Annotated in this window: 58 protein-coding genes (1 of these 58 running past the window's edge); 45 read left to right on the forward strand and 13 right to left on the reverse strand. The window is 33.3% G+C overall.

The features are described 5' to 3' along the window. Positions 1–185: 185 nt before the first annotated feature. Positions 186–467, reverse strand: a complete 282-nt coding sequence (locus tag AAC024_RS05310; protein WP_339894176.1) for a DoxX family protein — start codon at positions 465–467, stop codon at positions 186–188. A 187-nt stretch (positions 468–654) separates the two neighbouring features. Then, positions 655–6,792, reverse strand: a complete 6,138-nt coding sequence (locus AAC024_RS05315) for an MG2 domain-containing protein (protein ID WP_339894231.1) — start codon at positions 6,790–6,792, stop codon at positions 655–657. 209 nt (positions 6,793–7,001) lie between these two features. Here AAC024_RS05315 and AAC024_RS05320 point away from each other — a divergent pair, with 209 nt between their 5' ends. After that, positions 7,002–7,952 carry a tetratricopeptide repeat protein gene (locus AAC024_RS05320; protein ID WP_339894177.1) on the forward strand — a complete coding sequence of 317 codons (951 nt, stop codon included), beginning with the start codon at positions 7,002–7,004 and terminating at the stop codon, positions 7,950–7,952. Between the two features lie 587 nt (positions 7,953–8,539). Next, on the forward strand, positions 8,540–9,895 hold the full coding sequence (locus tag AAC024_RS05325; RefSeq protein ID WP_339894178.1) for a Mur ligase family protein: 1,356 nt from the start codon (positions 8,540–8,542) through the stop codon (positions 9,893–9,895). A 24-nt stretch (positions 9,896–9,919) separates the two neighbouring features. Here AAC024_RS05325 and AAC024_RS05330 read toward each other — a convergent pair whose 3' ends face one another. Together AAC024_RS05330 and AAC024_RS05335 are read right to left on the reverse strand one after the other, a co-directional pair. Next, positions 9,920–11,086 carry an ATP-grasp domain-containing protein gene (locus AAC024_RS05330; protein ID WP_339894179.1) on the reverse strand — a complete coding sequence of 389 codons (1,167 nt, stop codon included), beginning with the start codon at positions 11,084–11,086 and terminating at the stop codon, positions 9,920–9,922. A 29-nt stretch (positions 11,087–11,115) separates the two neighbouring features. Next, positions 11,116–11,727 (reverse strand): FMN-binding negative transcriptional regulator, encoded by a 612-nt coding sequence (locus AAC024_RS05335; protein ID WP_339894180.1) that lies wholly within the window; start codon positions 11,725–11,727, stop codon positions 11,116–11,118. A gap of 78 nt (positions 11,728–11,805) precedes the next feature. On the opposite strand from AAC024_RS05335, the gene radC reads away from it, so the two are divergent. The 4 genes from radC to AAC024_RS05355 all read left to right on the forward strand — a co-directional run bounded on the left by radC (position 11,806) and on the right by AAC024_RS05355 (position 15,508). Continuing rightward, positions 11,806–12,504 (forward strand): DNA repair protein RadC, encoded by a 699-nt coding sequence (gene radC / locus AAC024_RS05340; protein ID WP_339894181.1) that lies wholly within the window; start codon positions 11,806–11,808, stop codon positions 12,502–12,504. 64 nt (positions 12,505–12,568) lie between these two features. Then, positions 12,569–13,870: a polysaccharide deacetylase family protein gene (locus AAC024_RS05345; protein ID WP_339894182.1), complete on the forward strand. Its 1,302-nt coding sequence runs from the start codon at positions 12,569–12,571 to the stop codon at positions 13,868–13,870. Then, on the forward strand, positions 13,860–14,549 hold the full coding sequence (locus tag AAC024_RS05350; RefSeq protein WP_339894183.1) for a YjjG family noncanonical pyrimidine nucleotidase: 690 nt from the start codon (positions 13,860–13,862) through the stop codon (positions 14,547–14,549). Before AAC024_RS05345 ends, AAC024_RS05350 begins: the two co-directional genes overlap by 11 nt. Positions 14,550–14,632: 83 nt before the next feature. Continuing rightward, a complete protein-coding gene (locus AAC024_RS05355) occupies positions 14,633–15,508 on the forward strand; it encodes a hypothetical protein (RefSeq protein WP_339894184.1) in 876 nt (291 codons plus the stop codon). 221 nt (positions 15,509–15,729) lie between these two features. Here AAC024_RS05355 and AAC024_RS05360 read toward each other — a convergent pair whose 3' ends face one another. Beyond that, positions 15,730–17,013 carry a replication-associated recombination protein A gene (locus tag AAC024_RS05360; protein ID WP_339894185.1) on the reverse strand — a complete coding sequence of 428 codons (1,284 nt, stop codon included), beginning with the start codon at positions 17,011–17,013 and terminating at the stop codon, positions 15,730–15,732. Between the two features lie 195 nt (positions 17,014–17,208). On the opposite strand from AAC024_RS05360, the gene AAC024_RS05365 reads away from it, so the two are divergent. Beyond that, positions 17,209–17,955, forward strand: coding sequence for a rhomboid family intramembrane serine protease (locus AAC024_RS05365; RefSeq protein ID WP_339894186.1), 747 nt, complete (start codon positions 17,209–17,211; stop codon positions 17,953–17,955). Between the two features lie 266 nt (positions 17,956–18,221). After that, positions 18,222–20,873: a DEAD/DEAH box helicase gene (locus AAC024_RS05370; RefSeq protein ID WP_339894187.1), complete on the forward strand. Its 2,652-nt coding sequence runs from the start codon at positions 18,222–18,224 to the stop codon at positions 20,871–20,873. Between the two features lie 143 nt (positions 20,874–21,016). Here the strand turns inward: AAC024_RS05370 and rlmB are convergent, their stop codons facing one another. The 6 genes from rlmB to AAC024_RS05400 form a co-directional block, all read right to left on the reverse strand. After that, positions 21,017–21,751, reverse strand: coding sequence for a 23S rRNA (guanosine(2251)-2'-O)-methyltransferase RlmB (gene rlmB / locus AAC024_RS05375; protein WP_339894188.1), 735 nt, complete (start codon positions 21,749–21,751; stop codon positions 21,017–21,019). A 59-nt stretch (positions 21,752–21,810) separates the two neighbouring features. Then, on the reverse strand, positions 21,811–22,539 hold the full coding sequence (locus tag AAC024_RS05380) for a hypothetical protein (protein WP_339894189.1): 729 nt from the start codon (positions 22,537–22,539) through the stop codon (positions 21,811–21,813). A gap of 130 nt (positions 22,540–22,669) precedes the next feature. Next, entirely contained in the window at positions 22,670–24,589 is a 1,920-nt protein-coding gene (locus tag AAC024_RS05385; RefSeq protein ID WP_339894190.1) for a S8 family serine peptidase, read from the reverse strand. Between the two features lie 120 nt (positions 24,590–24,709). Continuing rightward, positions 24,710–26,158: a RagB/SusD family nutrient uptake outer membrane protein gene (locus AAC024_RS05390; RefSeq protein WP_339894191.1), complete on the reverse strand. Its 1,449-nt coding sequence runs from the start codon at positions 26,156–26,158 to the stop codon at positions 24,710–24,712. Between the two features lie 19 nt (positions 26,159–26,177). Next, complete coding sequence (locus AAC024_RS05395) at positions 26,178–29,300, reverse strand: TonB-dependent receptor (protein WP_339894192.1); 3,123 nt, start codon at positions 29,298–29,300, stop codon at positions 26,178–26,180. A 118-nt stretch (positions 29,301–29,418) separates the two neighbouring features. Beyond that, positions 29,419–31,113, reverse strand: a complete 1,695-nt coding sequence (locus AAC024_RS05400; RefSeq protein ID WP_339894193.1) for a POTRA domain-containing protein — start codon at positions 31,111–31,113, stop codon at positions 29,419–29,421. 284 nt (positions 31,114–31,397) lie between these two features. Between AAC024_RS05400 and rpsL the strand changes: the two genes are divergently transcribed. From rpsL to AAC024_RS05580, 36 genes are all read left to right on the forward strand, one after another. After that, a complete protein-coding gene (gene rpsL, locus AAC024_RS05405) occupies positions 31,398–31,772 on the forward strand; it encodes a 30S ribosomal protein S12 (protein ID WP_019386263.1) in 375 nt (124 codons plus the stop codon). An 87-nt stretch (positions 31,773–31,859) separates the two neighbouring features. Continuing rightward, positions 31,860–32,336, forward strand: a complete 477-nt coding sequence (gene rpsG, locus AAC024_RS05410; RefSeq protein ID WP_339894194.1) for a 30S ribosomal protein S7 — start codon at positions 31,860–31,862, stop codon at positions 32,334–32,336. Positions 32,337–32,342: 6 nt separating this feature from the next. After that, on the forward strand, positions 32,343–34,469 hold the full coding sequence (gene fusA, locus AAC024_RS05415; protein WP_339894195.1) for an elongation factor G: 2,127 nt from the start codon (positions 32,343–32,345) through the stop codon (positions 34,467–34,469). Between the two features lie 11 nt (positions 34,470–34,480). After that, positions 34,481–34,786, forward strand: coding sequence for a 30S ribosomal protein S10 (gene rpsJ / locus AAC024_RS05420; protein WP_010181931.1), 306 nt, complete (start codon positions 34,481–34,483; stop codon positions 34,784–34,786). Between the two features lie 273 nt (positions 34,787–35,059). Then, a complete protein-coding gene (gene rplC / locus AAC024_RS05425; RefSeq protein WP_339894196.1) occupies positions 35,060–35,677 on the forward strand; it encodes a 50S ribosomal protein L3 in 618 nt (205 codons plus the stop codon). Next, positions 35,677–36,306 (forward strand): 50S ribosomal protein L4, encoded by a 630-nt coding sequence (gene rplD, locus AAC024_RS05430; protein WP_339894197.1) that lies wholly within the window; start codon positions 35,677–35,679, stop codon positions 36,304–36,306. The genes rplC and rplD overlap by 1 nt, the downstream gene beginning before the upstream one ends. A gap of 5 nt (positions 36,307–36,311) precedes the next feature. After that, a complete protein-coding gene (rplW, locus tag AAC024_RS05435) occupies positions 36,312–36,602 on the forward strand; it encodes a 50S ribosomal protein L23 (RefSeq protein WP_339894198.1) in 291 nt (96 codons plus the stop codon). A 10-nt stretch (positions 36,603–36,612) separates the two neighbouring features. After that, entirely contained in the window at positions 36,613–37,440 is an 828-nt protein-coding gene (gene rplB, locus AAC024_RS05440) for a 50S ribosomal protein L2 (RefSeq protein ID WP_339894199.1), read from the forward strand. A gap of 3 nt (positions 37,441–37,443) precedes the next feature. Continuing rightward, positions 37,444–37,722 carry a 30S ribosomal protein S19 gene (gene rpsS, locus AAC024_RS05445; RefSeq protein WP_044399704.1) on the forward strand — a complete coding sequence of 93 codons (279 nt, stop codon included), beginning with the start codon at positions 37,444–37,446 and terminating at the stop codon, positions 37,720–37,722. Positions 37,723–37,728: 6 nt separating this feature from the next. After that, positions 37,729–38,136: a 50S ribosomal protein L22 gene (gene rplV, locus AAC024_RS05450; RefSeq protein ID WP_339894200.1), complete on the forward strand. Its 408-nt coding sequence runs from the start codon at positions 37,729–37,731 to the stop codon at positions 38,134–38,136. A gap of 6 nt (positions 38,137–38,142) precedes the next feature. Next, on the forward strand, positions 38,143–38,862 hold the full coding sequence (gene rpsC, locus AAC024_RS05455) for a 30S ribosomal protein S3 (protein WP_339894201.1): 720 nt from the start codon (positions 38,143–38,145) through the stop codon (positions 38,860–38,862). Between the two features lie 21 nt (positions 38,863–38,883). Then, on the forward strand, positions 38,884–39,303 hold the full coding sequence (gene rplP / locus AAC024_RS05460) for a 50S ribosomal protein L16 (RefSeq protein WP_339894202.1): 420 nt from the start codon (positions 38,884–38,886) through the stop codon (positions 39,301–39,303). A 102-nt stretch (positions 39,304–39,405) separates the two neighbouring features. Beyond that, positions 39,406–39,597, forward strand: coding sequence for a 50S ribosomal protein L29 (rpmC, locus tag AAC024_RS05465; protein ID WP_339894203.1), 192 nt, complete (start codon positions 39,406–39,408; stop codon positions 39,595–39,597). Between the two features lie 12 nt (positions 39,598–39,609). Next, positions 39,610–39,867: a 30S ribosomal protein S17 gene (gene rpsQ, locus AAC024_RS05470; protein ID WP_019386276.1), complete on the forward strand. Its 258-nt coding sequence runs from the start codon at positions 39,610–39,612 to the stop codon at positions 39,865–39,867. Between the two features lie 2 nt (positions 39,868–39,869). Then, positions 39,870–40,238, forward strand: a complete 369-nt coding sequence (gene rplN / locus AAC024_RS05475; protein WP_069831953.1) for a 50S ribosomal protein L14 — start codon at positions 39,870–39,872, stop codon at positions 40,236–40,238. 15 nt (positions 40,239–40,253) lie between these two features. Then, entirely contained in the window at positions 40,254–40,565 is a 312-nt protein-coding gene (gene rplX / locus AAC024_RS05480) for a 50S ribosomal protein L24 (RefSeq protein ID WP_339894204.1), read from the forward strand. 2 nt (positions 40,566–40,567) lie between these two features. Continuing rightward, on the forward strand, positions 40,568–41,119 hold the full coding sequence (rplE, locus tag AAC024_RS05485; RefSeq protein WP_339894205.1) for a 50S ribosomal protein L5: 552 nt from the start codon (positions 40,568–40,570) through the stop codon (positions 41,117–41,119). Between the two features lie 3 nt (positions 41,120–41,122). After that, on the forward strand, positions 41,123–41,392 hold the full coding sequence (gene rpsN, locus AAC024_RS05490) for a 30S ribosomal protein S14 (protein WP_339894206.1): 270 nt from the start codon (positions 41,123–41,125) through the stop codon (positions 41,390–41,392). A 68-nt stretch (positions 41,393–41,460) separates the two neighbouring features. Then, positions 41,461–41,859: a 30S ribosomal protein S8 gene (gene rpsH / locus AAC024_RS05495; RefSeq protein WP_339894207.1), complete on the forward strand. Its 399-nt coding sequence runs from the start codon at positions 41,461–41,463 to the stop codon at positions 41,857–41,859. A gap of 17 nt (positions 41,860–41,876) precedes the next feature. Beyond that, positions 41,877–42,419, forward strand: a complete 543-nt coding sequence (gene rplF / locus AAC024_RS05500) for a 50S ribosomal protein L6 (protein WP_339894208.1) — start codon at positions 41,877–41,879, stop codon at positions 42,417–42,419. Between the two features lie 86 nt (positions 42,420–42,505). Beyond that, entirely contained in the window at positions 42,506–42,862 is a 357-nt protein-coding gene (gene rplR, locus AAC024_RS05505; protein ID WP_339894209.1) for a 50S ribosomal protein L18, read from the forward strand. Positions 42,863–42,868: 6 nt separating this feature from the next. Next, complete coding sequence (gene rpsE / locus AAC024_RS05510) at positions 42,869–43,393, forward strand: 30S ribosomal protein S5 (RefSeq protein WP_339894210.1); 525 nt, start codon at positions 42,869–42,871, stop codon at positions 43,391–43,393. A gap of 11 nt (positions 43,394–43,404) precedes the next feature. Next, positions 43,405–43,584: a 50S ribosomal protein L30 gene (gene rpmD / locus AAC024_RS05515; RefSeq protein WP_339894211.1), complete on the forward strand. Its 180-nt coding sequence runs from the start codon at positions 43,405–43,407 to the stop codon at positions 43,582–43,584. Positions 43,585–43,599: 15 nt separating this feature from the next. Further along, on the forward strand, positions 43,600–44,052 hold the full coding sequence (rplO, locus tag AAC024_RS05520; RefSeq protein WP_339894212.1) for a 50S ribosomal protein L15: 453 nt from the start codon (positions 43,600–43,602) through the stop codon (positions 44,050–44,052). A gap of 14 nt (positions 44,053–44,066) precedes the next feature. Further along, positions 44,067–45,422, forward strand: a complete 1,356-nt coding sequence (gene secY, locus AAC024_RS05525; RefSeq protein WP_339894213.1) for a preprotein translocase subunit SecY — start codon at positions 44,067–44,069, stop codon at positions 45,420–45,422. A 10-nt stretch (positions 45,423–45,432) separates the two neighbouring features. After that, the gene (infA, locus tag AAC024_RS05530) at positions 45,433–45,648 is read left to right on the forward strand and encodes a translation initiation factor IF-1 (protein ID WP_007094967.1); all 216 of its coding nucleotides are present in this window, start codon (positions 45,433–45,435) and stop codon (positions 45,646–45,648) included. A gap of 4 nt (positions 45,649–45,652) precedes the next feature. Beyond that, positions 45,653–45,769, forward strand: coding sequence for a type B 50S ribosomal protein L36 (gene ykgO / locus AAC024_RS05535; protein ID WP_013305171.1), 117 nt, complete (start codon positions 45,653–45,655; stop codon positions 45,767–45,769). 3 nt (positions 45,770–45,772) lie between these two features. Beyond that, the gene (gene rpsM / locus AAC024_RS05540) at positions 45,773–46,147 is read left to right on the forward strand and encodes a 30S ribosomal protein S13 (RefSeq protein ID WP_339894214.1); all 375 of its coding nucleotides are present in this window, start codon (positions 45,773–45,775) and stop codon (positions 46,145–46,147) included. Positions 46,148–46,252: 105 nt separating this feature from the next. After that, positions 46,253–46,636: a 30S ribosomal protein S11 gene (rpsK, locus tag AAC024_RS05545; RefSeq protein WP_034043346.1), complete on the forward strand. Its 384-nt coding sequence runs from the start codon at positions 46,253–46,255 to the stop codon at positions 46,634–46,636. A 163-nt stretch (positions 46,637–46,799) separates the two neighbouring features. Then, positions 46,800–47,405, forward strand: coding sequence for a 30S ribosomal protein S4 (gene rpsD, locus AAC024_RS05550; RefSeq protein WP_339894215.1), 606 nt, complete (start codon positions 46,800–46,802; stop codon positions 47,403–47,405). 96 nt (positions 47,406–47,501) lie between these two features. Beyond that, complete coding sequence (locus AAC024_RS05555; RefSeq protein ID WP_339894216.1) at positions 47,502–48,494, forward strand: DNA-directed RNA polymerase subunit alpha; 993 nt, start codon at positions 47,502–47,504, stop codon at positions 48,492–48,494. A 162-nt stretch (positions 48,495–48,656) separates the two neighbouring features. Further along, the gene (gene rplQ / locus AAC024_RS05560; protein ID WP_339894217.1) at positions 48,657–49,142 is read left to right on the forward strand and encodes a 50S ribosomal protein L17; all 486 of its coding nucleotides are present in this window, start codon (positions 48,657–48,659) and stop codon (positions 49,140–49,142) included. 111 nt (positions 49,143–49,253) lie between these two features. Further along, positions 49,254–50,357 carry a glutamine-hydrolyzing carbamoyl-phosphate synthase small subunit gene (carA, locus tag AAC024_RS05565; protein ID WP_339894218.1) on the forward strand — a complete coding sequence of 368 codons (1,104 nt, stop codon included), beginning with the start codon at positions 49,254–49,256 and terminating at the stop codon, positions 50,355–50,357. A gap of 387 nt (positions 50,358–50,744) precedes the next feature. Then, positions 50,745–52,037, forward strand: coding sequence for a phosphopyruvate hydratase (eno, locus tag AAC024_RS05570; protein WP_339894219.1), 1,293 nt, complete (start codon positions 50,745–50,747; stop codon positions 52,035–52,037). Between the two features lie 174 nt (positions 52,038–52,211). Continuing rightward, on the forward strand, positions 52,212–53,498 hold the full coding sequence (locus AAC024_RS05575) for a citrate synthase (protein ID WP_339894220.1): 1,287 nt from the start codon (positions 52,212–52,214) through the stop codon (positions 53,496–53,498). A gap of 319 nt (positions 53,499–53,817) precedes the next feature. Then, a complete protein-coding gene (locus tag AAC024_RS05580) occupies positions 53,818–54,732 on the forward strand; it encodes an arginine deiminase family protein (RefSeq protein ID WP_339894221.1) in 915 nt (304 codons plus the stop codon). Here AAC024_RS05580 and AAC024_RS05585 read toward each other — a convergent pair. Continuing rightward, positions 54,718–56,088 carry a carboxypeptidase-like regulatory domain-containing protein gene (locus AAC024_RS05585; RefSeq protein ID WP_339894222.1) on the reverse strand — a complete coding sequence of 457 codons (1,371 nt, stop codon included), beginning with the start codon at positions 56,086–56,088 and terminating at the stop codon, positions 54,718–54,720. The two genes, AAC024_RS05580 and AAC024_RS05585, sit on opposite strands and share 15 nt — an antisense overlap. Positions 56,089–56,173: 85 nt before the next feature. On the opposite strand from AAC024_RS05585, the gene AAC024_RS05590 reads away from it, so the two are divergent. Then, the gene (locus tag AAC024_RS05590; RefSeq protein WP_339894223.1) at positions 56,174–57,109 is read left to right on the forward strand and encodes an arginine deiminase-related protein; all 936 of its coding nucleotides are present in this window, start codon (positions 56,174–56,176) and stop codon (positions 57,107–57,109) included. 122 nt (positions 57,110–57,231) lie between these two features. On the opposite strand, the gene AAC024_RS05595 is transcribed toward AAC024_RS05590, so the two are convergent. Next, positions 57,232–57,671, reverse strand: the end of a protein-coding gene (locus AAC024_RS05595; protein ID WP_339894224.1) for a tetratricopeptide repeat-containing sensor histidine kinase. 1,633 nt of this gene lie beyond the right edge of the window; the window shows 440 of its 2,073 coding nt (coding positions 1,634–2,073); its start codon lies off the right edge, out of view; the stop codon is at positions 57,232–57,234.

A 57,671-nucleotide genomic window follows, 5' to 3' on the forward strand; every position in this document is an offset into this window, starting at 1 on the left:
AAATGAAAATATTTTTTCATTGAAAGCACCTTGCGAAGCAAACCGAAATACATTGGAAATCAAGATTAAAACGTTTTCGACTTACTTCGTAAGCTACCTTGGTTCAAAACACATTTTGACCTCGTTAATGCTTAAACTGACAACTCGAAAAACTTTTCGGACAGCCTTTTTTTATCAAAATTATATTAACTGAGTAAAGCTTTGTATTTGTCTTTGTATCCGTAAAGCACAGCAATATTTAAAACCAGTAAAACTAAAGCTCCCGCAATATTTCCTGGGTCTAAAGTAGTATGAAATAGTACCGCGTTTACAGAAACACTCATTAAAATTAATGCTAGTAATGCACCAAATTTATTGAAAATTAAAACAATTCCTGCAACAATTTCAACAAGGGCAACAAGCGTCAATGTTTTTGAATTTACTAATGCGCCAAAGTATGCGCCTGCATCTGCAGACATGTCACCCATTGGCAGAAAATTTAGGAATTTGTTAAGTCCGAAACCAAAACAAACAGCCCAAGAAGTATTCTTAGAACCATAAAAACTTTTGAATTCATAATGCTATATGTATTAGTTAGTAATTTGAAAGATAGTAAATTGTAAATCAATTTATCTTCAACTTTGTCGAAACGAAGTGTTCTAACTAACAAACCTTTTACTCAATACTAATTCTTGTACCTTCACTATGACTACTAAATTCTGGCGCATACATACTTTGAATAGTTGTAATACCATTACTCATATTACCAGCATTATTCAAGCGTAAATCGTATTCAAATACATAAACCCCTTTTGGTAAATAATCAAAAAAGAAGTTTGTTGCAGCATCTTTTGTGCTTTCATAATATCCTAAACCATCTTGCCATTTGTACTGACTCAATACGTTTACAGGTTCTAACCCAGAAGCGCGCATATCTTTCATGTGTAAAAATTCCATGTTTCTATCGCTACGTAATTCAATCCGAACTCTAACTAAATCACCAATCTTTAGATTTGTTTCAGAATTAATTTCTGAAATTTCTTCACCAGTATCTGTATTGGTTTTAAGGAATAGTTTTTTTATTAATTTTAACGGGGTTTCAGCTGAAGTTATCTTGTCTAAATCCTCAAAATATTGCCAGTATAAACTTCCCCAAGCAATACCATTTCCTTTTTTAGTAATGGTTACTTCGCCCATTTCTGGTTTAATTTCAGAAGTATTCCAAGCGGTTTTGTAGTAACCTGTTCCTGCTTCAATTTTTACATCTTCTTCCCGATAGCTATCGGGATTGAAGGGTTTTATTTGTTGTCCGCCTATAACCACATCAACCATATCTGTAACCGATAACCAATCGCTTCCTTGAAGTAATAAAGCGTAAACAGCTTCGGTTGTAGCTTTAGTGGTTTTCCAACGGTTAGTTTGCTTGTTTTTGAGTAACCAGATTTTTAAATTATCAATGATTTCAAGATTCTTCGCTTCGCTCTGAATGACAATTCCAGCTTCTGTAAAAGCTTCAATTAACAAGGCTTGAGTTTCAATAGGGGCTTGATACCAATACCAAGAATTTGTGTTAGCTTTCCAATACATGCCTAATTCCTCAGAAGTGATACTCGTTTCTTTTAAAGATTTTAAAATCTTAGAAGTTGTTTTTGCATCATTGCTTCTATGAGAGATTAATGCCATTAATCCTTTTGAATATAAAGAACGCGATAACCAATACTTCTGGATTTGTGTTTGGTAGTAATCGCTTATTTTTTCTACCTCTTTAGTTTTTTTGATTTCTGAGAAGAAGCTTCGCATGTATAAATAATGCAATTGGGTATGGCTCAAATGATCTTTACTTAAGTCAACATCTTTATTGTATTTTCTGATGTCATTATATTCTTTTACAAATTCATTATCCAAATAGTTGATGGCTTTTAGAATCATTTGATTTTGAGACCCTTCGACTGCGCTCAGGGTGACACCTAGTTTAGAAAGATGCCCAAAACCAGCAATAATATGTTGTGTGATGTATCTATTTTCATATCCGCCTTTAAACCAAGCCCAAGCACCAGATGGCATTTGGTTTGATTTCAATTTATTAATAGCAGATTGTAACTCATTAATCATTTTGTTTAAATCGAATAATAAAGCGATGCGTTTTTTCTGTTCCGTTTCACTTTGAGCATCTCGTAGCCAAGGCGTTTCTTGAATGAGAATAGACTTTAATGCTGAATTCTTTTCTAAGTTTGAAAGTAAGGCATCTGTATTTCTCCATTGGTTGAAAACGTCCTGTATTCTAGGATTTGTGTTTGCAATATGACTTGCCAACGCGTTTGCGTAATACCTTGAAAACGTTTGCTCATTACACTCATAAGGATATTCCATTAAATAAGGTAAGGCCTGAACTGCATACCACGCTGGATTGGAAGTCATTTCCAAAGTCAACTTATGGTTTTTGAGTGTCGTTGAGGTATTAGTTGTCAACTTATCTAAAGTGAATGTTTTGGTTTCATTGCTTCTAATCCACATTGGCAACGTTTCTGTAACCAACATGCGGTTACTTAAAACAGGTAATGTATTTTGCTCACCATCGCTAAAGGTTTCCGATTTTGCAATAACTTTGTATTGAACTGCTTGCACATCGTTAGGAATGCTTAAAGACCAAGATACTTGTGTGTTGCCAGAAGCGGGAGCAACGAAAGAAGCCCCCTCTAACTCCCCCGAAGGGGGAGAACTGAGCAAGTTTGCTGTGATATCTTTTCCTGAAATAGCATCGGTTAAAATTAAAACGGCTTGCCCTGAAAGTTCTTTTTCTGTAAGATTAGCAATTTTAGTACTGATTGTAATTTGATCCCCTTCACGTAAAAAACGAGGTGCATTTGGGATGACCATCAGCTCTTTTTGAGTTACTGTGGTTAATGTTTCAGTATCACTTTCCAAAGTTTTGGTATGTGCCAATAATTGCAGTTTCCATTGTGTTAAAGCTTCTGGAGTTGTAAAACTGAAACTTATATTGCCGGCTTCATCTGTTTTTAATTTAGGAAAGAAAAACGCAGTTTCTTGAAGATTTTTACGAATTTTTACGTTGTCGAAGTTTGAGTTTTCTTCTACAATATTGAGCTTTGATTTGTTATCGATATCAGGTGCAGCACCAACAACCACAACTTCGTCTAGATTATCACTATCACTCACTTTCATAAATGCAACAGATTCTTCAACTTCCATCTCATCTTCAACAATTTGAACTCCCGCTGCTCGACCACTAAGATTATTTGAAAGACTAGAATAACCTCTAATTCTTATTGAATTATTATAACCAAAACTAAATCCAAACCAATTCAATTGATCATAAGCTTGAGTTACATAATTAGCACGAATTCTATCTTGATAAACTCTAAAATTTTGTGTGCCAAAACTACGATTAGATCTTCTGCTGCTTTGCGCAGAATAAATAGGGTTTTGAATAGGATTAAAATTCCAAGCATGTGGTTTAAATTGGTCCAAAGAGGCATCATACATACTTGCCAGTAATTCAGCACTTACTTTTTCACCATAAGGTCCTTTAATTTTAAATTGCCAAGTTTCATCGGTTCCTGGTTGTAATTTATCTCTAAAAGTGAGTGTTTCAATGTCTAAATTCGTTTTAGGATACGGCACAGAAATTATTTGAGAACCCGATTGAAAACTATTAAATGCCGCAAAACTATAATGCAGAACAAAACCGCCTAAATCATCTTCCGTAACAGGAATAGAGATTGTTTTTTTATTATCATTTAGTGCAATAATTTCTGTTTTGATGATTTTTTTATCCTTTTCTATAGAAACAGTAACCGATACATTATTAGCCGCAGAACCAAGTGTTACATGCGCCATGTCTCCAATGTGGTATGACGATTTATCAGTAGAAATCGTAAAAAGTTGATTGTCAGCAGGCGTGTTATCATCATCACTAAAAAGTGTAGTTTTTATTTCATCTTTTACTAATTGACCAAATTTATCTTCGCTTTCTAAAGTGATAAGATATTCACCAGATTGCCATTTTTTAGTCTTACCAAGTTTTAATGTTTTGGAGTCTTTAGTATCAAACGATTTTTCTAAAACGAGTTTACCTTTTTTCCAGTTTCCAGAATGGTGTTCATTATTGTAAGCATCATGCGGAAACAAATTTTTAAAAGTGTCTTGAGAAATGTCTTGATAATCAGGAGCAGCCCAAGGACGAGGCCTTAAAACAGCATTAGGTGCTTTAAGTTTATAGATTTTAATTGTTCCTTTTGCAGGAACAAATTCTCCATTAAGATTTTTAGTGTCAATAGAAATACTGTGATCTTTTTTAGTTTTATTCAAAGTCTCATCAATACTCATGTTAGCAATTAAAGCATGATAACCAACATTTACAATAGTTGTTGCGCTTCGGGTTTCGCCATTTAAATCGGTAACATCAGCAGTGATTTCATAATTAAAAATTGGTAAACTACTTTTATCAACACTTTGGTCTGGAATGGCTTTAAACTTGATTTCAAATTCGCCTTTATCATTAGTTATACTTTCACCATGTGTGATTTCTTGAGGTTCACTATTCACCCAAGGTCTGTACCAAAAGTACCAACGTGGGTATTGCACTTTTCTATGTACACGATACACCACTTTAGCGTCTGTAATGTTACTCCCAGCATACGCTAAAGCATGGCCTTTTACAGTAATAGAGTCATTAATTTTAAAAGTTTCGGTTACTGGTTTAAATTTAGTTTCAAACTTCGGACGTTTGTAATCTTCAACAGAGAAATAATGTTCAGTATAAAAATCTTTTTCATCGCCATCAAAATCAATGTAATATTGCCCGTTTAATCCATTATTTGGCAAGATAAACTCACCTGAAACGGATCCAAATTCATTGGTTTTTAATTCAAGTTCTTTAACTTCTTCATCATTCACATTATATAAAATGGCAAATACTTTTTCATTCTCTAAAACTTCGGATTTCCCGTCTTTAGTTTTCATTGCAATTCCTTTAAAATAAACAGTTTGTCCAGGTCTGTAAATACTTCTATCAGTAAATAAAAAGGATTTATAACTAACTTTTTCTTTTGGTTGATTGTAGGTTTGATTGATGTAAAAGTTGCCAAAACGAGCAACATCATTATCGCTTTCTACTCTTAGATTTACGTTTCTATACCAATTTTTACCTTTTTTAATCTCAATTTCACCTAAGCCATTGGTGGTATAATTTTTTGAAGATGGATTTTTATTATTTCTAGATTCATACGATACTTCAACATTTGCATTTGCAATGGGCGAACCGTCATTTCTATCAATAATTTGAAATATTTTATAGTTATTGGCTTCCGTTTCTACCAAAGCCAAATTGGTGACTTGAATATTTGCGAAAGCAAAAGTTTCTTTGTTATTATCCACAAAAGCGGCAATTAAATATCTACCATTATTAAGCTTAGGAATTAAAATTTCAGTGGTATGATTTTGATAATCGTTTTCATTTTTTAATGTGTTATCCCAAGTTTTGTGAGCATGAAGAGTTTTTATAAAATCGAGTTGTTCATTTTTTCTATAAGTCTTTACAAAGGTCTCATACTGTTTTTCTGAAATTTTGTAGGCATTAAATTTTAATGCATCTAGATTTTTATATCGTAATAATAATCGAGCATGTTTTTGGATTGGTAAAAAATCTTCGGTGGTAATTTGAAAAGATAATTGTTCAATTTGAGACTTTAAAATTTCACAATTCTTGGCACCTTTACTTTTTGGGAATTTTGAAATCACTTGATTACTTAATTCTAAAGCTTCTTTGGCTTTCCAGCGCATTTCTTCGCTCGTCCCGATAGCTATCGGGATAGGCTGATAAGATTGACTTTGTTGATAGTAAATAGAAGCGATTTCAAAATCGTATAAACCTGAAATTTCATGTGCTTTAAATTGCTCGCTTTCAATTTTAAAAGCATCTAATAAAAGCCCTTGTTTATCTATAAATGTGGCATGCTGATTTACAAATTTTAAGCGTTCAATATTAACATCGGCCAATGCAAAAGGCGATTCATCTTTCAAATGAAAGCGAATCAAATGTTTATATATTTTTAAGGCATTAAGTTGTAACGACGTGGAATCTTTTGATTCAATATTTAAGGTAGAAAACGTTTCGGCGTCAGCTAAAAAATCAGCATTATCAATCTCAAACTTATAAGCAGGCTTAGTAATTTGCGTTTCATTAGTCTTATAAAATTCTAAAGCATTATGACTTAAAAAATCGAACAAAGTAGGTCTGTAGATTTTTGAGCCTTTTTGTTCATTTAACAAAACACTATATTTTTTTAAAGATTCCTGTTGCAGCATCAATCCATTCTCTAAAGATTTTTGATAATGCGCATGAGTTTCATCAAAAAGTGTTTGTAAATCCCATGTTCTAAAATCTTCTGCATCTACTTTTTTAGCAGTTTTGGTACGGTTGTAAAATTGCCATCTGTTTTGATTAAAATATTGCCAATACAAATTAGCCAATATGTTTTCAAGAATATTTTTCGTCGGAAACGAACTGAGTTCAATTTGTTTTTTAAAATCATTAATAATACGCAACCGTGCATCTTCCTCTAAAACCAAAGCGTACTTGCTTTTAAAAAGCATAATTTTTATAAGTTGCGGATGGTTTTCATCTTTTGTAGCCTGTTTTTCAATGTCTTCAACACCCTTTAAAGCAGATTTTAGTAATCCATCAATTTCAAATTTCTCAACTTTAGTCCACAAATCTTTATAGTTGGAATTTTGAGCTTGAGAAAAAGTTGAAAATAGTATAATCATAAATATAAATAGTGACCGCTTCATGTGTTTAAATTTGTCTATAAATGTAGGTTCAAAAGTCGTTCCAAAAAACAATAATTGAGTAAATGGTGGCGTTGGATGAGTGAAGTTAATCATTTTACAAGTAAAACAGTGCCTATGAATATTACTAAAATGATTATTTCTTAAGATTATCTTAATCAGAAAACGAACTCATGTACAAAAGCTTATTTTTGTGCTTTCAAACCAATGTTATGCAAAAAGTATGGCTCCTTTTTTTATTGCCTATAATGTGTTTCTCGCAGGTTAGTCTTGATGGAGTTCAATCACTTTTAGACCAAAAGCAGTTTAAAAAAGCAGAGACTCAAATCGCTAACTTTTTAATCAAGCACCCCAATCACATCAAAGCTATTGAGCTTTTAGGTGATGCTTTCGGGCATCAAAAAAAATGGGATGAAGCCATTATTCAATACAAAAAATTAGTAAAAACAAATCCCAACATAGCGAATTATCATTACAAATATGGTGGTGTTTTGGGTATGAAAGCACTACAAAATAAATTCAAAGCTATTGGCTCAATTGGCGATATAAAACGGGCGTTTACAAAAGCTGCCGAACTTGATAAAAACCATATTGACACACGTTGGGCACTAGTAGAATTGTATATGCAATTGCCTGGGATTTTTGGAGGTAGTAAAAACAAATCGTTAAAGTATGCCGAACAGTTAGAAAAGCTCTCAAGAGTGGATGGTTACCTCGCTAAAGGTTATGTGTATGAGTATGATAACGAACCCGAATTGGCCGAAAAATATTATAAAATGGCCATTCAAGAAGGCGGCTCGCTCACTTGTTTTAATAAGCTAAGCACCTTTTACGAAAATAAAAAACAACCCGAAAAAGCCATTGAAACCATAGAGCATGCTCATAAAAAACATCAGCGCAATGCCCTGCATTACCAAATTGGTAAGGTGGCGGCAGAGTATAATATACAACTAGAAAAAGGCGAGCAATGTCTGCAAACGTATCTCAAAAATTATTCTGCTGCAGATGGTGTTCCAAAGGCCTGGGCGCACTACCGTTTAGCGCAAATTCATACACACCAAAAAAACAAGCAACAAGCGCTAAAACACATTAATTTGGCCATAGTACAACTCCCAAAAATTAAGCCTTTTAAAGCGCAAAAAGCAAAAATTTTGAACCTTTAATATTTGGGCGTTACCACAAGGGTCGGGCTTTACGTTACAATCTTTTTTTTCGTACCTCAAAAAAAGGATTTCCACTGCAATCCCTAACGCGGGCAAGTCCGTAGTTTTCAGTATAAGTCCTTAATATTTAGTGCACTTGAAATCCATATAATCAGCTAAACCAATAATTAATTTTATACTTAGTGTCTGGACGGAAACAGACGATTTTTATAATTTGAATTATTTTTGATGTCATTTTTGTTTAGTTTTTATGAGTTGATGCCTTAGTATCAAGCGATTAAAAATAAACTGAAAGGGCGCAAAAAGAAACAAATTTAATTTTGCTGTGTTTCCGTCCAGACACTACTTAGTAAATAGATGAAAAAATTTTTAATAACCCACCCCTTAATCCTTTCCATGGAGGGAAAACTCATGCGTTACAGTTTCCCTCCTAAAAAGGAGGGATTAAGGGAGGTGTGTTTTTTAACATACTTTTTCTCGACATTAAGCCTTTGCGTCTTAGCGCCTTTGCGTAACATTTTTTTACCACCAAATAACTAATCCATAAATAATTTGGAATTTGAATTTTGGAATTTGATATTTGTTTTATGAACGTACATTTTATAGCCATTGGCGGATCTGCAATGCACAATTTAGCCTTAGCATTACACCATAAAGGATACAAAGTAACAGGAAGCGACGATACTATTTTCGAGCCTTCAAAATCGAGATTAGAAGCCAAAGGCTTGCTACCAGAAATATTTGGTTGGTATCCAGAAAAAATCTCCAATAGTTTAGATGCTATAGTTTTAGGCATGCATGCCAAAGAAGATAACCCTGAGTTGCTAAAAGCTCAAGAATTAGGACTTAAAATATATAGCTATCCAGAATTTTTGTACGAGCAATCCAAACACAAAACGCGAGTAGTAATTGGAGGAAGTCATGGAAAAACAACCATAACTTCTATGATTTTGCATGTTATGCATTATCATGACAGAGCAGTAGATTATATGGTTGGTGCGCAATTAGAAGGTTTTGATGTGATGGTAAAACTCACCGAAACGAACGATTTTATAGTTCTTGAAGGCGATGAATATTTAAGTTCACCAATTGACAGACGACCAAAATTCCATTTATACAAACCCAATATTGCGCTGTTAAGTGGCATCGCCTGGGATCATATTAATGTATTTCCAACCTACGAAAACTATGTAGAGCAGTTTAGTATTTTTGTTGATTCTATTGTAAAAGGCGGGAGCATCAATTATAATGAAGAAGACCCAGAGGTTAAACGCGTTGTAGAAGCCAGTGAAAATACCATTAGAAAAATAGCATATAAAACTCCAGAATACACCGTTGAAAACGGACAAACACTTTTAGAAACACCAGAAGGCGAATTACCAATAGAAGTGTTCGGGAAACACAATTTAAATAATTTGGCAGGAGCCAAATGGATTTGCCAACACATGGGTATTGATGAAGATGATTTTTACGAAGCCATTTCAACATTCAAAGGCGCCAGTAAACGTCTAGAAAAAATTGCAGAAAGCAAAAATAGTGTTGCGTTTAAAGATTTTGCACACTCACCAAGTAAAGTAGAAGCCACCACCAATGCCGTTAAAGAACAATACGAAAACAGAACGTTAGTAGCCTGTTTAGAGTTGCATACTTACAGCAGTTTAAATGCCGAATTTTTAAAAGAATACAAAGGCGCACTAGATGCAGCCGATATTGCTGTGGTATTTTATTCTCCGCATGCGGTAGAAATTAAAAAATTGGAAGAAGTTACTCATGAGCAAATCGCGAATGCTTTTCAGCGAGATGATTTAATTATTTACACCAACCCAGACGATTTTAAAGATTTTTTATTCTCACAAAACTTTGATAATAAAGCCTTGCTTTTAATGAGCTCTGGAAATTATGGTGGTTTGGATTTTGATGCGGTTAAAGGGTTGGTTGGATAGTTTTTTATTCAATTAAACTATATATTATTCATGGGTTATGTATTTTTTTAAATCAGAGGTTAGAATATCGGTTAGTTCTGATTGATTAAAAAAACTACTTTCGGTAAAAACAAAACCAAATACAGGGTATTTATTGATGTCTAGAGGTCTTATTAATACTGGCTTTTCAAAATCATTAGCAAGTGCTGAATAATTAAAATTTAAAATATTAGAGGGATCTATTCCCGAATTATTATCTAAAATTACGATACTAAACTTTTTGCTTTCTTTGCCTTTAAATAAGCTATTCCAGTCTGGTTTTTTATTTTCAAAAAAGTATTTATAGGAGTTAAAGTTCAAAGTTATTCCTAATAAGTCACCAGTAGTACACCAACCCCCAAATCTTAATGGGTTTATTTCAATTGGTGTTATTTTACCATTCTCATCTATTCTTACTTCAGCGTGGGCAGGAAAATTTCTTAGATTTAATTGCATACCAATTTTATTTAAAATTAATTCAATATCAATCTTATGCTTTTCAATTATTCCTTTGGACGTAGAATAAACCCTATCACTGGTGTCTTTTGCGGAAGAAAATAAGTGGTGCAAAACATTTAACAAAACCACATTTCCATTATTATCGTAATAATAATCAATAGCGAACTCTTCACCGCTGATAAATTCTTCAATAATAAAATGAGTTGTATTTAAAACATTTCTAGGAAATATACTTTTAAGGTTTTCAGGATTCAACTCATTTTTAGCTTTTACCCAATCGTTTTCATCTTTCACGATATGCACTCCGATACTAAAAAATCCGACAGTAGGTTTTATCACAAATGGAAACGAAAGATCTTCTAGTGATAAGTTCTGGATATCTTCTAACCTTATTTTTCTAAAATAAAAATCAGGAAATAGATTCTTAATAAGCTTCCTAAATTTTACTTTATCTTTTAATGAATTGATTTGATTCACTAATTCACTTTCTGCAAGATTCTGCTGTATCCAAGCCAATCCATTTTCTGAATTAGAATACAAGGGTGTTTGTGGGGCACTTATTAGAATATTTGCCGCTTGCTTTTCATCTATCCAATTTAAAGAATTGTCAGTTATCAATTCTTTAGCAATTTCAGTAGCGATTATTTCGTAATTATTATCTCTTATCGTGTCTATCAAGAAATCTGAAACGAATGGTTTGTCTATTAAAAACATAGGTCTATTTTTTTTGGATAAAGTCAAGTTTAGATTTTAAAACACTTCCCCAAAAAAGCCTCAACACTTTCTTGATTTACTCGAATCAATTCCGCTCTAGCATTCTCCATATCCTGTGGTTTTTTATCCTGTGAGAGTTTAAACTTCCCTTCCCAAGAATCAATAGAGATTTCAAACATTTTAATGTAATTTAAAGCACCTTCCATTCTACTATTATCAGCGTCTAAAACATATTTATGATCTGGAGCTTCCAGAAACTCGGTCATGGTGATTAACGATTCTTTTAAAGCGTCTTTGCTTTCAATAGCTTTTACTTTGCCTTTTAAATGTACTTTAATATAATTCCAAGTTGGTAATTGTTTGGTGGCATAAATACTTGGTGAAATATAACATTGTGGACCAGAAAAAATAATCGTGATATCGTTATCATTTTTTAAAAGTTTAGCGTGCGGATTATAAATATCAATGTGCCCAATAAGGTTGCCTTCATAATTATAAATTAATGGCAAGTGTGTTATTAGTGGTTCGTTATTTTTAACCGAAACGATGGTAGCTAGAGGATAGGTTTTAATCACTTCAATCATGTGATTAATATCGTTGTCTTGATGATGTTCTGGTGGGTAGCTCAAAATGTGTGTCATTCCCTCGAAGCAAGGAAACTTATGATTTTAGTTAAAAATTCTATTGCTTCTGAAATTTACAATATTTATCTTTAACCAATGCAAGAAAAACCATCGTCATTTTCGATAAAAAATTGGAGTCAAGATGATCAACCTCGGGAAAAATTACTGCACAAAGGTAAAGCCGCTTTAAGTGATGCAGAGTTAGTTGCTATTTTGATTGGTTCTGGTAACCGACAAGAAAGTGCTGTGGATTTATGTAAACGTATTTTAGCCAGTACCAATAATAATTTGAGCGAGCTAGGAAAACTCTCCATTAAACAACTTATGGAATTCAAGGGTATTGGAGAAGCCAAAGCGATAAGTATTATTGCAGCCTTAGAATTAGGAAGACGACGCAGGGGAGAAGAAGCTCTAGAAAAAATGAAAATCACATCTAGTTCTTCAGTTTTTGAACTGATGCAACCTGTTATTGGCGAACTTCAGCATGAAGAATTTTGGATTATCTATGTGAATAATTCTAATAAAGTCATTCAAAAGAATCAATTAAGTAAAGGCGGTATCACAGGTACTTTGGTTGATGTGCGATTGGTGCTAAAAAATGCATTAGAAGTTGGCGCAACGGGGTTAATATTAGCTCATAATCATCCATCAGGAACTTTAAAACCTAGTGAAGCCGATAAACAAATTACTCAAAAATTAAAAGGTGCCGCAAAAAGTTTAGATATAAAAGTTCTAGATCACCTAATTATAACAGAAAAAGCATACTTTAGTTTTGCTGATGAATCACTTTTGTGACCAAAGACAGAAGACCGATGACAGAAGACTGCTTACTGAACACTGAATACTGCAAACTGAAATTATGCTTCTAGTATATACCCATAAAATATCACCTCGGTTAAAATATGTTTTTAAACATGTTTGCACTAGAGTTTTAGGTGTAGAAGTGAGTTTTACAACCAAAATTGAAGCGTTTATTGCTCATGACAGTTTAAAAATGTCATATACAAAACAACAATTAGGTAATGAGTTTTTTATTAAAAGTCATGAGATTCTATTTGAACAAGGTTTAAGTGATATCGACATTAATATGCATGATTGGGGTATTACCAAGTGCTTTTTTTACCTTGGAGAGAAGAGTGCGATGCCTTTTGATATTTTTTCAGCTTCTTTTTATTTATTGTCAAGATATGAGGAATATTTGCCACATGTAAAAGATGAATATGGCCGTTTTACAGCGACTGAAAGCTTAGCTTATAAAAAAGGGTTTTTGCATCAACCTGTTGTAGATATTTGGGCATATAAATTTAAAGATGCTTTACAAAAGCAGTTTCCGGTATTTGATTTTCCAAAAAGAACATACCAAATAAAACCCATTATAGATGTGCCTAGTGCTTATAATTACAAGCTAAAAGGTATTATGCGAACATTTGGTGGAGCTATTAAAGATGTTTCAAGGTTTAGACTTAAAAGATTGTACACTAGATTTACTGTGCTTCTTGGATTGAGACACGACCCATTTGATACTTTTAAATATTTAATCAATAGACAAAAAAACACCCGTTTTAAATTTCTTTTCTTTTTTCTAATAGGTGGATATTCTACTTATGATAAAGGGATTAATCCAAATAAAAAACAGTTTGTTTCACTTATTAAACATATTGGTGACTATAGTAAAGTAGGATTAAAAATATCTTATTTCGCCATTGAAGATGAAGTCCTGTTAAAGAAAGAAAAAGTAAGAATGGATGATATCTTGAATACCAATACAAAAGCGTCGAGACAATCTTTTTCAAAACTGAATTTGCCAGAATCGTACAGAAATCTAATTGCTTTAGAAATACAAGAAGATTATACCATGGGTTATGTAAGTCATATTGGTTTTAGAGCAGGTACTTGCTCACCTTTTTTGTTTTACGATTTAGATTACGAAGTACAAACGCCACTTAAAATTATCCCATATCAGTTAATGGATTATGCGCTTTTAAAACACAAATCCTTACTTGATAAAAAGAAAGTTATAAATGAAATAATCCATGAGATTAAGCAAGTTAATGGTGAGTTTGTTCCAGTATTTCACAACTACACTTTTGGTGAAGATCACAGATGGAAAGGTTTTAAAGAATTGTTTAATTTAATATTAGATTCTCCAGATGAAGCTTAAAGGTATTACAGATGTATTCTTCGATTTAGACCATACGCTTTGGGATTTTGATAAAAACTCTGCGTTAGCTTTTAAAAAGATTTTTGAACTTAATAATGTTGAAATAAGTACAGATGATTTTCTAAGCCATTATGTCCCCATTAATTTAAAATATTGGAGACTTTACAGAGAAGAGAAAATTGAGAAAAATGCTTTACGCTTTGCAAGATTAAACGAGACTTTTAAAGCCATTGAATTTGAAGCTAATGATGATTTAGTGTATAAGTTATCTCATGATTATTTAACACACTTAGCCACATTTAACTACTTATTTGAAAACACCTTTGAAATTTTAGATTACTTAAGCCAAAATTATAACTTACATATTATAACCAACGGGTTTGATGAAGTGCAGTATAAAAAAATGAGCCATTCTAAAATTGATCATTATTTTAAAACCATTACCAATTCTGAAATTGCAGGGGTAAAAAAACCAAACCCGGTAATCTTTAATTTTGCTTTAAAACTTGCCAATACAAATGCAGGTAAAAGTGTCATGATAGGGGATAGTTATGAAGCAGATATTTTAGGAGCAAAAAATATTGGTATGGATGTTGTGTTTTTTGATGTTAACAATAAGACCGTAGGTAATAACATTAGGCAAATTGATAATTTAATACAATTGAAGAAGTACCTATAAGTTTTATACTAAAACAGTAATGATATTTTTTAAATGCTCATATTGTATCTTTACAAATAGAATTGAATAATAAATTAAACAACATGAAGACTAAGTTTTTTACCATAATACTCAGCTGTTTTATTGCAACATCTGTATTTGCTCAAGCAAACATAAATAATTATAAGTATGTTATTGTGCCCGACAAGTTTGATTTTTTGAAAGAGAAAGACCAATACCAATTGAATTCCCTCGCAAAATTTTTATTTAACAAGCAGGGGTTTGTAGCGATAATGGAAGGTTCAGATTATCCTAACGATTTAGTTTTGAATAGATGTTTAGCTTTAGAATCGGATGTTACTAAGGATTCCGGGATGTTTAAGACCAAACTAAAAATAGAACTTAAGGATTGTAATGGTAAAGTTGTATATACGTCTCCGTTAGGAGAGAGTAGAGAAAAGGAATATAAAGCAGCATACAACCTTGCATTGCGTGATGCTTTTAAACATATAGAAGCTATAAATTACAAGTATAAGCCAAATGAAAATATAACCTCGATTAGTACCACATCGCTGCCCCAAGTTAAGAATGAAGTTTCCGAAGAACTAGCGGAGTTAAGACAAGAAATACAGAACCTAAAAAAGGAAAAAGAGGCTGAGGTGGCAGTGGTTAAAAAACCCGCAGTTGAAACTCCAAAAGTAGTTGTACCACAACCAAAACCAGTTAAAAATAAACCAGTTAAGGAAACTACTGTAATAGAAGGTGCCTCAAATGTATTGTATGCTCAAGAAATTGAAAACGGTTTTCAGTTGGTTGATAGTTCGCCAAAAGTGATTTACAGAATAAAACATACTAATTTAAAAGACGTTTTTTTAGTAGATGGTAGTAGTGCTATTGTTTACAAAAAAGGTGATGATTGGGTTATTGAATATTATTCTGGCGCTACTTTGAAACAAGAGGCTTTAAATGTTAAGTTCTAAGTTTTATTTATAACGTGATTTGCGTTAGGGATTGTAGTGAAAATCCTTTTTAAAAGAATTGAACTATACACCGTTCTGAACTAAATATTAACAGATAGCCACCTCGCTTACTGCTCGCTATGACGTTTTAAAAAGATTGTAGCGAAAAGCCCGACCTTTTGCGATCCTGCGAGGTTTTGAAAACCTTGTAGGTATGAGTAAAAGGTAACGCCCAAATAAAATTAATAATCGTATTTATCTTTCCAGCGTAGTTTTAAAAATTCCCGATGTGCGTTTTCGCGGGCGTTATTCCCAGGTTCGTATAGAGTCGTGTTTTTTATCTCGTCTGGCAGAAATTCCTGGGGCGCAAAATTATTCTCGTAATTATGTGCGTACTTGTAGTTGTCGCCATAACCCAATTCTTTCATAAGTTTGGTAGGTGCGTTTCTAATTTCTAGAGGCACACTTAAATCGCCAGTTTGCTTAACCAATTGTTGCGCCTTACCAATAGCCATGTAAGCGGCATTACTCTTGGGCGAGCAAGCCAAATATGTGGCACACTGACTTAAAATAATTCTAGATTCCGGAAAACCAATGGTTGAAACTGCTTGAAAGGTGTTATTGGCAATTACCAAAGCCGTGGGGTTGGCGTTCCCAATATCTTCGCTTGCAGAAATAAGTAAACGGCGTGCAATAAATTTCACATCTTCGCCACCTTCAATCATACGTGCTAACCAATATACCGCGCCATTTGGGTCGCTACCTCTAATAGATTTTATAAACGCCGAAATAATATCAAAATGCTGTTCACCAGTTTTATCGTAGCGAACGGTGTTGTTCTGAATTTTTTGTAACACCGCTTCGTCATTAATTTCAATTTCATCGGTACTATACGAATTAACTAAAAGCTCAAAAATATTAAGCAGTTTTCTAGCATCACCCCCAGATAGCTTTAAAAGGGTATTGGTTTCCTTTAGTGTTATGGTTTTTTTAGATATAAACTCATCCGTTTCAATAGCCCGCTTTAAAAGGGTTTCTAAATCGGTTTTATCAAAAGCATTCAAAATATAAACTTGGCAACGCGATAAAAGTGCCGAAATAACCTCGAAACTCGGGTTTTCTGTAGTAGCACCAATAAGTGTTATCCAGCCCTTTTCAACAGCTTGCAACAACGAATCTTGCTGAGATTTACTAAACCTATGTATCTCATCAATAAATAAAATAGGGTTTTTAGTAGTAAACAATCCGCCACTTTGTTTCGCCTTATCAATAACCTCTCTAATGTCTTTAACGCCAGAATTTATGGCACTTAAAGTATAAAATGGTCTCCCAGATTCAGTTGCAATAATATTTGCTAAGGTGGTTTTTCCTGTTCCTGGAGGTCCCCAAAAAATCATGGAAGGGATTAAGCCTTGCTTTATGTGCTGCGTTAATGCACCACCTTTGCCTACCAAGTGCGCTTGACTCACGTAGTCTTTTAAGGTTTTTGGTCGTAACCGTTCTGCTAATGGGGCATTCGCGTTCATAACTGTAAAATTAAAACAATTCCTTTGCAAAAGGGAATCTTATTAGGACGAATGTTTAATAAAATTAATCTAAAGGTACTAATTTAAAAAGTACTTGGTTACTGCTACTGCTACTGGATACTGCGACTGAATACTGATAACTGCCAATTTAGCACAAAATGAAAAGTTGGAAAACTATTTGCTAACTTTATCTCAATGAAAAACAAAGAACATTTTAAATTCTCAACTGGTGTAGTGGCGTATCCCGTATTTTTTGTGCTAATTATTTGGTTGGTATTTTGGTTCGAGGTGCGCTTTGGTTATAACTTTAGTAAGTATGGTATTTATCCGCAAACTTTAAAAGGGCTAAGAGGTGTTGTGTTAAGTCCGTTTATTCATGGCGATATCAAACACATTTATCATAATACGGTGCCGTTATTTGTCTTGTCTACGGCCTTGTTTTACTTCTACAGGCACATCGCTTGGAAAGTGATTCTCTTCGGTATTTTATTATCTGGTTTTCTTACTTGGTTTATCGGGAGGCCATCCTATCATATTGGGATTAGCGGTCTCATTTATGTTTTAGTAAGCTTTACATTCTTTAAAGGTGTTTTCGCAAAACATTATAGACTTATAGCCTTATCACTTCTGGTAATATTCCTTTATGGAAGTATGATATGGTATACCTTACCAATAGAAAAAGGAATTTCTTGGGAAGGGCACATGGCAGGTTTAATAACCGGTTTGTTGTTTGCATTAATTTTTAGAAAAGAAATTGCAAAACCTAAAAAGTATGTTTGGGAACAAGAAAACTTTAATGAAGAAGAAGATCCTTTTCTAAAACATTTTGATGAAGATGGAAATTTTATTGAAAGCCTTAATGAAAATGAAAATGAAGAAGAAGATAAATCTTCGCAAAACATTATAAATTATAGCTATAAAGAACAAAATAATATCAAGTAATTAACAAGTTTTTTTGTTTAGTACATGACAAAAATTTATTATTGAGAAATAAACTACTTGCAATTTTCAGAATAACAAAGATCTCTCACAGGTTTTAAAAACCTATGAGATTCTACGTAACGAAGAAGACGTAATATGAGATATGTACGGTTTGTAGTTTCATTTTAAATTTTTGTCATTTACTAAATTTTTTTTCTTAAAATATTTAAGGAAAGAAGCTTGTTTGCTTAAGTTTGTAATTCTAAATAAATTAACAAAGTACTACAATGATTGAGCTAGTAAAGAAAACCATAACGTTTATAGAAGATAATAAAATGGTGTCTTCTTCTGAGATAGAAAATGCAAAGCACATATTTGAGCAAAGCACCCATGTTATTTTATCTCAAGGAAAAGAAAAAATTACAGTTCATGTTGATAATAACAAAGAACTTTTTGAAGTTGCTCTTATTTTAGAAGAAGGCAACCTGTATGCTAAAATAGATGGAAGTTTTTCTGAATGGAATGTACCTAGCCTTGTTGCGTTATACGTTATTGAAAACAGCATAAATGACGAAACGCTAACCGAAGGGGTAAGGTATTTACGAGAAGGCATGCAAAAAAGAGTTTTGGAAGAACGTAAAGACAGAGCCCAAAAGGCAAATTATAAAATAAGTCTTGCAAATAATTTATATGGAGAACATACCCTAATAAACGAAAAAGGGAAAACTTTTAAAATAACACTTCGTGATTTTAAAAATGAAACAGGTTATATAAATAATATAGATTTGAAAACCAATAAACTTGGCACTACCAAACATATTATATATTTATTTAATTATTTAAAAGAAAATAAAACAAAAGCTAAGCGATTAAAAAAGACCTATCCTTTTATAGAAATTTATACTGATCCATTAAACGATTATAAAATTTCTTGGTTTTTCCCTGAAAAATTAGAAAAGGAAGAGGCGAATATTTTAAAAAGCTATTTTGGAAATAAAAAATCAATTGAAGACACCCAAATAGCCAATTTTGCTTCCTTTTTATATAAGTCAAGGGATTTAGAGCGCATAAAAATACGCGAAGAAGTTTTTGAAAAAGTAGAATTGTATTTTGAAAATAAAGAGCTAGAACACATAAAAAAATCAAACACATTAGATTTTTCATCCATAAATGCAAATTTATACCCTTATCAAAAAGAAGGTGTAGAATTCGCTGTATTTAAAAAGGGTGTTATTGTGGCAGATGAAATGGGTCTTGGTAAAACATTACAAGCTATAACAACAGCCATTCTTAAAAAAGATATTTTTAATTTCAAAAAAACATTGGTGGTTTGTCCAGCATCTGTAAAGCATCAATGGAAACATGAGGTTTTAAAATTTAGTAATGAAAATGCTATTGTAGTGGAGGGGATTCCAGATGATAGAAATAAAATATATCTAAATGATACAAGTTTTTTTCATATTGTAAATTACGAAACCATATTACGAGATTTGCCATTTATTAATAAATCAGAATATGATTTTGTTATATTAGATGAGGCCCAAAAAATTAAAAATTACGAAACAAAAACAGCTAATGCGGTAAAGGCTATAGAAAAAAAACATGCTTTAGTAATTACTGGAACACCTTTAGAGAATAAACTATTAGATTTATACTCTATAGTCCAGTTCTTAGATCAGAAATTTTTAGCACCACAATGGGAGTTTTCATATCAGCATTGTATTTTTGATTCTAAACATAAAAATAAAATTAGAGGCTATTACAATCTTCAAAGCTTAAAAAGCCGTCTAGGTTCTATACTTATTAGAAGGGAAAAACAAGAGGTTTTCGAACAATTACCTAACGTCATTCAAAAAGACATATTTGTAGGCCTTTCGGATGAACAAGCCAATTTACATGCTAGTTTTGCTAGAGGAATTGCTGCTATTTTGGCTAAAAAATTTAAAACTACTTACGATTGGCAAAAACTTATGCACTTGCTAACTAATATGCGTATGGTGTGCGACTCCAGTTATTTAATTGATAAAGAAACGCATCATGCTCCAAAGCTAATTGAATTAAAAGATATTTTAATAGAGAAGCTAGATATTAAAAACAGCAATAGAAAGATTATTATTTTTTCAGAATGGGTAACTATGCTTGGTCTTATTGGTAATATGCTTAAAAAAGAAGATATCACCTATACGATGCTTACAGGTAAAGTACCTGTAAAAAAACGTGGCGCATTAATAAAAGAGTTTGAAGAGAACCCTGATTGTCGTATTTTTCTATCAAGTGAATCTGGAGGTACAGGATTAAATTTGCAAGTTGCAGATACTGTTATAAATTTTGAATTACCTTGGAATCCTGCCAAAAAAAATCAGCGTATAGGAAGAATTGATAGAATTGGACAACAAAATCAAAAACTGTATGTCTTTAATCTACTTAGTTATAATTCTATAGAGATGAAAATTGCAGCAGGCTTGTTATTAAAACAAAACCTTTTTGAAGGCGTTTTAAATTCAGGTAGTTCTACTGATGAAGTCGATTTTTCTGAAAAAGGAAAATCGCAATTTATAAAACAACTTGAAGAAATTATTAAAGATGATGATTTTGAAACTAGTATGGAAGATGATTTTAATGTTGAAGGTTTAGAAGATGAAAACCTACAAGAAGATGAAAGCCTACAAGACATTGTTTCCGAAATTGAAACAGAGCCGAACGCAGTTACACTAACAGAAAACACAATAGAAGAAGAAACACCTGTAACAGAGCAAGCTCATCAAAAAGAAGCCCCGAATTTTGAGCAAATGGAAGCCGTTATGACCAAGGGTATGGAATTTTTAACGGGCATTTTTAAAATGAGTACGGGAAATGATTTAAGTACTGATGGAAAACCAAAAGTTAAAGTCAATAAAGAAACAGGTGAAGTTTCTATTTCATTTAAAATGGATTTTTAACTTATACCCTTTTTGAGATCGTGTCTCGAAATTCTTAATTCGTAAATCATACCCTCTGTGAATCTCTGTGAAACCTCGCAATAACTCTGTGTAATAAAGTGCAAATTTTAAAAATCGTAAATCGTAAATCATCAATCAAAAATCTAACGTCTTTGTCTCACCACTTCATATAAAAACGCACCACAAGCTACAGAAACGTTTAAAGATTCTATATCTCCCAATAAAGGCAATTTAGCTTTAGCATCCACAACTTTTAAAATGGATGGGTTTATACCTCTGCCTTCAGACCCCATAATTATGGCACAAGGTTCTGTAAAAGAAACATCATACAATAGATCATTTGTTTTTTCGGTAGCAGCTATTACTTTTATGTCTGATGCTTGCATATAAAACACAGCATCTTTAATATGGTCTACTTTACAAATTGGAATTTTAAAAACTGCTCCAGCACTTGTTTTTATGGTGTCACCATTAACAGGTGCACCACCTTTTTTTTGTATAATAATACCATCAACACCAGTACATTCGGCAGTTCTAATTATGGCACCAAAATTTCTAACATCACTCAATTGATCGAGTAATAAAAACAAAGGTGTTTTTCCTGACTCTATAACATTCATGACAAGAGTTTCCATGTCATGAAATGCGATTGGCGAAATTTGCGCAACGGCTCCTTGATGATTGCCTTTTGTTAGGCGGTTCAGTTTTTCAATAGGAACATAAGACGAATTAATAGCGTTTTTTCTTAAAACAGTTTCCAATTCAGTAAAAAGTTCACCTTTAAGTCCTTTTTGTAAAAAAACTTTGTCTATTGTTTCATTAGCATTAATAGCTTCTATGATGGCTCTTATACCGAATATTTGTGTTTGGTTTTCCATAATAAAAAAATAGATTGCCTGAATTGGCAATCTATTTTTATTTTTAATAATTTATTATTTTAGTTGGTATCGAAAGAATTTGATTCACTGGCACCAAAATTTCCGCCACCAATTACTTTAACAACACCATTAATAGTTAGTGTGTAGTCACCAAGATTAGTACCATCGTTCATACCGTCACTAAATGCATCATATACAATCAAAGTATAATCTCTACCAGAGCAAAGCGTTATAGTTTCCGAAGCTGTCCATTGACCATTAACATAGCCTCCTTTTGAAGCTACTACCCCATCAAGAGCATCTCTGACTTCCCATGTTGTTTCTTCAGAATAAAAATCAAAATTAAAGTCTAAAGTAGCTGTAACTTCTGTACAATTTTGAACATATGAAATTGTTGTAGAACCTCCATCAAAATAATTCCTTAAGGCATCAAAATTGAGCACAAGGTTATTAATTCCAATGCCTAAATTTACATCAGATAAGTTAACTGTAAATGTGCCTTCATTTGAACCACTTGGGACAGTCACAGACGTTGGAATTTCATAAGAACCCGCTGCAGCATCCGAACTTGGGTCTATAGCAATATTAAAGGATGTGTCAGATCCAACATTTGCTCCTGTATAAACAGTTATATTAAAACTTTCAGTACCTCCAACATCAACACCTTTGGAATACTCAGGTTCAGCAAAAGTCACATAAACAAATTCCGATTCATCATCATCACAGCTGTTGAAAACAAATAATGACATAGAAAGGAATAAAAGTAATATTAAGTTAATTTTTTTCATAATGTAAATTTTTAATTATTTATTGAATTAGTCGTATCCAAATATAATATTTATTTTACAAATATTATAAGTGGCTTAATAGGTTTATGTGTTTTTTTAACTAAAACATAAGTTAATAGTCACAAAAATACTAGTTTATTATAATTTTTCTATGATAGAAAGCATTTCCATTTTGAATATTTAATATATATATACCAGAATAAAACACTTTTGTATCAATTGAATGGTTAATTTTTGATGTGCTAGTTTCTAAATTTTTCGTATAAACTTCCCTTCCATGTAAATCGTATAGAGTAATTTTAGTTTTACTTCCCGAGGATTCAAAACTTAAGTTTAATTTATTAGCAACAGGATTTGGCCAAACCGTAACGCTAGAAACCAATTTATCAGAAACGCCTAATGTTAAATTAGAACCCGTTACAATTAATGAAAAATCTTGATTTGCATTCACAAGTGTTCCTTTATGGGTTACGCTTAGTGTATAAGTACCGGCAACTGGAGTGTTTATATCTATATTCTCTATGTTATCTACAATATTATCTCCAGTAATAGCTGCGGCAGAAACATCGCTTAATTGTAATTTCCATGGAAAAAAGGTGGTTGTTCCATCAGGTGCTGTTACCCTTAAATCTAAATCATTTACTAATACAGGCGTGGCACTATTTAAAATTCCAGATTGATTGGGTCCAGCAGGGTCAGTCCAACAAATTGTAGCACTTAACGTATTTGTGTTAGACACAGTAAAAGATTTTGAATAGGTATTTCCATCTGCTAAACTAGTTTCAAAAATAAAAGCATTACTATTAAAAGCATCCAAAATGGTTTCTGCACTTGCTTTAGCGTCTAGTAATCCCCAACCAAATTTTGGGTCTGGGCCAATACTTGATATATCATCCTGCGCCGTATGACAGACTAAGCCTTTTAGTGTCGCAGCTGTCATATAACTTGAATTTAACTCATTATAATATTGTTGCAATAGTAATAAACTCCCTGCAACATTAGGTGAAGCCATAGAAGTTCCTGACCAGAAAGTAGGATTAGCATACGCAGTGTCTGAAGTGCTTATTGAAGAAAGCACATTAGTACCATCTCCAGAGATATCCGGTTTAATTCTTCCATCATCTGATGGGCCTTGGCTACTACTAGAATTTATACTAAGAAAACCAAAAATGGGATTAGCATTGGCAATCACTAAAGAGTTCTTTGCATTTTTGTCGGCCGTTAATTTGTCATAACCATCTTTTAATCCACCTGAATACGTGTCTTCTCCTGAATTACCAGCTGAAGTTACCTTTAAATAATAAGGCGCGTTATAGGCTATTTCATCCCAAGTAACAGCATCAGAATTATAGGAACCCATCATCCATGTTGAAACGTTTAGTTCTCCTTCATCATTAAATGCAGGTACGCCATAGGAATGATTAGAGAGTAACAACGCATTCGTAGTAATTTCAGTAACTACTTCAGAAGAGTCATCATCCCAATTGTATAATGTTAAGGTGGCTTGGGGAGCCATGCCTTTAGCAGCTGGATTAGTACCCTTGGCTACTAATGTACCCGCAACATGAGTAGCATGATCACTTATATTAGCAAAAAATAATTCCCCTTTTGTAGCTCTTGATGCCGTATTATCAGAATTTAAAAATTCCTGATGAGTTATCAAAACACCTTCAGAATCCCAGGCTCCTATGTTCATGTTCTGACCTTCTAAATTTAACCCAAGACTACCGCCATTATGGAGCGTATTGGTTTTTGTAGATTTTGCCGATTCTACATTATCAGTTGATATATAAACAGGTTTACCATCAATAATGTATCTAATTTTCATCAGTTCACCATTGGCTTTCCGTTTTGTTTTTTTTAAACCATGTTGGTTTATGTAATCTTCTATAGCTTTATTGTTTGCCTTGTTATCAAGTGTCAATTTTAGCTTGATTTCATTTAGCTTAATCAGGTCATATTGGTTTATAATATTATCCCTTTCTTCTCTTGTTTGACTGTAAATAGTTGTATAACAAAGAAATAATAAAAAAGTAAAAAATAGTTTCATAGCAAAAAGTTGAATTAAAATTTTAATACATATAGTCTATGTTTTAACGTTATTTGTGAATATAATTTAAAAACAAAAGGGCTATCATATGATAACCCTTTTGTTTTTATAGGCTGAAAATTAATTTTGATCAGCTTCTGTGATATTTGGGTTTTTGTCTATCTCATCTTGAGGTAAATAAAATCTCCATCTAGAATCACCAGCAGGAACCGTTAATTGCCATTGTTGGAATGGACCAGTTCTATCAAGTCCTTTATTACGTCTCTTTAAATCGAAATACCCAAGTCCTAATTCTCCATAAAATTCTTTTCTTCGTTCTAAAAGAATTTCATCTACCAAAGCTTCCTTAGTTGCTGCGGTTGATAGTGTAGCACTTGGATCTCTTTTTGATAATACCGCTAATAAAGCAGTTTTAGCTTCAGGTAATTTGTTTTGTTCAGCTAAAGCTTCTGCTTCAATCATCCACATCTCAGAAGATCTCATCATAATTAAATCTCCAGATTGATCTGCGTTATCTCTAAACTTAGCTGTTATATACCGTTTAACATCTGAGGCAGGGTCATTAACTACAATTAAGTTTTTTCTAATATCAGTATCGCTTGTGAATAAGGCTTGAAATTCTACACCAATATATAAATCGTTATACCCATTACTACTATGGTCTATAAAGGAGAAGAATCTTGCAAAACCACGCTGTTGTTCAGCATTATAAGGCTGAGCCCACATCCATTCATCATTATCAATACTAGCAAATCCATCTGCATACGTTCCAGCATCCATTAGTGGATATCCTACTTTTGCATTTTTTGCGTGAAATTCAGCATTCACCCAATCACCCATTTCTAAATATATTCTAGCCAGAACACCTTGAGCAGTACCTCTGCTAAAACGATACTTTGAAGCTTGTGTTACAGGTATATTTGGTATAGCATCCTCTAATTGTGTTGTAATACGCGTGTATACGTCTTGTAAAGTTCCTCTAGGAGCTCCACCATTATCAATTGATTGTGGTTGAGTATATAAAGGTATTCCTGGCTGTGAGCCACCTCCACCTGCATAAGATCCAGAATAGTATCTTGCTAAGTTAAAGTAACAGTGCGCTTCCAAGGCAAGTAACTCTGCAACATATTCGTCTTTTTCAGCTTGAGTTATAGCGCCAGAGGCACTAATTCCAGCAATATGACTTCTACAAGCATTGGCTACAGAATAAAACATTTCCCATGCCCAATTAACTCTACGTCCGTTTGCAGAATCAACCACATCCCATCTTGTTTCAAAAATATACCAATTAAAATCTGGGCAAGTAACATCTGTACCCATTACATCTGCACCTAAATAATAGGCCTTTGAACCAGCGGTGTCATGGGCAGCAAAGTAATCTCTTAATACATTATATGTGCCAGTCATTGCAGATTCAATACCTGCTTTAGAGCCATATACGGCTAGAGATGTAACCGAATCGGTTGGTACGGGTTCGTCTAAAAACTCATCGCTATTACAGGATATAAGTCCTGTAGCTAGTATAGCAAAAAGTATATATTTATATTTATTTAAAATTTTTGTTTTCATAATAAGTATTGTTTAAAGATTAAAAGGAGATATCAATACCTAAAGATATTGTTTTCATAACTGTAGAACTATTACTAGTAATTCCATTAAATGCTTGTTCAGGATCATCTATTTTGCTTTCTTTTGTCCAAGTAAAATAATTATCAGCAGATAGATAGACTCTTGCTGCTTTCAAACTAAATTTCTCCATTAAAGCATCGTCTAAGCTATATCCTAAAGAAATGTTTCTTAAACGAAGATAATCACCTTCTTGTAACCACCTTGTTGATCTAGAATTAAAATCGTTAGTAAGGAACGTTTGTCTTGGTACATCAGTAATATCACCAGGTTGTCTCCAGGTCGCACTTACATCAGTACTTAACTGCTCACCAGGATTTCTTGCTTTCATTAGCGACGCGTAATCTGTGTTGTAAATATAGCCACCAACTTTAAAGACAAAGTTTAATGCTAAATCGAAATTTTTATACTTAAATCTATTTGTAAAACTTCCTTCAAAATCTGGAAGTGCAGATTTCCCTGTATAAACACGAGTAGCATCATCATAGTCATCAGTTACTTCTCTAGTAACTACTTCTGTTACTGGGTCTGTTACTTCTTTATACCATAACGGAGCACCTGAAGCAGGATCTACACCAGCCCATTCTCTCATATAAAATTCGTATCGGTCCCTACCTTCTTCCCATCTAAATGAACCCGTTAATTCTGGCTCTGGAATACGTTCAATCTTATTTTCATTTTTAAATAAAACTAAAGATGTTGTCCATCTAAAGTCTTTGGAAGAAATATTTGTTGAATTTAAAGTAAGCTCTAAACCTTTGTTAGACAGTTCAGCAATATTAACAAAAGGAGCTAATGCACTGTCTGAGTCACCACCACTACCAGTAGAAGGTTGAGGAATAAGTAGATATATTAAATCTTCTACTCTATTGTCATAATATTCAAAACTACCATTTATGTTATTATTTAAGAAACCAAAATCTAAACCAACATTCAATTTTCTGTGTGTTTCCCATTTCAAATTTGGGTTTCCTTCACTTGTAGGGAAAACACCACCATCACCTAATATGTTAAAACCAGTGCCAAATTCTGAAAGATATGGGAACAATTGTCCAATATTTTCGTTACCAACAACACCATAACTACCTCTTATTTTTAAAGTTTTTACGATATCACTATCTTGAAAAAATTGATCATGGATACTCCATGCTGCAGCTGCAGACCAAAATATACCATATTTGTTGTCACCAATAAATCTAGAAGATCCATCTCTACGAATACTACCTCCTACATAATAAGTGTCATTAAAATTGTAATCTAATCTACCAAATAAACTGAATAATCTATTTGAATTTGTAAATGAACGTGCCTCGGTAGCCGTATTACCATTATCTAATTCCGTTAATTCTGGAAAAACAAAACCATTTCTTGCAGTCCTTACGAAATTGTAGTCGTTATTAAACATTTCTTGACCTGCCAATACGGTTAGATTATGTTTTTCATTGAAAGTTTGCTTATAAGTAACAGTATTTGTTACATTTAAAGATTTTGTTGTACTTCTCTCTTTCTGACTAGAGGTATCATCAATAACTGATTGAGCAGATGCACCTACAAAAGGAAAACTAAAAACATTTCCTTCAAATAAGTAAAATGAAAAATTAAATTGAGAATTAAATTTAATGTTATCATTAAAACGTACTTCTACATTTGGAGATACATTTACAGTATTTCTTTCAAATAAGTTAGGACTACCTACAGTTTCGGCTACTGGGTTATATTGACCAAAGAATCCTCTATCTAAAGCAAAATCATATTGTTTATTACCACCACTATCAAGTATAAAACTACCATTAGGATTTCTCTGATAAATTGGATAAATACTAGATACCGAACGCACATATTGTATGTTGTTTGAAAATCTATTACCAGATTGAATTGGTACGTTCGAGGAACTGAATGATGTAAAAGCAGTTCCGCCAAATGTTAACCAATCATTAACATCAGTTGAAATATTAAGTCTACCTGAAGCTCTTTTAAATTTAGATGCTAATGAATATCCAGTAGACTCTAAGAATGATCCAGATGCATAGTAACTTGTATTTTCTGTTCCACCTCTAACAGATAGAGATACATCTTGTCTAGTAGCCTGTTGTGTTAAAGCATCTAAATAGTCCGTTTGGTAAAGTAAATTTGCATTTCCTTTTAATTTACCGTCAGTACCTATAGGCTCTGCAATACTAAATGGATTTGCATTTAATAAGCCTACTAATTGACTACTAGCTTGTTGGTTTGCATCTGCTTGTGTACTTCCTGAATCAACAAAATCATTACTTAAAGACAACCAAGCGTTTTCCATAATGCCTTGTGCGCTTAAATAGGAATAATCATCGGTAGCTTTATCAGAAAAACCATAGCTGGTACTTACATTTACCACACTTTTACCGGCTGTATCTCCTCCTTTTTTAGTTTTAATGATAATAACTCCGTTTGCACCCCTGTTTCCATATAAAGAAACAGCATCAGCATCTTTTAATACTGAGTATGCAGCAACATCGTCAAAGTTTATAGCATTTAAATTACCAGTATACTGAGCGCCGTCTAAAATAATTAACGGGTCAGAATCACCATTTAAAGAACCAACACCCCTAATCCGAATTGTAGGACTTGCTCCAGGTTGGCCTGAAGTATTTACTAATGACACCCCTGAGGTACCTTGTAATGCTTCAGTTACTGTAGTTATTTTTTGGTCACCGATATCTGCGGCTGTTACAACACTAATAGCTCCTATAATGTCTTTTCTCTTTTTATTACCATATGCTACAGATATAACAACTTCCTGTAAAGATTCTGCATCTTCCTGTAGAGTAACATTAATTGTATTGGGTGCTCCAACCGTAACTTCGCTAGTGGTGTAACCAACAAAACTAAAAACAAGAGTAGCACCTTGGTTAGCTTTAATTGAATATTTACCATCGAAATCTGAAGAAGTTCCAGATGAAGTACCTTTAATTAAGACAGTTGTTCCAGGAAGGGGGAGGCCAGAACCATCCGTCACCGTACCTGAAATTGTCTTTTCCTGTGCAAACGTAAGTTGCACGACAAACGCTAGTAATAGCGTTAGAATTCCACTAAACTTTGTTTTCATTTTTATAATTATTTGAATTAGTCTGGGGTAAAAATCATAATAAAAAGTTAATAAAACAATAAATAATGGTTAAAATTTGATAAAAAGGGCAAATTTTTAAGAAAATGACAATTTGAAACTAGAAATTTGCTGTCAAACTGATGTGTATTTTAGAATTGGAGAGTTTAAATTGGGTATTCTCATTTTTTCCATTAGCGTAATTAAATTTCAATAGCCCCGCTTTTGTAAGTATTCCAAACCCAAAGCCGTATCCAAACAGTTTTTCCTTAGAGTTGGATATTTTATTTTCAAAATATGCAGCATCAATAATACTATGTACATAGATTGAATTGCTTAGTTGATATCTATATTCTGTATTTATTACACTGTAAAGCGAAGCATAGAGACTGTTTTCTTCAAACCCTCTAATAGAATTAATGCCTCCAAATCTTAGGAGTTCATTTTCAAAATAGGTATCAGTAATCAAATTAGAGCCATTGACTCTTATAAAAAAACTGTTTTTTTTGTTTAATGCGAAAATTTTTAATGCGTCAATGGTATATTGTGATTGATTTTCAGAATTTGAGGACGTTTTTCTTTCTCCGAATCCTGCTTCTAAATAAAATTTTGATTTTATTGGAAAAAGGATATTGTTAGGTTGTGGTTTTAAAAATTGATATGCTATAGTGTAATGTTGGGTTTTGTAATCTGATATAATTGAGCTTAGGTTTTCGGTAAGAAGATTGTTTGACTCTGTTGAAACAATACCAACATACATTTTGTTTTTGGAATTTAATTGATAATGTAATCGAGCAGACTGATTAATTGTTGTGAATGAAGAGTCTCTTTTAAAAATCCTTAATAGTAAGTCTGCGCCAATTGGTGTTTTAAATAAATAAGGCAACGAAACGTCGGCTTCAAAGGTTTTTTGTTCGTTTTCATCACTCTTATATAACAATCTAAATGACTCTCCAAAATTTAAATTATTAATAAGATTCAAATTTAAGTAACCGTCAAATTCTAATCTATTGGTTTCTTCATTGGTTCCAAATCCTAAAAAACCATCAAAAGCATTGCTTTTAGATTTTTCAAGATATAGATATAAGGTTGTTGAATCTTTCGAAAATAATACCTCTGGCGATTTAATCTCATTTGCGAAATTCAAATTATTTAATTGTTCGGTTTTATCTTTAATGGTGTTTAAGTCGAAAACTTGATTAGATTTTATTTTTAGAAAGTGTTTTAGATAGGATTCAGGAAATTTTTCATAGCCTTTAATAACGATATCATTGATGATTCTTTTTCTTTCAAAGGCGTCAATACTTAATTGAGCTTTCAAACTTAAAGAATCTTTAATCTTGATATCAGATAATTGTAATTTGGAAAATGGAAACCCTTTTTTTGAAATTTCAGCATTAATAAAATTTAGCGTATGCTCAACTTCAGAAAATTTCAGAATAAAATAATCATCAAATACGTCTTTTGATACTAAGTTTAAAACAGATGAGTCAATATTGTTTTTATTGTAGTATATATATATGGTGTTGAATTTGTTTTTTAAATGAATTTGAGAATAGAAGGCAGTGTCGTTTGTTTTCTTCAAAGGTGTTATCTCATTTTCAATATAGCCTATTTTGAAAAGGGTCTTTTGTATAGTGTCTACTTCAGATTGGATGGACTTGAAATCACTATGAATTTTTAAATACCCCAAAGAATCTATCATACGAGTTTCTACTTCATTTTTGCCGTCAATTTTTAATGTTAAATTTTGACAAACACCTTCCATAGAAAAAAGGATACATATAATAAGGATAAAAAAAGAAGTTTTTTGCACGTTTAAGAATACGGTTTTGTAAATTAAATTCCAAAGGTTAAATCTCATCCCGATAACTATCGGGACCAAAAGTTTATGTTGTGTCCTACTGCATGCTGTTAACTGCATACTACCGACTTTATTTCATTGTAAATCTAACGGAAAATCTAGGGTAATAATATAGCTAATGTTATTATTTTTAAAAACTCTTAAAAATTAACCAATTAGGGTTTGAATTATTCATTTTAATTTCTACCTTTGCAGCCCTCTTAAAAAGAGGATAATAAAATTTATATATATTATATATGCCAACAATTTCGCAATTAGTAAGAAAAGGAAGAGCCAAAATAACCAAGAAGAGTAAATCGGCTGCTTTAGATTCTTGTCCGCAAAGACGTGGTGTGTGTACTCGTGTTTACACAACGACTCCTAAAAAACCTAACTCAGCAATGCGTAAGGTAGCAAGGGTTCGTTTAACAAACGGTAACGAGGTTAATGCATACATCGGTGGTGAAGGACACAATCTGCAAGAGCACTCGATAGTATTGGTTAGAGGTGGAAGGGTAAAAGATTTACCAGGAGTTAGATATCACATTGTACGTGGTGCTTTAGACACAGCAGGTGTTTCAGGTAGAACGCAACGTAGATCTAAGTATGGTGCTAAACGCCCTAAGAAGTAAAATTAAAGTTAGAAGTTGGAAGCTCGAAGTTGGAAGTTTAAATTCTAACGGCTAAAGACTAAAAACTAAAAAACTCAAAAAGAAGACATGAGAAAAAGAGCAGCAAAAAAGAGACCGCTTTTACCGGATCCACGTTTTAACGACCAGTTAGTAACTCGTTTCGTTAACATGATGATGTGGGATGGGAAAAAGTCTGTCGCTTTTAAAGTATTCTATGATGCCATTGACATTGTAGACTCAAAAAAAACTGACGAAGAAAAAACAGCATTAGAAATCTGGAAAGATGGTTTATCAAATGTGATGCCTCACGTAGAAGTACGTAGTCGACGTGTTGGTGGAGCAACATTCCAAATTCCAATGCAAATTCGTCCAGACCGTAAAGTTTCTACGGCAATGAAATGGCTAATAAGCTATTCTCGTAAAAGAAATGAAAAATCTATGGCGTTGCGTTTAGCTTCAGAAATTTTAGCAGCAGCTAAAGAAGAAGGAGCGGCTGTTAAGAAAAGAGTTGATACTCATAAAATGGCAGAAGCAAATAAAGCATTCTCTCACTTTAGATTTTAATAGGAAATGGCAAGAGATTTAAGATTAACTAGAAATATAGGTATTGCTGCACACATTGATGCAGGAAAAACCACGACTACAGAGCGTATTCTTTATTACACAGGAGTTTCTCATAAAATTGGAGAAGTACATGATGGTGCTGCTACAATGGATTGGATGGAGCAAGAGCAAGAAAGAGGTATTACAATTACTTCTGCTGCTACAACCTGTGAGTGGCAATTTCCAAAAGAAAACGCACAAGTTTTACCAGATACTAAAGATTATCATTTTAACATTATTGACACACCAGGTCACGTTGATTTTACGGTTGAAGTAAACCGTTCTTTACGTGTACTTGATGGTTTAGTATTCTTATTTAGTGCAGTTGATGGTGTTGAGCCACAATCTGAAACTAACTGGAGACTAGCAGATAATTATAAAGTGCCAAGAATTGGTTTCGTAAATAAAATGGATCGTCAAGGTTCTGATTTTATGATGGTTTGTAGCCAAGTTAAAGAAATGTTAGGTTCTAATGCAGTCCCTATCGTTTTGAATATTGGTGATGAAGAAAACTTCAAAGGTATTGTCGATTTAGTAAAAAATAGAGCTATTGTTTGGCATGAAGAAGGAATGGGAGCGACATTTGATGTTGTTGATATTCCTGAAGAGCTTAAAGAAGAAGCGAAAATTTTACGTGCTAAGCTAATTGAAGAAGTAGCGAGCTATGATGAAGACTTACTAGAGAAATTCATGGAAGATGAAGATTCTATTACAGAAGATGAAGTGCACGCTGCGCTTAGAGCTGCTGTAATGGATATGGCTATCATTCCAATGATTTGTGGTTCTGCATTTAAAAATAAAGGGGTACAATTCTTATTAGATGCTGTATGTCGTTATTTACCTTCTCCAATGGATAAAGAAGGTATTGTAGGTGTTAATCCAGATACAGAGAAAAAGGAGCTACGTAAACCAGATGTAAAGGAGCCTTTTGCTGCTTTAGCATTTAAAATTGCTACTGATCCTTTTGTTGGTCGTTTAGCATTTTTCCGCGCCTATTCTGGTCGTTTAGATGCAGGTTCTTATGTGTTGAATAACCGTTCAGGTAAAAAAGAGCGTATTTCTCGTATTTATCAAATGCATGCTAACAAGCAAAATGCAATTGATTATATAGAAGCTGGAGATATTGGAGCTGCTGTTGGATTTAAATCTATCAAAACAGGAGATACACTTTCAGACGAAAAACATCCTATTGTTTTAGAATCTATGGACTTCCCTGATCCAGTAATTGGTATTGCGGTGGAGCCTAAAACGAAAGCAGATGTAGATAAATTGGGAATGGGTTTAGCTAAATTAGCTGAAGAAGATCCTACGTTTACAGTGCGTTCAGATGAAGCTTCAGGACAGACTATTATTTCTGGAATGGGTGAGCTTCACTTAGATGTTATTGTGGATCGTTTACGTCGTGAGTTTAAAGTTGAAGTGAACCAAGGTCAACCACAAGTTGAATATAAAGAAGCTATTACACAAGCTGCAGATCATAGAGAAGTTTATAAAAAACAATCTGGTGGTCGTGGTAAATTTGCCGATATCGTATTTACGGTTGAGCCAGCAGATGAAGGTGTAGTAGGTCTTCAATTTGAATCTGTAATTAAAGGTGGTAACGTTCCTAAGGAATTTATCCCTTCAATTGAAAAAGGATTTAAAATGGCTATGGTTAATGGACCTTTAGCAGGATATGAAATCGATTCTATGAAAGTAACATTGAGAGATGGATCTTACCATGATGTGGATTCTGATCAGTTATCGTTCGAATTAGCTGCTAAGTTAGGATTTAAAAATTGTGCTAAAGCTGCAAAAGCAGTCATCATGGAACCTATAATGAAACTTGAGGTTATTACACCTGAAGAAAATATGGGTGATATCGTTGGAGATTTAAATCGTCGTCGTGGACAAATGAGTGATATGGGTGACAGAGCAGGTGCAAAAACTGTAAAAGCTACTGTGCCATTATCTGAAATGTTTGGATATGTAACCACATTAAGAACATTATCATCAGGTCGTGCAACATCAACAATGGAATTTTCACATTATGCTGAAACACCTTCAAGTATATCTGAAGAGGTTATTAAAGCAGCTAAAGGAGAACAATCTTAAAAGTTAAGAACATGAGTCAAAAAATCAGAATAAAATTAAAGTCTTACGATCATAACTTAGTAGATAAGTCTGCTGAAAAGATTGTAAAAACAGTAAAAAGTACGGGAGCCGTTGTAACTGGACCAATTCCATTACCAACTCACAAGAAAATTTTCACTGTATTACGTTCTCCACACGTAAACAAGAAATCAAGAGAACAATTTCAATTAAGCTCTTATAAGCGTTTACTTGATATCTACTCTTCGTCATCAAAAACAATTGATGCGTTAATGAAACTTGAATTACCAAGTGGTGTTGAAGTGGAGATTAAGGTGTAATGAAACTTTATTTTCAAGAGCTATTGCGAATTGAAAATAATTAGTTGAATACACCCCGAACTCGGTTCGGGATCTCATGAAAAGATACTGAAACAAGTTCAGTATAAAAAATGTCCTTAACGATGGTTAAGGAAAAACGGTAAAAATACATTCAGGGTTGAAGGTATTTCGACCCTGAAATTTTTTAAATAAGTAAATTAATAACAATGGATTGAAGGTTTAATCAGAATAGTTCTGAAATCATAAATCAACAATCGTAAATCAAAAATTAATATGTCTGGGTTAATTGGAAAAAAAATCGGTATGACCAGCATCTTTGATGACAACGGGAAGAACATTCCTTGTACAGTTATCGAAGTTGGACCATGTATCGTTACCCAAGTCAGAACTGAAGAAGTTGACGGTTATAAAGCTGTTCAATTAGGTTTCGATGACGCGACAGAAAAAAGTGCTACTAAAGCAGACTTAGGTCATGCTAAAAAAGCAGGAACTTCTGTAAAACGCAAAATCGTAGAATTTCAAGGTTTTGATGAGGAGTACAAATTAGGAGATGCAATCACTGTTGATCATTTCACCGAAGGTGAATTTGTTGATGTAGCAGGAACATCTAAAGGTAAAGGATTTCAAGGTGTTGTAAAACGTCATGGTTTCGGTGGTGTAGGTCAAGCTACTCACGGTCAGCATAACCGTTTAAGAGCGCCAGGTTCTATTGGAGCTGCATCTTACCCTGCAAGAGTTTTCAAAGGCATGAAAATGGCAGGAAGAATGGGTGGAGACACAGTTAAAGTTCAAAATTTAAGAGTTTTAAAAGTAGTTGCTGAAAAGAATCTACTTGTGGTTAAAGGATGTGTTCCTGGTCACAAAAACGCTTATGTAATTATTAGAAAATAATGAAAATAGCAGTTTTAGATGTAAACGGAAAAGACACAGGTAGAAAGGCAGACCTTTCTAAAGATGTGTTCGCTATTGCCCCTAATAATCATGCAGTATATTTGGATGTTAAACAATATTTAGCAAACCAACGTCAAGGAACTCACAAGTCGAAAGAACGCGCTGAGATATCTGGAAGTACACGTAAGATTAAAAAGCAAAAAGGAACTGGTACAGCAAGAGCAGGTAGTATTAAGTCTGGTATATTTAAAGGTGGTGGTCGTATGTTCGGTCCAAGACCTAGAAATTACAGTTTTAAACTTAATAAAAACTTAAAGCGTTTAGCACGTAAATCGGCCTTAAGTATCAAAGCAGGAGAGCAGTCAATTACAGTTTTAGAAGACTTTAATTTTGACTCTGTAAAGACTAAGAATTTTACAGCGGTTTTAAAGGCTTTAGAGCTTGAAAACAAAAAAACACTCTTTGTGTTGGGTGGCTCAAATAATAACGTATATTTGTCATCGCGCAATTTAAAAAGCTCAGAAGTTATAACATATTCAGAGATAAGCACTTACAAGATTTTAAATGCAAATCAAGTAGTGTTGTTAGAAGGAGCGTTAGCAGGAATTGAAACAAATTTAAGTAAATAGAAACAATGAATATCTTAATTAAACCTATAATCACAGAAAAAGCGACAGCAGATAGCGAGTTAAGAAACTGCTATACTTTCGCAGTGAATAAAAAGGCGAACAAGGTAGAAATCAAAAAAGCGGTGGAAGCTGCTTATGGTGTTTCTGTTGAAAAAGTTCGTACTATAAATGTCCGTCCAGATCGTAGTACTAAGTTTACAAAAACTGGTATTCAACATGGTAAAACAAATGCTGTTAAAAAGGCAATTGTACAACTGGCGGAAGGTGAAATGATTGATTTATACAGTAACATGTAATTAAAGACTAATGTCAGTAAGAAAATTAAAACCAATCACACCAGGACAGCGATTTAGAGTAGTAAACGGCTATGATGCCATTACTACTGATAAGCCGGAAAAGAGTTTACTCGTTCCGAACAAAAGGTCTGGTGGTAGAAACAGTGAAGGAAAAATGACCATGCGCTATATAGGTGGAGGTCATAAGAAAAAGTATCGTATTATCGATTTTAAAAGAGACAAGGCAGGAATTCCTGGTGAAGTTGCTTCAATTCAATACGATCCAAACAGAACCGCTTTTATCGCATTATTGAATTATCAAGATGGCGAAAAGAGATACATTATTGCTCAAAATGGACTTCAGGTTGGGCAAAATGTAGTATCTGGTAAAGAAGGTATAGCTCCAGAAATTGGAAATGCAATGCCATTAAGTGAAATTCCATTAGGAACTATTATTTCTTGTGTAGAGTTACGTCCAGGACAAGGAGCTGTTATGGCTCGTAGCGCTGGTGCTTTTGCTCAGTTAATGGCAAGAGATGGTAAGTTTGCTACTATCAAGTTACCTTCAGGTGAAACAAGATTAATTCTTGCTAACTGTATGGCTACTATAGGTGTTGTATCTAACTCAGATCATCAATTATTAGTTGGTGGTAAAGCAGGTAGAACCAGATGGTTAGGAAGAAGACCACGTACTAGACCAGTAGTGATGAATCCAGTTGATCACCCAATGGGTGGAGGTGAAGGTAAATCTTCAGGTGGACATCCTCGTTCTAGAAACGGTATACCAGCTAAAGGTTTCAGAACGCGTTCTAAGACTAAAGCAAGTAATAAATATATTGTAGAACGTAGAAAGAAATAAGACATGGCAAGATCATTAAAAAAAGGACCTTACGTTCATTATAAATTAGAAAAAAAAGTAGCTGTTAATGTTGAAGCTAACAAAAAGACAGTAATCAAAACGTGGTCTAGAGCCTCTATGATTACTCCAGATTTTGTTGGACAAACTATAGCTGTACACAATGGCCGTCAATTTGTTCCAGTATATGTTACTGAAAACATGGTAGGTCATAAATTAGGAGAATTTTCACCAACACGTTCATTCCGTGGACATGCAGGTGCTAAAAATAAAGGTAAAAAGTAGTAAGCTATGGGAAGTCGTAAAAAACAAATGGCAGACGCTATTAAGGAAGCTAAAAAGCATGTTGCTTTTGCTAAACTTAATAACTGTCCTACATCACCGAGAAAAATGCGTTTAGTAGCCGATTTAGTAAGAGGCGAAAAAGTAGAACATGCACTTAATATCTTAAAATTCAACCAAAAGGAAGCATCTGGTCGTTTAGAAACATTGTTATTGTCTGCAATTGCAAACTGGCAAGCTAAAAACGAAGAGGCTAATATTGAAGAGGCTGAATTGGTGGTAAAAGAGATTACAGTTGATAGCGGATCTATGTTAAAGAGATTACGTCCAGCGCCGCAAGGTCGTGCACACAGAATTAGAAAACGTTCAAACCATGTAACAATAGTGGTTGGAGCTAACAATAACACACAAGCTTAATAGAGTATGGGACAAAAGACAAATCCAATCGGAAATCGCTTAGGAATTATCAGAGGATGGGAATCTAACTGGTATGGAGGAAACGATTATGGTGATAAACTTGCCGAAGACGATAAGATTAGAAAATACGTTCACGCGCGTTTATCTAAAGCTAGTGTTAGTAGAGTAATCATCGAGAGAACTTTAAAACTTGTAACCGTTACTATCACAACGGCTCGTCCAGGTATCATTATTGGTAAAGGCGGTCAAGAGGTAGACAAGTTAAAAGAAGAACTTAAGAAAATTACTGGTAAAGAAGTTCAGATTAACATCTTTGAAATTAAAAGACCTGAACTTGATGCATTTTTAGTAGGATCAAGCATCGCTCGTCAAATTGAAAATAGAATTTCATACAGACGTGCAATTAAGATGGCGATTGCTGCTACAATGCGTATGAATGCTGAAGGCATTAAAATCCAAATTAGTGGACGTTTAAATGGTGCTGAAATGGCACGATCTGAACACTACAAAGAAGGACGTATTCCTTTATCAACTTTCAGAGCCGATATTGATTATGCTTTAGTTGAGGCGCACACTACTTATGGTAGATTGGGTGTTAAAGTATGGATCATGAAAGGTGAAGTATATGGTAAAAGAGAACTTTCTCCGCTTGTTGGATTGTCTAAGAAGCAAGGAAAAGGTGGACCAGGAAGAGGTGGAAATAAAGGACCTCGTCGTAGAAAGTAATTTTTTATAAAGTAAAGAAAAATGTTACAGCCTAAAAGAACAAAATTTCGTAAACAACAAAAAGGACGTATGAAGGGGAACTCAGGTAGAGGTCACCAACTTTCAAACGGTACTTTTGGAATAAAAGCATTAGATGCAACTTTCATAACATCACGTCAAATTGAAGCAGCTCGTATTGCCGCTACACGTTACATGAAGAGGGAAGGTCAACTTTGGATTAAAGTATTTCCAGACAAGCCTATCACAAAAAAGCCTCTTGAAGTACGTATGGGTAAAGGTAAAGGAGCCGTTGAATATTGGGTAGCTGTATGTAGACCAGGTCGTATTTTATTTGAAATAGGAGGCGTGCCATTAGACGTTGCAAAAGAAGCATTACGTTTAGCAGCACAAAAACTTCCTGTGAAAACTAAGTTTTTAATCGCTAGAGATTACGAAGCATAATTTATTTGATATTATGAAATGAGCTGTTAATAATTTTCATATTTACGAAAAGTATAAATGGCGAATTACATCTGACAAATTTTAAAAAAATAAACATCACAGATGAAACAATCAGAAATTAAAGAATTATCTGTAGCTGAGTTACAAGAGAAACTTGGTGAAACAAAAAAGAGTTATTCAGACCTAAAATTGGCTCATGCAATATCTCCTTTAGAAAATCCAATTCAGCTAAAAGGTATAAGACGTACCGTAGCTAGAATTGCGACTGAATTAACTAAAAGAGAATTACAATAATTCTGCTGAAAGATGGAAACAAGAAATTTAAGAAAAGAACGTATAGGAGTTGTTACTAGTAACAAAATGCAAAAATCAATAGTTGTTGCAGAAGTTAAAAAAGTAAAACACCCTATGTATGGTAAGTTCGTGTTGAAAACGAAAAAATACGTTGCACACGACGAGACAAACGATTGTAACATTGGTGATACAGTAAAGATCATGGAAACAAGACCTTTAAGTAAATCTAAATGTTGGAGATTAGTAGAAATCCTAGAAAGAGCTAAATAATTATGTTACAACAAGAATCAAGAATAAAAGTAGCAGACAATACTGGAGCAAAAGAAGTTTTAGTGATCCGTGTTTTAGGAGGAACTAAAAGAAGATACGCTTCTGTAGGAGACAAAATTGTTGTTTCTGTTAAAGATGCAACTCCTAATGGCAACATTAAGAAAAAAGCAGTTTCTACGGCAGTTGTTGTGCGTACTAAGAAAGAAGTAAGAAGACCAGACGGATCTTATATAAGATTTGATGATAACGCTTGTGTTTTATTAAACCCAACGGGTGAGATGAGGGGTACACGTGTTTTTGGTCCTGTTGCTAGAGAGCTTCGTGATAAACAATTCATGAAGATTGTATCATTAGCACCAGAGGTGCTTTAATACATTAAATGTAAGATGACAAAGCTTAAAATTAAAACTGGAGATACTGTAAAAGTAATTGCTGGAGATCATAAAGGATCTGAAGGGAAAGTACAAAAGGTAATTCTAGAAAAGAACAAGGCGATTGTTGAGGGTGTAAACATGGTGAAGAAACATACTAAACCAAGTGCACAGAATCCTCAAGGTGGAATCGTAGAGAAAGAAGCAGCTATTCATATTTCTAACTTATCATTGTTAACTTCAAAAGGAGAAACAACTAGAGTTGGTTATAGGGTAGAAGGCGACAAAAAAGTAAGATTTTCAACAAAATCTAATGAAGTAATTTAGTTATGGCATATTCACCTAGACTTAAAGAAGAGTATAAAAGCAGAGTAATTGCAGCTCTTACAGACGAATTTGGATATAAGAATGTAATGCAAGTTCCTAAACTTACTAAGATAGTAATATCTAAAGGTGTTGGAGCAGCCGTTGCAGACAAAAAGTTAATCGACTACGCAGTAGAAGAAGTAACTACTATATCTGGACAAAAAGCAATATCTACATTATCAAAAAAGGATGTTGCAGCATTTAAATTACGTAAAGGAATGCCAATTGGTGTTAAAGTAACTTTACGTGGTGAAAGAATGTATGAGTTTTTAGACCGTTTGGTAACTTCTGCACTTCCACGTGTTAGAGATTTTAACGGAATAAAAGCTACAGGATTTGATGGACGTGGTAACTACAATTTAGGAGTTACTGAACAAATTATCTTCCCAGAAATTAACATTGATAAAGTGAACAAGATTTCCGGTATGGATATCACATTTGTAACAACTGCAGATACTGATAAAGAAGCAAAATCATTATTAACCGAATTAGGATTACCTTTTCAAAAGAACTAAGATATGGCTAAAGAATCAATGAAAGCCCGTGAGGTAAAAAGAGCTAAAACAGTAGCTAAGTATGCTGAAAAACGTAAAGCTTTAAAAGAGGCTGGAGATTATGAAGCATTACAAAAGTTACCTAAAAATGCTTCTCCAGTTCGTATGCATAATAGATGTAAAATTACGGGAAGACCAAAAGGATACATGAGAACTTTTGGAGTTTCACGTGTAACTTTTAGAGAAATGGCCAATCAAGGTCTTATCCCTGGAGTTAGAAAAGCTAGTTGGTAATATTATTTAAATAATCGGGTTTAAGGTTCGGAATAGTTCGAAAACCAAAACCACAAAATCAATTCATTATGTACTCAGATCCAATTGCGGATTTTTTGACAAGAATTAGAAATGCAGTGCGTGCCAACCACAGAGTGGTAGAAATCCCTGCTTCTAATCTTAAAAAAGACATTACTAAAATTTTATTCGAACAAGGATATATTTTAAGTTACAAGTTTGATGATTCTTCTGTACAAGGTACTATTAAAATAGCCCTTAAGTATAACAAAGAAACTAAAGAATCAGTAATTAAAAAACTTCAAAGAATTAGTACACCAGGTTTACGTTTGTATTCTGGGTCTAATGATTTACCACGTATCTTAAACGGTTTAGGTATTGCCATTGTTTCAACTTCTCATGGAGTTATGACAGGTAAACAAGCCAAAAGAGATAATGTAGGTGGAGAAGTTTTGTGTTACGTTTACTAATTTAAAGCCAGAAAGAAATGTCAAGAATAGGAAATAATCCAGTAGCCATTCCAGAAGGTGTAACAGTAGATGTTAAAGATAGCGTTGTAACTGTAAAAGGAAAATTAGGAGAATTAACACAAAGTTACGACTCAGTTGAAATAAAAATAGAAGAAGGAAATGTTTTAGTAACACGTTCTTCTGATACTAAAGATCAAAAAGCAAAACATGGTTTATATAGATCATTAATGCATAATATGATTGAAGGTGTATCTAAAGGATGGACTAAAGAGTTAGAGCTGGTAGGTGTTGGTTATAGAGCATCAAACCAAGGACAAAAATTAGATTTAGCCTTAGGATTTTCTCATAACATTGTTTTGAATATTGCTCCAGAAGTGAGAGTGGAGACTATATCAGAAAAAGGAAAGAATCCAATTGTTAAACTAACATCATTCGATAAACAACTTGTTGGTCAAGTAGCTGCGAAGATCCGTGGATTTAGAAAACCTGAACCTTACAAAGGAAAAGGAATCAAGTTTGTTGGTGAAGAAATAAGAAGAAAAGCAGGTAAATCAGCGTAGTAGAATTTGCGATTGTAGATTTTAGAGTTACGAATTATAAAGTAAATCAAAAATCAAAAATCGTTAATCCAAAATCGTAAATCAAAATGGCATTAACAAAGAACGAAAGAAGACTAAGAATAAAAAACAGAATCCGTAAGGTCGTTTCTGGTACAGAAACAAGACCTAGATTAGCTGTTTATAGAAGTAATAAAGAAATTTATGCTCAAATAGTTGATGATGTAACTGGTAATACTATCAGTGCAGCATCTTCAAGAGATAAAGATATTAGTTCTGCGAAAGCAACTAAATCAGAGGTAGCTAAATTAGTAGGTAAATCACTTGCTGAAAAAGCTTTAAAAGCAGGTGTAGAAACTATAGCTTTTGATAGAGGTGGATATTTATACCACGGTAGAGTAAAATCATTAGCTGAAGGCGCTAGAGAAGCCGGACTTAAATTCTAAGAAATTATGTTTAAAAAATATAAAAGTGCAGAATTAGTAAAACCAGGTGGATTAGATCTAAAAGATCGTTTAGTTGGTGTTCAAAGAGTTACAAAAGTAACTAAAGGTGGTAGAGCATTTGGTTTTTCAGCAATTGTAGTGGTTGGTGATGAAGCTGGTGTTGTAGGACAAGGTTTAGGGAAATCTAAAGACGTTGCGAGTGCAATTGCAAAAGCGGTTGAAGATGCTAAGAAAAACCTAGTTAGAATTCCTATTATTAAAGGAACGTTACCACATGAGCAAAAAGGTAAATACGGTGGAGCTAGAGTAAATATTATTCCTGCTGCCCCTGGTACAGGTGTAATTGCTGGTGGTGCTGTTAGAACAGTACTTGAGGCAGTTGGTGTACACGATGTATTATCAAAATCTCAAGGATCTTCAAATCCTCATAATGTAGTAAAAGCAACTTTTGATGCTTTATTACAATTAAGAGATGCTAACGCAATTGCTAAAGATAGAGGTATAACACTTGAACAAGTTTTTAACGCTTAATACAGACAGAGATGGCAAAGATTAAAGTAACAAAAGTTAAAAGCGCAATCAATCGTCCGCAAAGACAAAAAAGAATTCTGGAAGCTCTAGGTCTTAGAAAGATTGGTCAAGTAAAAGAGCATGAAGCTACACCAAATATTCTTGGTATGGTTGCTAAAGTTTCACATTTAGTTTCTGTAGAAGAAGCTTAAAAATATAAACTGAAAATGGATTTAAGTAATTTAAAACCTGCAGAAGGTTCAGTAAAAAACCAAGGTAAAAGAATAGGTAGAGGACAAGGGTCTGGTAAAGGTGGTACGGCAACTCGTGGTCACAAAGGAGCTAAATCTCGTTCTGGTTATTCTAAGAAACTAGGATTTGAAGGTGGGCAAATGCCACTTCAAAGACGTGTTCCTAAATTTGGTTTTACTAACATTAACCGTGTTGAATATCAAGGTATCAATTTAGATACATTACAACAATTGGTGGATGATAAGAAAATAAAAGGGACAGTAGATTTTGAAATTTTATTCTCTAACGGTTTAGCTGGAAAAAATGATCTAGTTAAAATTTTAGGTAGAGGTGAGTTAAAATCAAAATTAAAAGTATCTGCTCATAAGTTTACTGCTTCAGCAAAAGCTGCTATTGAAGGTGCTGGAGGAGAAGCTGTAACTATATAAGACATTTTATAAGTATGAAATTTATAGAATCAATAAAGAATGTTTGGAAAATAGAAGAACTAAGAAACAGAATCATAGTTACACTTGGTCTATTATTAGTTTATCGTTTTGGTGCTCAAGTAGTATTACCAGGTATTGATGCATCTCAATTAGGAGGGTTAGCAGAAAAAACAGACAGTGGTTTGTTAGGTCTACTTAACGCTTTTACTGGAGGAGCATTTGCTAATGCTTCGGTTTTCGCACTAGGTATCATGCCTTACATTTCTGCTTCTATTGTTGTACAGCTAATGGGTATTGCTATCCCTTACTTGCAAAAGTTGCAAAAAGAGGGAGCAAGTGGGCAGAAGAAAATCAATCAAATTACACGTTGGTTAACTATTGCAATTACTTTATTACAAGCACCTGGTTATTTGGCAAGCTTACCAGCTTTAGGAATTCCTTCATCGGCATTCTTATTAGGAACTGGGCCATTGTTTTATTTCTCTTCTGTCACTATTTTAGTAACTGGAACTATTTTCGCCATGTGGTTGGGAGAAAAAATCACAGACAAAGGTATTGGTAATGGTATTTCATTATTAATTATGGTAGGTATTATTGCTACTTTACCACAAGCATTCTTACAGAATTCGGCTACTAGATTAGAAGGTGGTGGAAATGGAGGTTTGATGATGGTATTAATAGAAATGGTTATTTGGTTTGTTATCATCCTAGCATCTATTATGTTAGTAATGGGCGTTAGAAAGATAGCGGTACAATATGCCAGAAGAACGGCCTCTGGTGGTTACGAAAAAAGTGCCATGGCAGGTTCTAGACAGTATATTCCTTTAAAACTAAACGCATCTGGAGTTATGCCAATTATATTTGCTCAAGCTATTATGTTTGTGCCTAGTTTAATTGGAGGCTCGTCTTTCTTAAAAGAAACAGCTGCTGGAGCATGGATGCAAACAAATTATTCTGATATTTTTGGATTATGGTATAATATAACGTTTGCGCTTTTAATTATTGTATTCACATACTTTTATACGGCAATCACAGTACCAACTAATAAAATGGCAGATGATTTAAAACGTAGTGGTGGTTTTATTCCTGGAATTCGTCCAGGTTCTGAAACATCTGAATATTTAGATAAAATAATGTCTCAAATAACCTTACCAGGTTCGATATTTTTAGCACTTATTGCTGTGTTCCCAGCGTTTATTGTTAAGCTTATTGGCGTACAACAAGGATGGGCTTTATTTTTCGGAGGAACCTCATTATTAATTATGGTGGGAGTTGCAATTGACACTATGCAGCAAATAAATTCTTATTTGTTGAATAGACACTATGATGGTTTGATGAAGACAGGTAAAAATAGAAAAGCAGTAGCTTAATTATTACACTATGGCAAAACAAGCAGCAATAGAGCAAGACGGAACAATTATAGAGGCATTATCAAATGCTATGTTTCGTGTTGAATTAGAAAATGGTCACATTGTGACTGCACATATTTCTGGTAAAATGCGTATGCATTACATTAAATTATTACCAGGGGATAAAGTGAAATTAGAAATGAGTCCTTATGATTTAACTAAGGCTCGAATAACTTATAGATACTAATACGATGAAAGTAAGAGCATCAGTTAAAAAAAGAAGTGCAGATTGTAAAATCGTGCGTAGAAAAGGTAGACTTTACGTGATAAACAAAAAGAATCCTAGATTTAAACAAAGACAAGGGTAAATTATGGCAAGAATTGCAGGTGTAGACATACCAAAAAACAAAAGAGGAGTGATCTCTTTAACTTATATCTATGGAATAGGTAGAAGTAGATCAAAAGAAATTTTAGCAGAAGCTAAGGTAGACGAAAGTATTAAAGTTCAAGATTGGACCGATGACCAAATTAGTGGTATTCGTGAAGCTGTTGGTACTTTTACTATTGAAGGTGAATTACGTTCTGAAACTCAATTAAACATTAAGCGATTAATGGATATAGGGTGTTACAGAGGTATTCGTCATAGATCAAGTCTTCCATTGAGAGGGCAACGTACTAAAAACAACTCTAGAACCAGAAAAGGTAGAAGAAAGACGGTTGCTAACAAGAAAAAAGCAACTAAGTAATAATTAGAAATATTTAGTCTTTAGTATTTAGACGTTGGAAGGAATCTGTTTGAAATTACGGTTTAGGATTCTAGCGACTATCACTGAAACTAAGCACTAGAAAATATGGCAAAGACAAGCACAAAAAAACGTAAAGTTATAGTAGATGCCGTTGGAGAAGCTCATGTTACAGCTTCATTCAATAACATCATTATTTCACTTACCAACAAAAAAGGAGATGTGATTTCATGGTCTTCAGCTGGTAAAATGGGATTTAGAGGTTCAAAGAAAAACACACCTTATGCTGCTCAATTGGCTGCTGAAGATGCTGCAGGAGTAGCACAAGAAGCTGGATTAAAAAAAGTAAAGGTTTATGTTAAAGGACCAGGAAATGGTAGAGAATCTGCTATTCGTTCTATCCACAATGCAGGCATTGAGGTAACAGAAATTATTGATGTTACACCATTACCACATAATGGTTGTAGACCTCCTAAGCGTAGAAGAGTATAATAATTTTAGATGTACGAATTACGATTTTTAAATTTTGAAATCATAAATCGGCAATCATAAATCGTAAATTAATTAATTAACAAGTATCAACGAGAGATCAATGATTTTCGAAGGATAAGATTAAGACCTTAATTCATAATCACTCTCAAAAACACAATTTAAAATGGCAAGATATACTGGTCCTAAAACTAAAATAGCTCGTAAATTTGGCGAAGCTATCTTCGGAGACGATAAGTCGTTCGAAAAAAGAAATTACCCTCCAGGTCAACATGGAAACGCAAGACGTCGTGGGAAAAAATCTGAATATGCAATCCAATTAATGGAGAAGCAAAAAGCTAAATATACTTACGGTATTTTAGAAAGACAATTTAGAGGTTTGTTTAAAAAAGCAAGAGCTGCACAAGGAATTACTGGTGAAGTTCTATTACAACTTTGTGAGTCTAGATTAGACAACGTGGTATTCAGAATGGGAGTAGCTCCTACTAGAAGTGGTGCGAGACAATTAGTATCGCACAGACACATTACTGTAAACGGTGAATTAGTAAATATTCCTTCTTACTCTTTAAAGGCTGGTGATGTTGTTGCGGTAAGAGAAAAATCAAAATCACTTGAGGCTATTGAAAGATCACTTTCAAATTCAAGTAGTGTTTATGAATGGATAACTTGGAATGATGATACCAAACAAGGAACTTATGTTTCTATTCCAGCAAGAATCCAAATTCCAGAAAACATAAACGAACAATTCATCGTCGAATTATATTCTAAATAATAAATTAATCATATTGGTATTTGGCCAAAGGGTTTATAAGTATTTCTTCAAACTTTTAGACCGCGCAACTAAATAACAATTAAAACGAAGAAAAATATGGCAGTATTTAATTTCCAAAAACCAGACAAAGTAATCATGATTGATTCTACTGATTTCGAAGGTAAATTCGAATTCAGACCACTAGAACCTGGTTACGGACTAACAGTAGGTAATGCATTAAGAAGAGTTTTATTGTCTTCTTTAGAAGGATTTGCTATCACATCGGTTAGAATTGAAGGTGTAGATCATGAATTTTCAGCAATCGCTGGAGTAGTGGAAGATGTAACAGAAATCATCTTAAACTTAAAGCAAGTTCGTTTTAAAAGACAAATTGAAGATATTGATAATGAATCAATCTCTATTTCAATTTCTGGTCAAGATAGAATCACAGCTGGAGATTTCCAAAAATTTATCTCAGGATTTCAAGTATTAAATACAGAGTTAGTAATCTGTAACTTAGACCCTAAAGTGAATATTAATATGGAAATCACCATTGAAAAAGGTAGAGGATATGTACCTGCAGAGGAAAACAAAAAGGCTTCTGCACCAATAGGAACTATCTTTACGGACTCCATTTATACACCAATAAAAAACGTTAAGTATAGTATTGAAAACTATCGTGTTGAACAAAAAACTGATTATGAAAAATTAGTTTTTGAAATCATCACGGATGGATCAATTACGCCACAAGACGCTTTAACTGAAGGTGCTAAAACATTAATACACCACTTCATGTTATTCTCTGATGAGCGTATCACGTTAGAAGCTGATGAAATAGCACAAACTGAAACTTATGATGAAGAATCACTTCACATGAGACAGTTGCTTAAAACTAAGCTTATCGATATGGATTTATCTGTTCGAGCGCTTAATTGTCTAAAAGCTGCGGAAGTTGATACTTTAGGAGACTTAGTATCATTCAATAAAAATGATTTAATGAAATTCAGAAACTTCGGTAAGAAGTCTTTAACAGAGCTTGAAGAGCTTGTAAATGTTAAAGGATTAAATTTTGGAATGGATTTAAGTAAATATAAATTAGATAAAGACTAACGATTTAAGATGTTAGATTTACGAATTACGATTTTCAAATCATAATTCAAAAAATCGTAATTCAAAAATCGTCAATCGTAAATTAATAATAACCATCATATTTTGCTCTCTCTTCGTTTAAATGAAAAAGGGATATGGTAGCAAGATGATAATTAAAAAGTCATGAGACACGGAAAAAAAGTAAACCACTTAGGTAGACAAACAGCGCACAGAAAAGCAATGTTGGCAAATATGGCTTGTTCTTTAATAGAGCATAAGCGTATTAACACAACTGTAGCAAAAGCAAAAGCTTTAAAACAGTTTGTAGAGCCAATGATTACCAAATCTAAAGAAGATACAACGCACAACAGACGTATTGTTATGGCGAAGCTAAGACAAAAAGATGCTGTTGCTGAATTGTTTAGAGATGTTGCCGCTAAAATAGCTGATAGACCAGGAGGTTATACTAGAATTATAAAACTAGGTAATCGTTTAGGTGATAACGCTGATATGGCTATGATAGAGCTTGTTGATTACAACGAAATCTACAACGCAGATAAAGCTAAGAAGAAAACAACTAGAAGAAGCAGAAGAGGTGGTTCTAAAACAGAAACTGCTCCAGTTGAAGCTGCTCCAGTTGAAACTAAGGCATCTAACGAAGAAGAATAATGTTAATAAGCATTTAATATAAAAAGGATAAACTATTTTAGTTTATCCTTTTTTTTATGCAATTTTGCGAAACCTTGTTTCCGTACAGGCGGGAATCTCATAAAAATTATAATGAAATATCAAAAAAGACAAAAAGCTATCGTTCTTCTAGCAGATGGTACTATTTTTTACGGTAAAGCAGTTGGTAATAAACAAGGCACTTCGTTTGGAGAAGTATGCTTTAATACTGGGATGACAGGTTACCAAGAAATTTTTACTGATCCTTCTTATTATGGGCAACTCATGGTAGCTACTAATGCTCATATTGGTAATTACGGAACTAATAAAGATGAAGTTGAATCTGATTCTATTAAAATTGCAGGCCTCATAGTGAAAAATTTTAGTTATGAATACTCTAGAGATGCGGCAGACGGATCGTTAGAAGATTTTCTAGATAAAAATGACTTATTAGCTATTTCAGATGTTGACACTAGAGCTTTAGTAAGTTATATTAGAGATCATGGAGCTATGAATGCTGTTATTTCAACTGAAGTTGATAATGTTGAAAGTCTAAAAAAACAATTAGCTCAAGTTCCTAATATGGAAGGATTAGAGTTGGCCTCAAAAGTATCCACTAAAGAACCCTATTTTTTTGGCGATGAAAAGGCTACTTACAAAGTTGCAGCTTTGGATATCGGAATTAAAAAGAATATTTTGCGCCATATTGCAAGTAGAGATGCTTACATTAAAGTGTTTCCGTATAACGCCAAATTTGAAGATTTAGAAGCGTTTAAACCAGATGGGTACTTTTTATCAAACGGACCAGGTGACCCAGAACCTTTGGTGGAAGCTCAAGAAGTTGCGAAAGAAATTATTAAAAGAGATTTACCTTTATTTGGTATTTGTTTAGGGCATCAAGTAATTGCTCGAGCTAATGGTGTTTCAACCTATAAAATGCATAACGGTCATAGAGGTATAAACCATCCTGTAAAAAACTTAATTACTGGTAAAGGTGAAATTACATCTCAAAACCATGGTTTTGCTGTAGATAAAGATGAAGCAGAAGCAAATTCAGATTTAGAAATCACACATGTACATTTAAATGATCATACAGTAGCTGGTTTAGCTATGAAAAACAAGAATGTATTTTCTGTACAATATCATCCAGAGGCTAGTCCTGGGCCACATGATTCCTCTTATCTTTTTGATCAATTCATTGAAAATCTAAAGAAATAAACTTTAAATAAACCTCAATCATAGTTTGCTATTTTTGAGGTTTATTATAATTAAACTCCTTGATGGATAACATCGAGGTTTCATTTGAAATTGTCATTCTCGCGAAGGCGGGAATCTACTAAAACGTTATAGATGTTTTTTTGTGTATTTCTTCAAAAACATCTAAAAATAAACAAGATTTAGCCGTAAATTTGAAGTGAACTTATTTGAACTTTTTATGTTTAGGCGAGAATTAGTCATTTTGTGACCATTTGAAGGCTTTTTTTAGTTGCATAGCATCGCTAAGGAATAAAAAAAAGATAAAAAATGGGTGCAAAAGGGCAATTTTTTAGCAAATTGAGAAAGCTTAAATAAGTTCATTACTAAACGATTAAAAACAAACCAATTATGAGTATAATAATAAATATCCACGCAAGACAAATTCTAGATTCAAGAGGTAACCCAACGGTTGAAGTAGATGTAGTAACTGAAAACAATATATTAGGTAGAGCTGCTGTACCATCGGGAGCATCAACAGGTGAGCATGAAGCGGTTGAATTACGTGATGGTGGTAATACTTATATGGGTAAGGGTGTTTTAAAAGCGGTTGATAATGTAAACTCTATCATTGTAGAAGAGTTGATAGGTGTTTCAGTTTTTGAGCAAAACCTTATTGATAAAATAATGATTGATTTAGATGGTACACCAAACAAATCTAAATTAGGTGCAAATGCTATTTTAGGTGTTTCTTTAGCGGTAGCAAAAGCTGCAGCAAATGAATTAAATATGCCATTGTATCGTTATGTAGGAGGTGTTTCTGCAAACACATTGCCTTTACCAATGATGAATATCATCAACGGTGGTTCTCATAGTGATGCACCAATTGCATTTCAAGAGTTTATGATTATGCCAGTTAAAGCTAAAAACTTTACGCATGCTATGCAAATGGGAACTGAGATTTTTCATAACCTTAAAAAAGTATTGCACGATAGAAACTTAAGTACTGCTGTAGGAGATGAAGGTGGTTTTGCTCCAAACTTAGCGGGCGGAACTGAAGATGCTTTGGAAACCATTGCGAAAGCTGTTACAAATGCCGGATACAAATTTGGTGATGAAGTTAAGATAGCATTGGATTGTGCTTCTGCTGAATTCTATGAAAATGGAAAATACGATTACAAAAAGTTTGAAGGCGATACAGGTATTGTAAGAACAAGTAAGGAACAAGCTGATTACTTAGCAGAATTAGTGGCTAAGTATCCAATTATTTCTATTGAAGATGGAATGGATGAAAACGATTGGGAAGGATGGAAATATTTAACTGAATTAGTTGGTGATAAAGTGCAATTAGTAGGTGATGATTTATTTGTAACAAACGTAGAGCGTTTATCTAGAGGTATTGAAGAAGGTATAGCCAATTCAATCCTTATTAAAGTAAACCAAATTGGTACATTAACTGAAACTATTGCTGCTGTAAATATGGCGCATAATGCAGGTTACACATCTGTAATGTCCCACCGTTCAGGTGAAACAGAAGATAATACAATTGCAGATTTAGCAGTGGCTTTAAATACAGGGCAAATTAAAACAGGTTCTGCTTCTCGTAGCGACCGTATGGCAAAATACAATCAATTACTTCGTATTGAGGAAGAATTAGGTGAAGTTGCCTATTTTCCACAAGAAAAAGCTTTCAAAATAAAATAAGAAACATTTTAGTTTTTATACAAAAAGCGATTATTTTTTAATAATCGCTTTTTTATTTAGTATCAATTTATATAAGTCCTAATTCTACGAAATCGTTATAGATAATCCTAAAAAATAAAGAGATATTTCGTAAATTAGCATTCAGTATAACTTAAATAAATTATATAGAAAATCATGTCAGATACAGCTATTCTAGAAATAAACGGTGAAAAACACAAATTTCCATTAATCACTGGAACGGAAAACGAAGTAGCTATGGATATTAAAACGCTTAGAAGCGTTACAAAAGGGGTAACAACCCTCGATCCAGGTTATAAAAACACAGGTTCGTGTGAAAGTGCTATTACATTTTTAGATGGCGAAAAAGGTATTTTGAGATATAGAGGATATTCTATTGAAGAATTAGCTGAAAAAGCTGATTTCTTAGAAGTTGCTTACTTGTTAATTTTTGGAGAGTTACCTAATTCTGAGCAATTAGAAAAATTTCATTCAGATATAAAGGAACAATCCATTGTTGATGATGATGTAAAGAAGATTTTAGATGCATTTCCAAAGACAGCACACCCTATGGGCGTTTTGTCTTCACTAACAAGTGCTTTAACGGCTTTTAATCCGTCTAGCGTTAATGTTGATTCAAAAGAGGATATGTATAATTCTGTAGTGCGTATTCTTGGTAAATTTCCGGTATTAGTAGCATGGACAATGCGTAAAAAACAAGGATTACCACTAGATTATGGAGATAAAAAATTAGGTTATGTAGAGAATGTTTTAAAAATGATGTTTAAAAAACCTAATGAAGATTATATTCAAAATCCAATTTTAATTAACGCTTTAGATAAGTTGTTAATTTTACATGCTGACCATGAACAAAATTGTTCTACATCAACAGTTAGAATTGTAGGGTCGTCTCATGCAGGTTTATTTGCTTCGCTTTCTGCTGGTATTTCGGCACTTTGGGGGCCACTTCATGGTGGTGCAAACCAAGCTGTATTAGAAATGCTTGAAGCTATTAAAGAAGATGGGGGAGATACTAAAAAATATATGGCTAAGGCTAAAGATAAAAACGATCCATTCCGTTTAATGGGGTTTGGGCATCGTGTTTATAAAAACTTTGATCCTCGAGCAAAAATAATCAAAGTGGCCGCAGATGAAGTGCTAGGCGATTTGGGTGTTGATGATCCAATTTTAGAAATTGCAAAAGGTTTAGAAAAAGAGGCTTTGGAAGATAAATATTTTGTAGATCGTAAATTATATCCAAATGTAGATTTTTATTCTGGAATCATTTACAGAGGGATGGGAATTCCAACAGATATGTTTACTGTGATGTTCGCTTTAGGGCGTTTACCTGGTTGGATAGCCCAATGGAGTGAAATGCGTTTAAATAAAGAACCAATAGGTAGACCAAGACAGTTGTATATTGGTGAAACTGAAAGAGCTTTTAAAGATATTAAGAAAAGATAAATAAGAAATAATATTATATAATTGTTAAGCTTCATGAAAATTTCATGAGGCTTTTTCTTTTTTTGAGCATTATTTTAAGAATAATGCAAAATGTATTTAATTATTCTTAGTTTTGGTGTTTAAAACCGGAAAGACCTATTTAGTGTCTGGACGGAAACACAGCAAAATTAAATTTGTTTCTTTTTGCGCCCTTTCAGTTTATTTTTAATCGCTTGATACTAAGGCATCAACTCATAAAAACTAAACAAAAATGACATCAAAAATAATTCAAATTATAAAAATCGTCTGTTTCCGTCCAGACACTATTTAATCAGAAAGTATGATAAAATTGAATATTCAAAATGAAACTTCTAAACTACGTGCTGTTGTTTTAGGTACTGCCGAAAGTAATGGACCTATTCCTAAAGTTGAAGATTGTTATGACCCTAAAAGTATTGAACATATTTTGGCAGGGACTTATCCTACTGAGGCAGATATGATTGAAGAAATGTATGCCGTTGCTAAGGTTTTTGATAAATATGATATTCAAGTTTACAGACCTGAAGTTATAAAGGATTGTAATCAAATATTTGCAAGAGATATAGCCTTTGTGATTGATGATGTTTTAATTGAGGCTAATATTCTACCTCATAGAGAAGAAGAGGTACAAGCTATCGATTATATCTGGAATCAAGTAGCAGAAGATAAACGCGTGATATTACCGGAAGCATGCCATGTAGAAGGCGGAGATGTTATGCCATGGAATGATTATATTTTTATAGGCACCTATTCTGGTGAAGATTATCCAGAACTAATTACAGCACGAACTAATGCTGATGCCGTTATCGCCATTCAAGAACTTTTTCCAAATAAAATTGTAAAATCTTTTGAACTCAGAAAGTCTAATACAAATCCAAAAGAGAATGCATTACATTTAGATTGTTGTTTTAACCCCATAGGAAAAGGAAAAGCAATCATTCATAAAAATGGATTTTTAATTGAAAATGAATATGAATGGTTAGTTAATTTCTTTGGAAAAGAAAACGTTTTTGAAATCAACAAAGATGAAATGTACCAAATGTGTAGTAACATATTTTCAATATCTGAAGATGTTATTATTTCAGAACAAAACTTTACTAGACTTAATAAATGGTTAAGAGGTCAAGGTTTTACGGTTGAAGAAGTGCCTTATGCTGAAATAGGTAAACAAGAAGGGTTATTAAGATGTACAACAATGCCATTAATTAGAGATTAATTTTTGACTAAATGATTTTGATTTAACAACTTCGGTTGTTTCAAATTCATCAATATCAATTCTAAATAAGTTTGAAGAAGGTGTTCTAGAATATTCGTTTTCTGTATAACCACCAATTATATATAGTTTGTTTTTATAGAAATGCATTCTTGAAGCTTCTAACTTCAAGTTGATATCATATTCATTCAGTGTTTTTGTAATAATATTATACGTTAATATCTTAGAGTTTCCTAGAATATATATAATATTATCTGAGTAAGCTAAAGCAGGGTTCTTAATACCGCTAAATAATTCACCTTCATTGTCCCAATCTCCAGTGGTTATATTATAGGTTTCAATTTCGGTTAGAGGGCTGCCATTAAAGCCTCCAAATAAGTAAATCATGTTTTCTATTATAACACCTTTTACTTCCTTGGTTGCAGTCATGTTTTTTAACTCATACCAATAGCCAGACTCGACGTTGTAAATATGAGATTTATCTGTGTAAATCTTTTCGCCATTTTTGTTCATTTTTATGGAGCCTCCCATAACTATAAGGTTGTTATTGTAGCTAAATGACGCAAAATTTACACCTTGATGTGGGTTTGTTTGATCTATAATTATTCTGTCATTCTTAATATTGTAAACTTCAATAGTATCATCTAAATACTCCTTTTTTTTGTTTATTGATAACCTTTTTCCACCTATGACATACAATTTATTATTAATAAGGTTTGTATTATGATAGGCGCGTTCTCTAAATTTTAAATCAGATTTAATCCAATCATCATTGGTAATATTGTAAACAAGGAGATCATCTTTGTAATTCTCCCATGTGGGGTTTAAAACAAGTCTTTTTAGTAAATCACTAAAATTAGATTTTGGCAAATTTTGAACTTCCAATAAGGCTTTTTTACCTGTGTCTTCTAAATATGAGCCATCTCCACCAATAAGATATATCTTATCGTCAATTAACTTGGAATCAAAAGAATGAACTCCTCTTCTTAAAGAAGATAATTTTCTAAAACGTATTTCTTTTTTTAATTTTCGATTGGTAAGAAGAGTAATTTCTTTGAGTTGTTCAGTTTTTTTATAAAGATTTATAGTGAAGTCATTTTTTTTAAGTTCTGATAACACTAGGTTTTGAGGGTAATAGCCAATTATTGAAACAGTTAAAGTATCTAAGCTGTAAAAATCAGAGTCAATTTTTAAATTATAAAATCCTTTTCTATTTGTTGTTGTTCCTTTTTTAAGGTTTTTAAAGTAAACAGATACATTTTCTAATGGCGTTTTAGTTTCTGCATCTATAATTTTGCCTTTTATGGTTTGTCCAAATAAACAATATGTTGAAAAAAAGAAGATTACAAAATATTTCATTCTTGAAAAAGAAGCTTAATTATTTAATTTAAAGTTAATACAATTCAACTTAAAAAAAAGTAGTTTTGTATTATAAAAATATATAATGCAACAAACAACAAATACAATTTTAATGGTACGTCCTGTAAATTTCAGGATGAACGAACAGACTGCTGTTAATAATTATTATCAAGAATCTATTGATGGTGTTTTACCAGAAACGATTAATGCTAAAGCTCAAAAAGAGTTTGATGGTTTTGTTGAAAAACTCAGGAGTATTGGAGTAAATGTTATCGTTGTAAATGATAGAATTGAAACAGATACACCTGATTCAATTTTTCCAAATAACTGGGTGTCTTTTCATGAAAATGGAGATGTTGGCCTCTATCCCATGTTTGCAAAAAATAGACGTCTAGAACGTCGGGAAGACATTCTTGAAACTTTAGAAGCGAAAGGTTTTATTATCAATAATATTGTTGATTATACTAGTGCTGAGGAAGAGCACCTGTTTTTGGAAGGAACAGGAAGTGTTTTATTAGATCGTGTAAATAGAAAAGCTTATTGTGCTTTATCGCCGCGTGCCGATGAAGATTTGTGTATTGAATTCTGTGAAGATTTTGAATATACTCCAATAATATTTACCTCAAATCAGACGGTAAACGGTGAACGGAAGGCTATATATCATACTAATGTTATGATGTGTATAGGAGAAACATTTGCCGTGATTTGTTTGAGTAGTATTGATGATAAAAAAGAGCGTAAAAACGTTATCGAGCACCTTAAAGAAGATGGTAAAGAAATTATTGATATTACAGAGGAGCAAGTCAATAATTTTGCAGGTAATATGCTTCAAGTTAAAGCCACAAATGATGAGCGTTACTTAATTATGAGTCAAGCGGCTTATGATTCACTTACTGATTCTCAAGTAAAAACAATTAAAAAGCATACCAAAGTGTTATCAAGCCCTTTAGAAACTATTGAAACTTGTGGTGGTGGTAGTGCAAGATGTATGATGGCTGAGGTGTTTTTGCCTAAAAGTTAATTTGGCTGATAGTTGCGTTAGGGATTGAACGGTTTGTTTGAGCTCGCCGACGTAGGAGGAAGCGAGTAGTGAAAGCCCGACCTTTAGGTAACGCCCATCAACTGAATAAAAATTTTAAAGTTCTAAGAAGATGGTCTGGATTTAGGTAATTGCACATAAAACGTGCTTCCAACACCTTGAGTGCTTTCTACCCAAATTTTACCATTGTTTAATTCTACCAGTTCTTTACATATAGAAAGTCCTAGACCTGTACCTTTCTCGTTATCGGTACCCATAGTAGTGAAAGAGTTGTCTTTAAATAATTTATCAAGGTTTTCTTTTGAAATACCTATCCCTGTGTCTGCAATACTTACAATACAACTGCCATTACTTATATGGTTTGAAATAGTAATAGTATCGCCATTTTTACAGAATTTAAGAGCGTTGGCAAGTAGGTTTTGCACAACAATTTCAAACATACTTCGGTCGGCATAAGCAAAGTCTCGTAAAGTATGATCAACTAAGGCTATACCTTTGTTTTCCATACGTTGATCTACAAGTTTTACTTTACTTTCAAAAACCT

Source organism: uncultured Algibacter sp., assembly GCF_963976535.1.
Taxonomy (GTDB): Bacteria; Bacteroidota; Bacteroidia; order Flavobacteriales; family Flavobacteriaceae; genus Algibacter_B.

What these genes read in the sequence shown, in the direction of transcription:
- AAC024_RS05310 (WP_339894176.1), bottom strand. Translation starts at nt 467, where the DNA reads ATGGGTGACATGTCTGCAGATGCAGGCGCATACTTTGGCGCATTAGTA.
- AAC024_RS05315 (WP_339894231.1), bottom strand. Translation starts at nt 6,792, where the DNA reads ATGAAGCGGTCACTATTTATATTTATGATTATACTATTTTCAACTTTT.
- AAC024_RS05320 (WP_339894177.1), top strand. Translation starts at nt 7,002, where the DNA reads ATGCAAAAAGTATGGCTCCTTTTTTTATTGCCTATAATGTGTTTCTCG.
- AAC024_RS05325 (WP_339894178.1), top strand. Translation starts at nt 8,540, where the DNA reads ATGAACGTACATTTTATAGCCATTGGCGGATCTGCAATGCACAATTTA.
- AAC024_RS05330 (WP_339894179.1), bottom strand. Translation starts at nt 11,086, where the DNA reads ATGTTTTTAATAGACAAACCATTCGTTTCAGATTTCTTGATAGACACG.
- AAC024_RS05335 (WP_339894180.1), bottom strand. Translation starts at nt 11,727, where the DNA reads ATGACACACATTTTGAGCTACCCACCAGAACATCATCAAGACAACGAT.
- radC (WP_339894181.1), top strand. Translation starts at nt 11,806, where the DNA reads ATGCAAGAAAAACCATCGTCATTTTCGATAAAAAATTGGAGTCAAGAT.
- AAC024_RS05345 (WP_339894182.1), top strand. Translation starts at nt 12,569, where the DNA reads ATGCTTCTAGTATATACCCATAAAATATCACCTCGGTTAAAATATGTT.
- AAC024_RS05350 (WP_339894183.1), top strand. Translation starts at nt 13,860, where the DNA reads ATGAAGCTTAAAGGTATTACAGATGTATTCTTCGATTTAGACCATACG.
- AAC024_RS05355 (WP_339894184.1), top strand. Translation starts at nt 14,633, where the DNA reads ATGAAGACTAAGTTTTTTACCATAATACTCAGCTGTTTTATTGCAACA.
- AAC024_RS05360 (WP_339894185.1), bottom strand. Translation starts at nt 17,013, where the DNA reads ATGAACGCGAATGCCCCATTAGCAGAACGGTTACGACCAAAAACCTTA.
- AAC024_RS05365 (WP_339894186.1), top strand. Translation starts at nt 17,209, where the DNA reads ATGAAAAACAAAGAACATTTTAAATTCTCAACTGGTGTAGTGGCGTAT.
- AAC024_RS05370 (WP_339894187.1), top strand. Translation starts at nt 18,222, where the DNA reads ATGATTGAGCTAGTAAAGAAAACCATAACGTTTATAGAAGATAATAAA.
- rlmB (WP_339894188.1), bottom strand. Translation starts at nt 21,751, where the DNA reads ATGGAAAACCAAACACAAATATTCGGTATAAGAGCCATCATAGAAGCT.
- AAC024_RS05380 (WP_339894189.1), bottom strand. Translation starts at nt 22,539, where the DNA reads ATGAAAAAAATTAACTTAATATTACTTTTATTCCTTTCTATGTCATTA.
- AAC024_RS05385 (WP_339894190.1), bottom strand. Translation starts at nt 24,589, where the DNA reads ATGAAACTATTTTTTACTTTTTTATTATTTCTTTGTTATACAACTATT.
- AAC024_RS05390 (WP_339894191.1), bottom strand. Translation starts at nt 26,158, where the DNA reads ATGAAAACAAAAATTTTAAATAAATATAAATATATACTTTTTGCTATA.
- AAC024_RS05395 (WP_339894192.1), bottom strand. Translation starts at nt 29,300, where the DNA reads ATGAAAACAAAGTTTAGTGGAATTCTAACGCTATTACTAGCGTTTGTC.
- rpsL (WP_019386263.1), top strand. Translation starts at nt 31,398, where the DNA reads ATGCCAACAATTTCGCAATTAGTAAGAAAAGGAAGAGCCAAAATAACC.
- rpsG (WP_339894194.1), top strand. Translation starts at nt 31,860, where the DNA reads ATGAGAAAAAGAGCAGCAAAAAAGAGACCGCTTTTACCGGATCCACGT.
- fusA (WP_339894195.1), top strand. Translation starts at nt 32,343, where the DNA reads ATGGCAAGAGATTTAAGATTAACTAGAAATATAGGTATTGCTGCACAC.
- rpsJ (WP_010181931.1), top strand. Translation starts at nt 34,481, where the DNA reads ATGAGTCAAAAAATCAGAATAAAATTAAAGTCTTACGATCATAACTTA.
- rplC (WP_339894196.1), top strand. Translation starts at nt 35,060, where the DNA reads ATGTCTGGGTTAATTGGAAAAAAAATCGGTATGACCAGCATCTTTGAT.
- rplD (WP_339894197.1), top strand. Translation starts at nt 35,677, where the DNA reads ATGAAAATAGCAGTTTTAGATGTAAACGGAAAAGACACAGGTAGAAAG.
- rplW (WP_339894198.1), top strand. Translation starts at nt 36,312, where the DNA reads ATGAATATCTTAATTAAACCTATAATCACAGAAAAAGCGACAGCAGAT.
- rplB (WP_339894199.1), top strand. Translation starts at nt 36,613, where the DNA reads ATGTCAGTAAGAAAATTAAAACCAATCACACCAGGACAGCGATTTAGA.
- rpsS (WP_044399704.1), top strand. Translation starts at nt 37,444, where the DNA reads ATGGCAAGATCATTAAAAAAAGGACCTTACGTTCATTATAAATTAGAA.
- rplV (WP_339894200.1), top strand. Translation starts at nt 37,729, where the DNA reads ATGGGAAGTCGTAAAAAACAAATGGCAGACGCTATTAAGGAAGCTAAA.
- rpsC (WP_339894201.1), top strand. Translation starts at nt 38,143, where the DNA reads ATGGGACAAAAGACAAATCCAATCGGAAATCGCTTAGGAATTATCAGA.
- rplP (WP_339894202.1), top strand. Translation starts at nt 38,884, where the DNA reads ATGTTACAGCCTAAAAGAACAAAATTTCGTAAACAACAAAAAGGACGT.
- rpmC (WP_339894203.1), top strand. Translation starts at nt 39,406, where the DNA reads ATGAAACAATCAGAAATTAAAGAATTATCTGTAGCTGAGTTACAAGAG.
- rpsQ (WP_019386276.1), top strand. Translation starts at nt 39,610, where the DNA reads ATGGAAACAAGAAATTTAAGAAAAGAACGTATAGGAGTTGTTACTAGT.
- rplN (WP_069831953.1), top strand. Translation starts at nt 39,870, where the DNA reads ATGTTACAACAAGAATCAAGAATAAAAGTAGCAGACAATACTGGAGCA.
- rplX (WP_339894204.1), top strand. Translation starts at nt 40,254, where the DNA reads ATGACAAAGCTTAAAATTAAAACTGGAGATACTGTAAAAGTAATTGCT.
- rplE (WP_339894205.1), top strand. Translation starts at nt 40,568, where the DNA reads ATGGCATATTCACCTAGACTTAAAGAAGAGTATAAAAGCAGAGTAATT.
- rpsN (WP_339894206.1), top strand. Translation starts at nt 41,123, where the DNA reads ATGGCTAAAGAATCAATGAAAGCCCGTGAGGTAAAAAGAGCTAAAACA.
- rpsH (WP_339894207.1), top strand. Translation starts at nt 41,461, where the DNA reads ATGTACTCAGATCCAATTGCGGATTTTTTGACAAGAATTAGAAATGCA.
- rplF (WP_339894208.1), top strand. Translation starts at nt 41,877, where the DNA reads ATGTCAAGAATAGGAAATAATCCAGTAGCCATTCCAGAAGGTGTAACA.
- rplR (WP_339894209.1), top strand. Translation starts at nt 42,506, where the DNA reads ATGGCATTAACAAAGAACGAAAGAAGACTAAGAATAAAAAACAGAATC.
- rpsE (WP_339894210.1), top strand. Translation starts at nt 42,869, where the DNA reads ATGTTTAAAAAATATAAAAGTGCAGAATTAGTAAAACCAGGTGGATTA.
- rpmD (WP_339894211.1), top strand. Translation starts at nt 43,405, where the DNA reads ATGGCAAAGATTAAAGTAACAAAAGTTAAAAGCGCAATCAATCGTCCG.
- rplO (WP_339894212.1), top strand. Translation starts at nt 43,600, where the DNA reads ATGGATTTAAGTAATTTAAAACCTGCAGAAGGTTCAGTAAAAAACCAA.
- secY (WP_339894213.1), top strand. Translation starts at nt 44,067, where the DNA reads ATGAAATTTATAGAATCAATAAAGAATGTTTGGAAAATAGAAGAACTA.
- infA (WP_007094967.1), top strand. Translation starts at nt 45,433, where the DNA reads ATGGCAAAACAAGCAGCAATAGAGCAAGACGGAACAATTATAGAGGCA.
- ykgO (WP_013305171.1), top strand. Translation starts at nt 45,653, where the DNA reads ATGAAAGTAAGAGCATCAGTTAAAAAAAGAAGTGCAGATTGTAAAATC.
- rpsM (WP_339894214.1), top strand. Translation starts at nt 45,773, where the DNA reads ATGGCAAGAATTGCAGGTGTAGACATACCAAAAAACAAAAGAGGAGTG.
- rpsK (WP_034043346.1), top strand. Translation starts at nt 46,253, where the DNA reads ATGGCAAAGACAAGCACAAAAAAACGTAAAGTTATAGTAGATGCCGTT.
- rpsD (WP_339894215.1), top strand. Translation starts at nt 46,800, where the DNA reads ATGGCAAGATATACTGGTCCTAAAACTAAAATAGCTCGTAAATTTGGC.
- AAC024_RS05555 (WP_339894216.1), top strand. Translation starts at nt 47,502, where the DNA reads ATGGCAGTATTTAATTTCCAAAAACCAGACAAAGTAATCATGATTGAT.
- rplQ (WP_339894217.1), top strand. Translation starts at nt 48,657, where the DNA reads ATGAGACACGGAAAAAAAGTAAACCACTTAGGTAGACAAACAGCGCAC.
- carA (WP_339894218.1), top strand. Translation starts at nt 49,254, where the DNA reads ATGAAATATCAAAAAAGACAAAAAGCTATCGTTCTTCTAGCAGATGGT.
- eno (WP_339894219.1), top strand. Translation starts at nt 50,745, where the DNA reads ATGAGTATAATAATAAATATCCACGCAAGACAAATTCTAGATTCAAGA.
- AAC024_RS05575 (WP_339894220.1), top strand. Translation starts at nt 52,212, where the DNA reads ATGTCAGATACAGCTATTCTAGAAATAAACGGTGAAAAACACAAATTT.
- AAC024_RS05580 (WP_339894221.1), top strand. Translation starts at nt 53,818, where the DNA reads ATGATAAAATTGAATATTCAAAATGAAACTTCTAAACTACGTGCTGTT.
- AAC024_RS05585 (WP_339894222.1), bottom strand. Translation starts at nt 56,088, where the DNA reads ATGAAATATTTTGTAATCTTCTTTTTTTCAACATATTGTTTATTTGGA.
- AAC024_RS05590 (WP_339894223.1), top strand. Translation starts at nt 56,174, where the DNA reads ATGCAACAAACAACAAATACAATTTTAATGGTACGTCCTGTAAATTTC.